This window comes from Nannocystis punicea (genome assembly GCF_026965555.1).
GTDB classification, from domain to species: Bacteria; Myxococcota_A; Polyangia; order Nannocystales; family Nannocystaceae; genus Nannocystis; species Nannocystis punicea.
Window position 1 is genome coordinate 12,486,846 of record NZ_CP114040.1, and the last position, 56,335, is coordinate 12,543,180.

Consider the following 56,335-nt stretch of genomic DNA (forward strand, 5'->3'; position numbering starts at 1 on the left):
CGGTGGCGACGCCGACGATCGTCGAATCGGGGCTCTGCGAGGCGCGCGGCCGGGTCAAGCGCGGGCGTCGTCGAAGTCGTTGCCGCCGCGGCGCGGCGGGTCGCCGTCGCGAGCGGGGAACACGACCACGTGGCGGAAGCGGCCTTCGCCTTCGGACTCGGTGCGGAGGCCGTTGACGTCGACGAGGGCGAGGTGGACGACACGGCGTTCCATCGCGCTCATCGGGTCGAAGTGGTACGGCTTGCCGGTGCTGAGGACCTTCTGGCCGATGCCCTGAGCGAGCTCGCGGAGGCTCTTCTCGCGGCGCATGCGGTAGCCGCCGACGTCGAGGGTGATCCGCATGCGCTCGAAGCCTTCGGCTTGGAGGACGCGGAGGGTCAGGTACTGCAGCGCGTCGAGGGTTGCGCCGTGGCGGCCGATGAGCAGGCCGCCGTCCTCTTCCGACGTGTTGAGGTCGCAGTGGAGACCGTCTTCTTCGACATCGATGTCGACCTCGACTTCGACGCCGAGCAGGCCGAGCACCGACTCGAGGAAGGAGCGGACGACGGGGACCGCTTTGGCGTAGCGTTCATCGGCGCTGAGCTGCGCGTCGTTAACGTTGGCTTCGGGCATGCTGGGGATCGCCTCCTAGGACTTCTTCACGGCCACGGTCTTGTTCGATCCGACCTGGATGAGGGTCTGGATGAGCGACAGCAACACGTTGGCGAAGATATAAACCCCGAGGCCGGACGGGAGGAAGAGCATCATCACGGTGAAGATGACGGGCATCATCCACGCCATCATCCGCGCCTGCTCGTTGTCCACGCCCGACGGGGTGGCCTTCATCTGGATGTACATGAGGGCGCCCATCGCCAGCGGCAGGATGTAGTACGGGTCCTGCTGGGTCAGGTCGGGCAGCCACAGGAACGGCACGCGGTAGAGCTCGACGGCCGTGTTGAGGGTCGCGTAGAGCGCGATCCAGACTGGCAGCTGGATGAGCATCGGCAGGCAGCCGGCCAGCGGGTTGACGCCGGCGCGCTGGAACAGCGCCTGCATCTCTTGCGCCTGGCGGACGCGGTCCTCGCCGTACTTCTTCTTGAGCTCCTCCAGCTCCGGCTGGATCTCGCGCATCTTCTTCATCGAGCGCATCTGCTTGAACGTCAGCGGCAAGGTCAGAACCTTGACCACGATCGTCAGCAGGATGATCGCCACGCCCCACACGCCGGTGAGGTTGTAGAAGGCGCGAAGCAGCCAGATCATCCACTCGCCGAGGAGGCGATTGAGGCCGCCGAACCAGCCCCAGTCGATGAGGTCCTCGAGGTGGACGCCCGGGACGGCCTGGAATTTCTCGAGCCGCTCGAGCTCCTTCGTCCCGAAGTAGACGCCGAACACGTACTGATGCGACTCACCGGCCGCGAGCGTCACCGGCTCGACCGCCAGGGTGGTCGTCAGCGCCTTGCCGTCGGTGGTCGTGCCGACGCGGCAGGCCTGGACCGCGACCTCGGGGGTCGGCACCACGGCGGACGCGAAGTACTTGCTGTCGAGCGCCGCCCAGCGGATGCGGCCGCGGACCTCGCCGGAGCTGTCCTTCACGTCGCTGGGCGTGTAGGCCTCCCAGTCGTCGGCGGTGGCGCACACGCCACGATGGACGTCGTAGCTGTTCTCGGCGCCGATGCCGAACGCGCTGAGCAGCGTCAGGCGGTGCTGCTGCGTCTCCGTCGAGCGGTTGGCGACGTCGATCGTCAGCGTACCTTCGTAGCCGGTCGTCAGGTCGAGCGTGCCCTTGACCTCGACGTCGCCGTTCTTGAACGCGACGGCCCACTGCGTGTCGCTCTTGCCGGTCGGCTCCCACGCCGGGTCGCGCGGGAACTTGAAGTCGGTCTCCGACCCGTCGAAGCCGATCACCAGGCTGCGGTTGCCGTCGAGCCTCAGGAAGTCTTCGCCGCGGCCGTCGGCGTTGATGAAGTGCTTGCTGAGCAGCTCCGTCCCGCTGACGAGGCCGCGGTGGTTGGTCACGTCGAGCGCCAGCAGCTCGGTCTTGAGGCGGTGCTCGGCGACGGGGACCTTGGGCGCCGCGGCCGCGGCCTTGCGCTCCTCAGCCCGCTCTTCCGCGGCCTTGACGTCGGCTTCCTTCTTCGTGGCCTCGACTTGTTGCTGCGCCTGGGGTTCGGGCAGCGGCGGCGCGAAGAAGCGCTCGTAGACCAGCCAGATCAGGACGCACGAGACGATCGCCAACAGGGTACGACGCTGTAAATCCACGGCTCAGCAGCTTTCGGGTGGTAAAGCCGGCGGCGGCAGGTCGACGCCCCCGGGGTGCCACGGGTGACAGCGGAGCAGCCGCCGGGCGGTCAACCAACCGCCGCGTAGCACTCCGTGGTCGGCGATGCACGCGCAGGCGTAGCGCGAACAGCTCGGCGTGAATCGACAGCACGGCCCGAGGAGCGGCGAGATCGCCACCTGGTAGCCGCGAATCAACGCGATGATGATGCGCCCTAGCACGCAGACGACCCTGGCAGAGGTCCAGGCCCGGTGGGCCGTGGAGGAGTTCCAGGCCCGGTGGGCCGTGGAGAGATTCGTCGAGACATGGCGTCCATCGCCGCCACGACTTCAGCATAGCGCACGGTCGACGCGCTCTGTTTGGCGACCCAGACCATATCGCACGCCAATGCGAACTGGCTGCGTTTGCGCCGGAAAGCCTCGCGTACGAGGCGCTTTATGCGATTTCGCACGACGGCCGAGCCGACCTTTCGCGTCACCGTGATGCCGAGGCGAACCATCGCAGCGAGCTCTTCGGCACCATTCTGACGCTCGCTCGCCGGCGTCTGACCGGCCGGCGCCACGAACACGAGGAAGTGCCGCGTGTGGTGCTTCTGTCCGCCGTTCTGGACCCGCAAGAAGTCCCTGCGCTTCCGCAACCGGAAGATCGCAGGGAACCCTTCTGGCTTCATCCCGACAGTCCGGAGCCGCCGCGACTCACTTGCCGCTGAGCTGGACCGCGAGGCGCTTGCGGCCGCGACGGCGACGAGCCGCGATGACCTGGCGACCGCCGCGGGTGGACATACGGGCGCGGAAGCCGTGCGTGCGGGCGCGGCTGACGTTGTGGGGCTGGTAGGTGCGCTTCATCGGGACGTTCCCTGGGTGACTCGGCGGCTGCGTCGTCGCGGAAGCGGGAATTGCCCCGGACGAGCGCCTGTGAACAAGGGGACGGATCGATACCAGCGGACCTCCCTCCTGTCAAACGCCAGGCCGCGCGGCGGCCCGTCCGCGGTCCTGCGATCCCTCTCATGTTCCTCTCAATGTCGTCATCACCATCGTGGCTCCGCGCGAGCATTGCCTCCACAGTAGTTCACTTCACCAAAGTGGCGCGGAACAACGGCCCCCGCCTCATTTGTTCAGTCCCCAGCAGAGCTTGCGCCGGCTCCGCGACCGGGTCCGAGGGCGAGACCCGACTTTCAGTGCGGCCCTCTGGTCGGCTCCACAAGCCAACTTCCGCGCTCCGACCCACGCAAAGTCGCTTGCCTGGAGAGCCGCTTTACCACCCTCCCCCACAGCACGGGATTACGCTCGGCCCAGGGTAGGTGCCAGGCTCGACCTGGCTCCCGCGGCAGATCGATACCGCGCAGATCCCGCGCGCCCCGCGCCCTCATTCCCGAACAATCCTGGCCACTTACACTTTCCGGCCCTTCCTCCCTTGCCCCCTCTCCCACCGCCCGAGTAAAAGAGCCCTCCCGCGTCGCCGCCCCCTCCCAGGGCGCGGCGCGGCTGGAAACCTCAGCGACCGGAGCGACTGGACAGCAAGACCGGACAGTTGCTCCACGGTCACCCCCCAGACCGGACAGTTAGCCCTAGTTGTCTCCGGCCCGGCAGGCCGAAATTCACCACGGCCTTCCCGGGCCCTGAATTTTCTCCCCGGCCCGCACGGCCCTGAATTCACAGATGTGGAGAGTCGCCGAACCGATTCGGCGATCTATCCGAGACTATTGGGCAATTCACGCAATCCACAGGCCTTCGGAACCTGTGGACGGAGGCTTCATGACCAATATCTGGAGCGAGGCGATTCAAGGACTGCAGCCGAGGCTCGGCGCACAGACCTACGACCTCTGGATCCGGCCGCTCGAATTGCGCCAGGTTCAAGGCCAGCGCCTTCTACTCACGGCTCCCAACAGGTTCATGAAGGAGTGGTTCGAGAACCACTACCGAGATGTCGTCCTGGACGAGCTCCGCGCGCGTACAGCGCAGGATTACCACATCGAGATCGACATTTCCGCCGCCGCCGAGGCCTCTCCGAACGCCGCGGCCTCCGCCGCCGAGCAGGAAGTCGCCGAGCCGCCTCCGCCGCTGCCCCCGTTACCGGCGCTGCCGCCGATCGGCCTGTCGAGCCGCTACCGGTTCTCGAACTTCATCAAGGGCAGCTCCAACGAGCTCGCCGCCTCGGCCGCCTGGTCGGTCGCACAGGACCCGGGCGCCCGCTTCAACCCCTTCTTCATCTACGGCGGCGTCGGCCTCGGCAAGACCCACCTGCTGCACGCGATCGGCCACCACATCCACGTCCACCGGCCGCACCTGCGCATCGTCTACCAGAGCGCCGAGCGGTTCATGAACGAGTTCATCTCGGCCGTCCGCTTCAACCAGTTCGACCAGTTCCGGGCCCGCTACCGCGAGCAGTGCGACGTCCTGCTCATCGACGACATCCAATTCATCGCCGGCCGCGACCGCACGATGGACGAGTTCTTCCACGTCTTCAACGCCCTCTACGAGGCCGAGAAGCAGATCGTCGTCACCGCCGACCGCATGCCCGGCGAGATGCAGGGCATGGAAGACCGCCTGATCTCCCGCCTCAACTGGGGCCTCGTCGCCGACGTCAAGGCCCCCGACCTCGAGACCCGCGTCGCCATCCTCAAGCAGAAGGCTGACGTCGATCGCATCGACCTCTCCGACGACGTCGCCCTCCACCTCGCCACCCACGTCCGCAGCAACGTGCGCGAGCTCGAGGGCTCGCTCGTCCGCGTCTCCACCTTCGCCGCCCTCAAGAACCAGCCCCTGAGCCGCGAGTTCGTCAGCGAGGCCCTCGGCGTCTCGAGCGCCCCTGCGCAGCCGGCGCCCATCAGCATCGAGAGCGTCCAGAAGGTCGTCGCCAGCCACTTCTCCGTCCGGATCGCCGACCTCAAGGGCCCGCGCCGGCACCAGGGCATCTCGCGCCCGCGGATGATCGCCATGTACCTCAGCCGTCAGCTCACCGGCGCCAGCTTCCCCGAGATCGGGCTGCGCTTCGGCGGCAAGGACCACTCGACCGTCATCAACGCCTGCAAGCGCATCGAGAGCATCCAGAGCGAGGACAGCGAGCTCCGCGAGACCGTCGCCGCGCTGCGGCAGCTCCTCGCCCACGAGCCTGCCCACGCCGCCCAGCTGCCGTCCTGATCGGCGGCGCCGTCGCTCCCAGCTCGTCGGCCTCCCCGTCGCGTCGACGCCATCGCCCGCCCGCGAGGCGTCGGCGCCGATTTGGCGTGGGATACGTCCCGCTCGCCAGCCAGCACCAACCTCTCCGCTCGAGGTGGCGGCCATCCGCCTCGACCTCGATCCGCGATGCCTCGGCACGGGTCACCAAGTCTTTCGACCGCCGGCCCCGCCGCCCCCGACTTCAGTCTCACCCTCAGCCGAGCCGCCCCGAGCGGCCCGGCTTTTTGTGCTTTCTCGGCCGCGGGCAGGCTGTCCACAGCGATCTGTGGAACAGCCTGCGAACAACCTGGGGACCCTTGCCCCGCCGCTCCGCCGGGGGTAACTCTGGCTTCTCTCCCCGATCTTTCACCCCCCACCGATCCGCCGATCCACCAATCATCTCGGATCGATCGCCGCCTCTTCCCCCGACTCACAGCGACGATCACGAGGACGAGCTTTAAAAATTTCCCTTAAACCCTTAATAAATCTCCCGCACACATCCTCCCGAGGCCTCGATGGAATTCGAGATCGATCAAGCCAGGTTCCTCTCCGCTCTCGCGCTCGCGCAGACCGTCGCCGACAAGCGCAGCAACAACATGCCGATCTTGGCGAACGTCCTGCTGCGCACCACCAAGGACAACCGCCTCGTCTGCAGCGCGACCGACATGATGATCTCGATCACCGAGACCATCCCCGTCGAGGTGAAGACCCCGGGAGCGCTCACCCTCGGCGTCCGCTCGCTCCACAACGTCGTGCGCACCCTGCCGAGCAAGCCGATCCGGGTGAAGTCGGCCGAGAACCACTGGGCCGAGCTGTCGGTCGCGCGCAGCTCCTTCAAGCTCATGGGGCAGGTCCACACCGACTTCCCCGAGCTGCCCGACACCAAGGGCCAGAAGTTCATCACCATCCCCGGCCACGCCTTCTCGGACCTGATCCAGCGGACCCAGTTCAGCGTCTCGACCGACGAGGCGCGGGTCAACCTCAACGGCGTCCTGTTCGAGTGCGACGGCGCGACCGGCACCATGGTGTCGACCGACGGCCACCGCCTCACCAAGTACAGCCTGCCGCTCGTCGGCCCCAAGCTCGAGCGCGGCATCATCATCCCGCGCAAGGGCATGCTGGAGATCAAGCGCGTGCTCGACCGTGTCCAGGGCGAGGTCGGTCTCGCCGTCGACGGCCAGCACATCTTCGTCCAGGCCGCCGAGCTCACCCTCTCGGTCAAGCTCAACAACGTCGTCTTCCCGCCCTACGAGAAGGTCATCCCCGGCGACCACAAGCGGCGCGTCACCGCGGCCCGCGACGAGCTCGTCGACGCCCTCAAGCGCGCCGAGGTCATGGCGCCCGAGAAGACCGCCACCGTGCGCGTCCAGCTCGACAAGGGCACCCTCCACCTCACCGCCGACAACCCCGACCTCGGCGTCGCCCACCAGGAGCTCGAGATCGACTTCGAGGGCGAGCCGCTGGTCGCCGGCTTCAACGCCCGCTACCTGATCGAGGTCCTCGAGGCCATCGACGCCAAGCAGGTCTGGCTCGACTTCCAGGGCGAGCTCGACCCCTGCGTCGTCCGGCCGGTCGACGACGTCGACCTCCTGGGCGTCGTCATGCCCATGCGGATCTGACCTTCGGGTCAGGTCTCTCTCGGTACCCGCGCGTGCTGCTGCGACACCTCAGTCTCCGCGAGTTCCGCAACTTCGCCGCCGGCGACCTCGACTTCGGCGAGCGCTTCACGGTCTTGCACGGCCCCAACGGCGTCGGCAAGACCAACATCCTCGAGGCGCTCTACCTCGTCGCCACCCTGCGCTCGTTCCGTTCCGCCGACCTCGGCCCGCTCGTGCGTCACGGCGCCGACGAGGCGCGGGTCGAGGTCAGCGGCCACGACCGCCAGCTCGGGCTCGGCACCAAGCTCGCCGTTCACCTCACGCGCACCGCTCGACAGACCCGCCGCCTCGCCATCGCCGACGGCAAGACCGTCCGCTCCGGGCCCGACTTCTACGGCCGGCTGCGCGCCATTCTCTTCACGCCCGAGGACCTCGGCGTCCTGCGCGGTTCACCGACCGGTCGGCGCCAGTTCCTCGATCGAGCGCTGTTCGCGCGCGATCGCGCGCACATCGCCGACATCGCCGACTACGACAAGCTCCTGCGCTCCCGGAACCGCGTCCTCCGCGGCGAGGACGCCGGCATCGCGCGCGGCCAGCAGGACAGCCTCCTCGACGCCTACGACGCCGGCCTGGCGGCAGCGGGCGCCCGGATCTGGACCCGCCGCGAGCGGCTCCTCGCCGACCTGCGGGGCGCCTTTGCCGAGGCCTTCGCCCAGATTCACGGCCGGCACCTCGGCGTCACCCTCGGGTACGTCAGCAAGCTCGCCGGTGAGCCCGGGGCCGAAACTGCCGATCCGCAGGCTCGCCTCGCTGACGCCTTGCGCGGCGCGCGGCGGCACGACCTCGTGCGCGGCACCACCACCGTCGGTCCGCACCGCGACGACTTCGACGTGCGGCTCGACGGCCAGGACGCGGGCGCATTCGCCTCGCAGGGTCAAGCGCGCGCGCTCATCCTCGCCTTCAAGATCGCCGAGCTGCAGGACGCCCGGGCCCGGGCCGGTGAAGCCCCGGTGCTGTTGCTCGACGACGTCTCGAGCGAACTCGACCCACAGCGCTCTGCGCAGCTGTTCGAGGCCCTTTTGCGCGAGGCTGGCCAGTGTGTCCTCACGACCACCGCCCCGCACTTCATCGGCCTGCCGGCGGGCGGCGATTGCCGCTACATCGAAGTCGACAAGGGTCACATCAAACTCGGCGGCGACAGCGGCCCGTAACCGGCCTAAAACCCGGAAAAACGCCCGTTTGGGCGTGGCACGCGCGACCTTCGGGTGGTAGGATCCGGACGCTGTTTTCAGCCGCAGGGCCGTCGCCCGCGCCCTGGGAATTCCCATGTCAGAAGTCGACAAGACGCAAGCTCCCGCCGACGATTACAACGCCGACTCGATCTCCGTGCTCGAGGGTCTGGAGGCCGTGCGCAAGCGGCCCGGCATGTACATCGGCGACACCAGCGACGGCTCCGGCCTCCACAAGATGGTCTTCGAGGTCGTCGACAACTCGATCGACGAGGCCCTCGCCGGTTGGTGCCGCAACATCGAGGTCACGATCCACCCCGACAACTCCGTCTCGGTCGACGACGACGGCCGCGGGATCCCCGTCGGCGCGATGGAGGTCGGCGGCAAGGTGATGGACGCCGCGATCGTCATCCTCACGGTCCTGCACGCCGGCGGCAAGTTCAACAACAACAACTACAAGGTCTCGGGCGGCCTCCACGGCGTCGGCGTCTCGGTCGTCAACGCCCTGTCCGACTGGCTGAAGCTCGAGATCTGGCGCGACAACAAGGTCCACAACGTCCGCTTCGAGCGCGGCGACGCGGTCACGCCGGTCGAGGCGGGGGGCCGCACCGAGCGTCGCGGCACGCGGGTTCACTTCCACCCTGACCCGTTGATCTTCAGCACCACGGAGATCGACTTCGAGGTCCTCGCCAACCGCTTCCGCGAGCTCAGCTTCCTCAACCAGGGCGTGCGGATGCACCTGCGCGACCTCCGGAGCGGCCGCGAGAAGGTGTTCGACGGCGAGGGCGGGATCCCGAGCTTCGTCAAGCTGCTCGCGCAGCACAAGGAAGTCGTCGGCGACCTCATCGCCTTCAGCCGCGACATCGAGTTCGAGTACGAGGGCGAGCAGAAGACGCTCGGCGTCCAGGTCGCCATGCAGTGGACCGACGCCTACCAGGAGACGATCCTCTGCTTCACCAACAACATCGCCAACCGCGACGGCGGCACCCACCTCACCGGCTTCCGCACCGCGCTGACGAAGGTCGTCAACAGCTACGCCGACAGCACCGGCCAGCTGAAGGCCCACAAGACCAACCTCGCCGGCGAAGAGGTGCGCGAGGGCCTCGTCGCCATCGTCTCGATCCGCCACCCTGACCCGAAGTTCAGCTCGCAGATCAAGGACAAGCTGGTCTCCGGCGAGGTCACCAGCCTGGTGTCCACCGTCGTCAACGAGGAGCTCGGCAAGTACCTCGAGGAGAACCCGCGCTCGGCCAAGCTCGTGGTGGAGCGGGCGATCCTCGCCGCCCGCGCGCGCGCGGCCGCCCGCAAGGCCCGTGAGACCATCACCCGCAAGGGCATCCTCGACGGCCTGTCACTGCCGGGCAAGCTCGCCGACTGCCAGGAGAAGGCGCCCGAACACGCCGAAATCTTCATCGTCGAGGGTGACAGCGCCGGTGGCTCCGCCAAGCAGGGCCGCGATCGCCGGACGCAGGCGATCCTCCCGCTGCGCGGCAAGATCCTCAACGTCGAGAAGGCGCGCGTCGACAAGATGCTCTCCAGCCAGGAGATCATCACCCTCATCACCGCGCTCGGCACCGGCATCGGCCCCGACAGCTACGACATCAACAAGCTGCGGTACCACACCATCGTCATCATGACGGACGCCGACGTCGACGGCTCGCACATCCGCACGCTGCTGCTGACGTTCTTCTACCGCCACTTCCCCGAGATCATCGAGCGCGAGCACCTCTACATCGCCCAGCCGCCGCTCTACAAGGTCAAGGCCGGCAAGGTCGAGACCTACCTGAAGAACGAGGCCGCGCTCGACGAGTTCATCATCAATAACGCCGTCGGCGACCTCGAGCTCGTCATCGGCAGCCACGCCGTCTCGGGCGAGGTGTTCGCCGCGATCGCCCGCCAGGGCGCGCGCTACAAGCAGCTGGTCGAGTCGCTCGCGCGCGAGCACCGGTCGCAGGTCGTCGAGTTCCTGGTCGACAAGCTCGAGGCCGACGCCAACCTGGCCGTCAGCTTCACCGACGAGGCGGCGGTGGCCGCCCTCGGCGCCGCGCTCAAGGCCGAGGTCACCCCGCGCATCGAGAACAACCCGACCATCGAGGTCTCCGTCGAGGCCGACCCGACCGACCCCGCACGCAAGCAGCTGCGCGTGCAGATCCTGGTCGACGGAGTGCGCCACGACGAGCTCGTCAACGTCGAGCTGCTCGGCGGCTACCAGCTCACCGAGCTGCTCAAGATCCGCCGTCAGCTGGTCGACTACGGCACCGGCGATCTGGCCCTGCGGCGCAAGGGCGAGGTGGTCGCCAGCCCCAAGCGCCTGCTCGACGTCGTCCACCACATCGGCGAGCTCGGCCGCAGCGGCCTGCAGATCCAGCGCTACAAGGGCCTCGGCGAGATGAACCCCGAGCAGCTGTGGGAGACGACGATGGACAAGAGCCGTCGCGCCCTCCTCAAGGTCAGCGTCGGCAACAACCTCGAGGCCGACAACGTGTTCGCCGTGCTCATGGGCGACAACGTCGAACCCCGCCGCGAGTTTATTACGCAGAACGCCCTCAACGCGCGCAACCTCGACATCTGAGGTCTTTTGAAAAGGGGAGTGTCCTTCGGGACATGTCCTTCGGCGCCGGGTTCAGTCAGAGATGAACGAAGGGACATGCCCGAGAGGGCATGTCCTTTCGTTTTCTGGCGCCTCGAAACGCGCCGGCGTCGCGCGAGCATCGGCAGGCTTACTCGCGCTGCGCCGCAGCAGGCACTTCACTCGACCGCGATGTCAGCATCGACGTGACGCCGCGAGCTCTCGCAGCCGGCCAGCCCGACGCGCCGCTCAGGACCGACTTTTCACGTCGGCACCGGCATGTCTGAAGGGACAGGCGGCTCAGCCCGGCGCCTTGTCCCACGCGACCTTGTCGCCGCAGTGGAGCATCATCATCCCGTGGTACGGGTTGACGATTTCGCCCGTCTTCTGCACCCAGTAGGCGCCCTTATTATTAAAGGCCATCGGGCAGAAGACCACCTCGTAGCCGGCGCGCTGGTCGCTGTGGCTCTTGAGATACGAGATGAGGCCCATGCTCATCTTCTCGAAGCCCGCGCGGGCGGTGTCGATGTCCTGGGCTGCGACGCGGCCCGCGCCGGCCACGACCTCGGCGACGCCCGCTTCTTTTTGCAGCGGCTCGGCCGCTACCACTACCTGGGCCGAGAGCTCGGACAGCTTGTCGAGGCGGTCGGCCGCCAGCGTCTCCTGGATCGTCACGTACGGCTGCACGATCGAGCCGGGCGTCGGCGGTGCGGACTTGCCGGCCTCGCTGCTGCAGGCCACGGCGACGAGGGACAGGAGCAGGATGAGCCTCGGCACGTTACCGACGTACCACATGCGTGGACCTTGCGGTAGAGTCCGGCCGGCTCATGCTCGCGCCCGTCCTCGCTCTCTGGCTCGCGCCGGCGCCTCCGGAGACGGCTTCCAGCGCCCGCTTGCCGGACGATGTCCCGCTCGCCAGCGAACCGTCCGGCGCTGGCTCCGCGACAGCTGCCGAGCAGCCGCCCACGAGCGGCGGCGACGTAGTCCCCGCCGAACCTGCGAAGCCCGCGACCTCCGGCGGCGGTAGTTTCTTCGGCGGCGACGTCGTTCCTGCCGCGCCTGCACCCCCCGCCACCGAGGGTCCGAGCAAGGCCCCGCCGATGCCGGAGATCGAGGACCTCCCGTCGCGCTCGCCCGCGCCTGCCAAGAAACCTGGTCTTTCGGCCCTGTTCGGTCCCAAGGATCGCAAGCCGGTCAGCGGCGGCGGCGTCGGCTTCTTCGACCCCGGCAAGCTCGACGACACCGGCCCGGGCGGCAGCGGCGGCATCCAGGTCCGCGGCTACCTCGGCTTCAACTTCACCGTCGCCCAGCGCACCGACCTCAGCGCGCGCGACCCCGAGACCGGCACCTTCCCGCAGCTCAAGACCCTGCCGTACTTCGGCGGCGGCGCGGCCAACCTCTACGTCGGCGCCCCGATCTACAGCGACGTCGTCTACGCGCGGATCGCCTTCGAGTTCATTTCTATCCCGCGCGCCAGCCCCGTCGCGCCCGACGTCACTCCGAACTACACCCCGATCGTCCTCATGGAGGCCGCCGCGCTCGAGGTGAACCCGTTCGCGTGGGCCAAGAAGGGGCCGCGGTGGTTCGCCGAGGGTTTCAAAATTTCGGGCGGCGTCTTCATCGTCCCGTTCGGCCTCGAGGACGAGGAGCACGACGCGCCCGTGCGCTGGTGGGTCACGCGGCCGCTGGCGATGAGCATCGGTCGCGTCTATCCCGGCTCGTGGATCGACATGGGCGTCACCATCAAGTGGAAGCCGACCTTCGGCGGCGCCCGCCCGATCCGCCCGCTCGAGATCGACCTCGGCGTCATCAACGGCGACGCGTGCACGCAGACCCGCACGATGGACGCGCTGTACCGCTATCAACCGGTCGGCCAGGCGGTGCCGCCGTGCGAGCGGCAGCTCCGCGAGGTCGAGGTGCCGCGCGGCGACGGCTTCGTCCTCGGCATCACGCCCGACAACAACGGCAACAAGTCGCTGCTCGCTCGCTTGCAGATCCGTCCGGTGCCCGCGCTCAACATCGGTGGCTCGTACATCTGGGGCACGCACCCGCAGAGTCAGTTCCCGTCGCCGCAGTACATGGGCAAGGGCTACCCCGACACGGTGCAGGCCCCGACCTGGCGCGTCGGTGCTCACTTCGATCTCAACCTCGACGAGGTCGTCGCCAGCCGTTATCCCTTGCCGCACCTGCGCGCCGAGTTCGTCTACGGCGTCGACAGCGTCGGCAAGACGATGATGATGCTCGGCGACCAGGCGCTCGCCGATCGCCACATGCTCGGCGGTTACGCGCAGATCGCCCAGCCGCTGTGGCGGCGCAAGAAGACGAGGCTTCCCGGCCTCATCGTGCAATACCGCTTCGACTTCGCCGACCCCGACCGCGCCGTCCCCGGCCGCACCAAGAACGGCTACGTCCTGTCCGACTTCGCCGATCGCTATCTCTACGACGAGGCGTTGCAAGCGCACGTCGTGGGCCTGCGGTTCCCGGTGCTGCCGCGCTTCAACCTCAAGGGCGAATACATGTTCGTGCTCGAGGAGGGCGGGCGCAGCAACCGCGTGTTCAACGACGCCTTCAGCTTGCAAGCCGTGGCCGACTTCTAGCGCCCGGTGCGCCCGTGCGAGCGCGCACAGGGGCAGTGGCGCAGCGGTTCGGCTCGCTGAAGCTTCTTGGGTGCCTTGACGTCCCGGCCATCACGCGGGGATGCTTCACCCTGAAGGCCCGCAGGAAGCCCATGAACCGCCTGACCCGCTTCGCCGCCAAGGTTTGTCTGGGACTGCTCTTTTGCCTCGCGCTCGCGCCACAGCAGTCCGAGGCGCACCTGGCGAAGTGGGGTAGTTGGGAAATCACCCACCGGAACCTGATGAAGTTGTTTCCGGAAGCGGACCCCAACGGCTGGCGGATCAAGCGCTACCAGTACTCGGACAGCGAAGTGAAGCTGCTCGAGGCCGAGCTCGGCTTCGAGCTCTACCCCGAGGACAAGCTGCCCGAGTTCTTCATCGCCTCGGACGCGCAGGGCAACTTCCTCGGTGTCGCCATCTTCATCGACCCGCGGACCAAACCGAAGATCCTCGATGGCGGCATTTTGACTCTCGAAGTCGGGATCGGTGTCAACGCCGAGGGCAAGATCAACCGCATCAAGGTCTACGACTACCGCGGCAACGTCGCCCTCGCTCAGGACGCCTTCCTCAACCAGCTCCGCGGCCGCGAGCTCGACTCGAATTTCAAGATGGGAACCGGCGGCCTCGTCGCTGTCGCGGGCGAGCCGGAAGAGAGCCAGCTGGTCGGCAACGCCGCCCGCGAGGCGCTGCTCCTCATGAAGGTTGCGTTGGGGCGCCGCGACGGCTGAACCGCTGCGCTCGACTGTGCTAGCGTCTCGGGCGATGGCACCGTCCCGCGCGCTCCGTACCCGCAGCTTCGGCCTCGTGCTCTGCTCGACGAGCTCCGCGCTGACGTACGGCTGCCTCGAGGAGAACCCCATCCAGCCGACCGAGACGATGGGCACGGAGGACCCGACCGCCGGCACCAGCGACACCGGCGAGACCGCGGGTGAAGACGGCCTCTTGGCCTGCGCGAGCCCGCCCTGCACCGTCCTCGTCGTCAGCCAGACCCTCGACGACCGCATCGACGTCTACGACGTCACCGCCGCGCCGTTCCTGCGCGGGCGGATCGGGACCGACCTCAAGTTCGACGCCTCGGGCGAGCAGACCATGGGCAACCTGCTCGACGAGCCCTACGGTCTCCTGCTCGACGACAACTTCCTGTGGGCGGCGATCGGTCACTACCCCGACACCGCTCGCGGCTCGCTGCTCGCCTTCCCGCACGCCTCCTTCGCCGACGTTGTCCAGGGCGAGGTGTTCGCCGAGGACAAGTACTTCGCCGCAAATGCGTTCTCCGCCGGCGTGCTCGACCTGCCCTTCGGACGCCAGGAGGCCATCTTCCTGCTGCGGCACCCGAGCGGGCGGATCCTCGTCGGCGTGTTCGCCAACGACCTGCGCGCCGCCAGCTGGCCCGAGCCGAGCGAGCTCCTCGTCGTCGACCCGAACGACTTCAGGCCCGAGGCCATCGGCGCCTTCAGCCTCGACCTCGACGGCACCCCGTGCAACGGCGGGTGGAAGATCGCCGCCCTCGATGACGACGTCTCGCGCGTCGCGGTCGCCTGCGACGGCAACGACGCGGTCGCAGTCGTCAGCTTGCCCGGCGACTTCGCCGACCTCGCGCCCGCCGACGCCGCCGCCGGCATGAGCGCCTGCAGCACGCCGCTGGCGAGCGGCACGATCAGCACCCAGTTCGTCGCGCCTGACGGCGCCGGCGGCCTGCTCGCGGTGCAGTCGCAGATCCTCGAGCCGCCCAAGCTGTGGAGCATCAACGGCAACTGTGGGATCGGCGGCGCGCCCGGTGACGAGCTCCCGCCCGAGCTCGAGGCCGTTCGCGTCGTCCGCGAGCCGGTGCTGCTGCGTCCGGCCGGCGGCGGGCAGCCGCCGATGTGGCTGCTCGCCAGCGAGACGCCGGAGCCGGGCGTGCTGATCGTGCGCGGCGGAGCGTCGCCGACGGTCTGCGGTCAGGTCACCGGCCTCGACGCCATCGACGGCGGCGAGAACGCCCCGTTCGCGCTCACGCTCGACGCCACGCGCACGCACCTGGCGATCGGCGCCGGCCCGGTCAGCAACCCGCCGTTCGCCGAGGGTCGCGGCCAGGTCTTGTGGGCCACGCTGGATCTCGCCGAGCTCGACAGTTGCGCGGTCGCGGCCACCGAGGTCGTCGACCTGACCGAAGGGACATTCGTGGCGACCGACCCGCGCACGTGGGTGCGAGCGCCCAACATGTTGCTCATCGCCGAGCTCGGAGGCTCGTGATGGTGCGCCGGCGTCTCCCGGTCTTGCAACCGCCGCGCGAGGGCGGGGACGAAGATCCGCTGGCGCTGCTCCGCGGCGGCCGCTTCGCCCGCTGGTTCGCCTCCTCGCTCGCGGTCGTCGGCCTGTTCTGGATCGTCAGCGATCGCGTCGAGGCCCGTGACACCGCCAACGCCGTGGTCCTCGTCCACACCGCCCTGCAGGCCCCGCCGCAGCCGCCGATCGAGGACATCACGCCGCCGCGACCGCCGGTGGAGGACATCACGCCCGCGCGCACGCCCCCGCCTCCGCCGGTGGAGGACATCACGCCCGCGCGCACGCCCCCGCCTCCGCCGGTGGAGGACATCACGCCCGCGCGCAAGTCTGGCGAGACCACCGACGAGTTCGGGCGCAAGCGCACCGGTACGGGCGCTCTGGTGCTCGAAGAGGGCGAGCCCGACGAATCACTCGGCTTGCCCTCGCAGCAGCGGAAGGAGATCGCCAGCGGCGGCTTCTTCGACCCGACGGCCTTCGACGACGTCAAGACCGTCAAGAAGAAGGCCTACGTGCACCTGATGCCGGGGATCCCCAACGAGGCGTTCTTCGCCGGCGTCGTCCTCATCTTGCTGCTGTCGTTCAGCCTGTTCGAGCGCCACGGCAGCCGCGACAAGCGGGCGCGCAGCTACTGGCACCTCGAGCTCACCAAATTCTCGTGGCTGAAGCGCGCGATCAAGAGCCGGTGGTTTCAGCCGGCCGTGCAGCTCCCGGTCGTCCTCGCGTTCCTCGGCGTGATCGTCGTCGGTCTCATCGGCTCGCAGGAGCCGGGCCGCAACCTCGCGCCGGTGCTCACGTGGAACATCTGGTGGATCGGCCTCATCTTCATGGTGCTGCTGTTCGGCAACCTGTGGTGCTTCATGTGCCCGTGGACGGCGATCCCCGACTGGATCATGCGCCGCAGCTTCACCAAGGTGCGCCCGATCGCCTCGCTGGCGAGGAAGTACCCGCGGTTCAAGCTGTGGATGTGGCCGGCGATCGTGCTGTTCGGCTTCATCACCTGGCTCGAGATCGTGTTCGACGCGGCCAACCGACCGTGGCTGACGTCGGTGCTGGGGATCTTCATGATCCTGCTGAGCTGGGTGCTGCTGGTGGTGTACGAGCGCAAGGCGATGTGCCGCTACGTCTGCTACGTCGGCCGCGTCTCGGGCCAGTACGCGATGATGGGGATGATCGAGCTGCGCCGGCGCGACAACGACGTCTGCCGCCACTGCGCCACCAAGGACTGCTACCGCGGCAGCCCGCGCGGTTACCCCTGCCCCACGCACGAGTTCATGGGGGCGATGAACGAGAATCAGTACTGCACTCTGTGCACGGAGTGCGTGAAGAGCTGCCCGCACGACAACATCGCCCTGAACCTGCGGCCGAGCGGCGAGGACGTGCTGCACGCCCACCGCTCGCGCTCGGACGAGGCCTACATGGCGCTGCTGATCTTCATCGTCAGCGCCTTCCACGGCGCGGCCATGATCCCGCTGTGGATGGAGTGGGAGAACGCGCTGCGGACCGCGATCATCGACGGCCAGACGGCCGTGTTCGGCGCCGACGTGCTCGGCTTCGCCGGCAGCCACGGCGGCACGATGACGTTCACGGTGATGATGCTCGCCTGCATCGTCGGCCCCGCGATCATCTACGCCGCGCTGTGCTGGCTGATGCGGCTCGCCAGCGGCCGGCGCGACATCACCACGCGCAAGCTGTTCGTCAAGTTCAGCTACACGCTGCTGCCGATCGCGCTCTTCTATCACCTCGCGCACAACGCCGTGCACGTGTTCTGGGAGTGGTCGAAGGTCCGGCGCCTGATCAGCGACCCGCTCGGCTGGGGTCACGACTACTTCGGCACCGCCCGCGCGCCGCTGACCGCGTTGTGGTCGCCGGAGACGATCTGGTACGTCCAGGTCGCGCTCATCGTCATCGGCCACATCTACGGCATCTACGTCGCCCAGCGCGAGTCGAACCGCCTCTACGCCGACGACCGCAAGGCCGCGCTGCGCGTCCACCTGGTGATGATGGTCGGCATGATCCTCATGAGTCTGCTCAGCCTGTGGCTGCTGGCCCAGCCGATGTTCATGCGCACGGCCGACCTCTGAGGCCGCGGCCGGCCTCGGCGAACCGAGCATGAGCTTGCTCGCAGCGCCGGCCGAGCTCGGTGGCCGGGCCATGTCCTTCGAGGCAGCTCGACCGGCGAGCGCCTGCTTCTTCGATCCGCGAGCTCCCCAGCTCAGGCGTGAGCGGGGAACATCTCGTCGAGCTCGCGGACCACGTCGGCGCCCTGGACGCCCTTGGCGAGCGCGAGCTCTTGTACGAGCAACGTCCGGGCCGTATCGAGCATCTTCTTCTCGCCGAACGACAGGTCCTTGTCGCCGCGGAGGATGCAGAGGTCGCGCAGGACGCTGGCGATCTCGAGGAGCGACCCGGTCTTGATCTTCTCCATGTATTCGCGATAGCGGCGGTTCCAGGTCGCGGTCGAGATCTTCTCGCCGCGGCGGGTCAGGACCTCGTAGACCTCCTGGACCTGCACGTCGTCGACGATGGGCCGAAGGCCGACCGAGCCGGCGTTCTTCTTCGGGACCATGACCTTCATGTCGTTCTCCAGCACCCGGAGGACGTAGAATTCCATGACGGAGCCGGCGATTTCTCGCCGATCGACGCCAGTGACCTCCGCGACGCCGTGGGCGGGGTAGACGACCTTGTCACCGATGTTGAACTCGCTCATGGAGCGCCTTCAAAGACGGCCCTTCCCAGCCCAAAAGACGCGAAACGATGGCAAAAAAGCGCAGTTTTGTCAACCTTCGAGTGGGTCCACGAACCCGAGGACGCATGTGGCGGGGTCATCGCCGTCCTCGGCGAGGGTCTCTGCCGGATGACCTCGCTGGACGCGTGAGGAAATCCACAGGCCTGGACTTCTTGTCCCATCCATCGCTGCATTCTTGAACTCGAACGCCGCTCTCCTATGATGCGCCCCATGTCGCCGCGCACCTCCTCGCGCCGCTCTCTGCGCCCGCGCTTTCAGCGGGCCGTGGCCCGGCTCCTCCTCGGCCTCGCGTTCCTCGGCCCGCTGGCGTGCGCGATGACCCCCGATCGATTGCCCCCGCCAGACCGCCAATTTTATCACACGCTGCCCTCCGCCGAGGACAAGGCCAAGTTCCTCAAGCTCAAGGAGACTGAGCGCCAGCCGTTCCTCGAGCAGAAGGGCCTGTGGGCCAAGTGGATGGAGCTGCCGCCCGAGGAGCGCGAGGCGGCCAAGCGCGGCGAGGTCAAGGCCGGCTACAAGGAGTTCACCGCGCTGATGGCCTGGGGCGCCCCGGCCGACACGCAGGAGAGCAAGACGCCCGAGCGCAGCGTCCGCTTCCACACCTTCATCCGCTGCACCAGCGGCCCGCGCGTCGGTCGCTGGGTCGCCAGCAACCTCGCCTGCGACGGCACCTCCAGCGAGGTCGAGGTCGCCGTCGAGAACGGCCTCATCACCGAGGTCAAGTACCTCAACTGAGCGCATGGCCTTCGGAGCAGCCGCGGCTGTCCCGAAGGCCATGTCGTTCGCGCTGCTGTCCCGGAGGACAGCCGGCTCACGCGCGCGCGAGGAACTCGAGGATCGTCGCCACCGGGAAGCCGGAGCCGCCCTCGTCGCAGACGCCGAACGGCTTGCGGACCATCGCCGGGCCGGCGATGTCGACGTGGACCCACCGCTGGCCGGCGGTGAACTCCGACAGGAACAGGCCGGCAGTGATGGCGCCGCCGTAGCGGTCGCCCGTGTTGACCATGTCGGCGATCGAGCTCTTGAGCTGCTCCTTGAGCCCCTCGGGCAGCGGCAGCCGCCACATCTCCTCGCCCACGCGCTCGCTCGCGCCGGTCCACAGGCTCACCAGCTCGTCGTCGCGGGACATCACGCCGGCGCAGCGCGGCCCGAGGGCGACGATGCAGGCGCCGGTCAGCGTGGCGAAGTCGAAGGTGTAGGTCGGCTGCAGCTTGCCGGCGTAGACCAGCGCGTCGGCCAGAGTCAGCCGGCCCTCCGCGTCGGTGTTGTCGATCTCGACCGTCTTGCCGTTGCTGGCCGTGAGCACGTCGCCGAGGCGATAGGCGTCGCCGCCGATCATGTTCTCGGTCGCCGGCACGATCGCGTGGACCTCCCACGGCACGCCGAGCTTGGCCGCGCCCTCGAGCGCGCTGAGCACCGCCGCGGCGCCGCCCATGTCCATCTTCATCCCCATCATCGCGTCGCTCGGCTTGAGCGACAGGCCGCCCGAGTCGAAGGTGACGCCCTTGCCGACCAGGCACACGCGGCCCTTGGCGGTGCCCTTGGGCGTGTACTGCAGGTGGATGAACTTGGGCCGCTGGGCGCTGCCGCGGGCGACCGCGAGGTAGCAGCCCATGCCGAGCTTCTCGCAGTCCTCGCGCTCGAGCACGGTGATCCGCACGCCGCGATCGGCGAGGGTGTCGGCGATCTCGCGGGCCACGTCGGCGAGGTAGCTCGGGGTCACGAGGTTGGCTGGCCCATTGACCAGGTCACGCGCCCGCGCGACGCTGGCCGCCACGATCTGCCCGCGCGAGGTGCCCTCGCCGGCCGCGGCCTCGCCGAGCACGCGCACGCGCTTCACCGTCGAGGGCTTGCGCTTGGCCTCGCTGAGGTAGCGGTCGTAGCGATAGGCGCCGATCTGGAGGCCCTGCGCCACGAGCTCGCCGAAGTGCACCGGCTCGCGCGAGGTCCCGAGGGCGCGCAGATCGAGGACGACCTCGGCGACGCCGGCGGCCGAGCCCGCGCGCACGGCGTCGAAGGCGAGCGTGCGCAACGCCCCGGCCGCGGGCGCGCTCGCGCCGGTCCCGAGCAGCAGCACCTGCTGTGGTTCGCCCTGGTGCTCGCGCAGGAACGAGAACTTCTCCCCCGGTTCACCGCGGAACCGCGCCGCCTGGGCCGCCCGCGCCAGCGGAGCGCCGAAACGGCGTTCGATTGCCGGACCCGTGTCGCTGCTGGCGACAGCCACCGCGAGCAGGTGATGGCCCGCGCCCACCGCCTCCTGAGAAGTCCACTCGATGCTGAGCATGTCGGCTGTTGTCCCCCACCGCCGCGCCCGCCGCAAGCCGATCGGGGGCGCGGAGGGAAACGGAGGGGACTCACGGAGCAAGTCGCAAAAACCACGCCACACGCGCGAATGCACACAAAATTTCTAGCGAAACAAACACCTGGACCCCTAAGGTGTTACAAAGATCGTTCACCTTCCTATAATTGAGTAAAAAAGATGTTAATTGGCGTTGACACTACATGCTCTTTATATGTAGCGTTTTGAGCACGTAGCCCCTGAAGGAGGGACCACACGATGCTCACCGACGATACCAACACGAACGCTGCGCCCGAGGAGGGCAAGAAGGCCTCGAAGCGCAAGACCGCCAAGAAGAAGGCGGGCAAGAAGGCCGCCAAGAAGGCGGGCGCGAAGAAGGCCGCCAAGGCCGGCGCCGCCAAGAAGACCGGCAAGAAGGCTGCCAAGAAGGCGGGCAAGAAGGCCGCCAAGAAGGCGGGCAAGAAGGCCGCCAAGAAGACCGGTGCGAAGAAGGCCGCCAAGAAGGCCGGTAAGAAGGCCGCCAAGGCCGGTGCGAAGAAGACCGCGAAGAAGGCGGGCAAGAAGGCCAGCAAGCGCGCTGCTGCTGCGTAAGCTGCTTCTCGGGGTTGACCGACCCCGATTCGCACGAAAATCGCCGCGAACCTGCCCAGGTCGCGGCGATTTTCATTGGTTCAGCGCCAATCGCAGCAAAACTTGCCGGTGCGCGCATCTCCGCGCCGCACTGCGCAGCAAACGCCGACGGCGGTCGATTTCGGGCGAGTGCGCGAGGCTAAAGCTCGGCGGCGTCCAGCGCGCGCGCGAAGGCACGCAGGTTGGCATGGGCGCGCGCCCCGCTGAAGAGGATGGTCGCGTCCTCGAGCGCGTCGGCGTTGGCCAGCGCGAACACCAGGCTCTCGGCGAGCGCGCCGCGCAGCCGCTCGGTCGCGCCCGCGGCGTCGACGCGCAGCCACCGGTGCTCGTAGGTCTGCGGGACCGGCCGGCCGGTGCCCTCGAAGGCGGGCACCAGAGTGTCGAGCGAGAGCTTGCGCGCCAGTGCGAGCGTCGTCGCCGGCTCCCACAGGCCGTCGAGCTCCCACACCACGTGCAGACCCTCGGCGGCGCGCGCCTCGGCGAACGCGGCCAGGCGCGCCTGATTCACCGTCCCGGGCGTGAAGCTCGGCGGCGTGCGCAGGATGACCGTATCCGAGCCCATCTCCTTCGCACAGCGCAGGCTCACGTCCCACGCGCTGTGGACCTCGGGCGTGTCCTGCAGGTGCCCGAACCGCCGCGCCTCGCCCGGTAGCGTGCGCGTGCCGGCCTCGCGCAGCCCGTCGCTCTCGCCGTGGCTGACGAGGTGCCACACGTACGGCACCAGCACGGCGTTCGGATGGACGCTGCGGACGTGGTCGGCGAGCGAGCGCGCAGCCGCGGCGCGCGGAGGGTTCAGCAGCGTCGAGCGCAGCGCGACGAGCTGGACCGGATCACCGGCCTCGTCGCCGGCCTCATCGGAGGGGTCGGGCCGGGCGGGACGCGCGGCGCGGAGAGCGTGCTCGTCCTGAAGGATCACACCGAGGCGGGGCATGGCGGCCGGAGGCTAGTGCGGACGCGGGGCATATACAAGCGCGGCCTGCTGTGTGCTATGGGGGCGCCCGTGAAGCTCTTCATCGATACGGCGGACGTGAAGGAGATCCGCGAGGCGGCGGCGATGGGCCTCCTCGACGGCGTGACCACCAACCCGTCCCTCGTGGCGGCGACTGGGCGCGACATGCGGTCGGTGTTGCAGGAGATCTGCAGCATCGTCGACGGCCCGGTCAGCGGCGAGGTGCTGGCGACGACGTACAAGGAGATCCTCGACGAGGCGCACGACCTCGCCGCGATCGCGCCCAACATCGTCGTCAAGGTGCCGCTCATCGAGGACGGCCTGCGCGCGGTCAAGACGCTCACCGGCGAGGGCATCAAGACCAACGTGACGCTGTGCTTCTCGCCGATCCAGGCGGTGCTGGCGGCCAAGGCCGGCGCGACGTACATCTCGCCGTTCGTCGGCCGGCTCGACGACGTCGGCCACGAGGGCATGGAAGTCGTGGCCCAGATCGTCGAGGCGTACGCCAACTACGGCTACAAGACCGAGGTCCTGGTCGCGTCGGTGCGCTCGCCGCTCCACGTGCTCGAGACGATCCGGATCGGCGCGCACGTGGCGACCTTGCCGTTCAAGGTCATCCACCAGCTCGTCAAGCACCCGCTGACCGACGTCGGCCTCGCTCGCTTCCTCGCCGACGCCGCCAAGATCCCGGCGGCCAAGAAGAGCTGAGCGCACCTGTCCGCAAGGACATGCGGAAGATCCGCCAGCACGTCAACCCGCTGAGCGCGCACTTCATGCGAGAGCGCGCCCAGCCGGTCGCGCGCCCGCCCGGCCTCGCGCTCGACTGCGCGGTCGAGGTCGAGCTCGGCTGCGCCGACGCCGAGTTCAGCTTCGCCCGCGCCGCCGCCCGCGCCGACATGCTGATGGTCGGGCTCGACATCCGCGAGCCCTGCCTGGCCCGCAACCGCGTGCGCGCCGCCGACGAGGGCCTGCTCAACCTGCTGTTCGGCTACGTCAACCTCAACGTCGACATCGACCGGGTGTTCGCGCCGGCCAGCGTCGACCGCTTCCACCTGCTGTTCCCCGACCCCTGGGTCAAGAAGAGCCACCACAAGCGCCGCGTCATCGAGCCGGCGCTGGTCGCCTCGCTGACGACGCAGCTGCGCCCCGGCGGCGAGCTGCACGTCGCCAGCGACGTGTTCGACGTGGCGCTCGAGATCATGTCGACCGTCGAGGACCCCGCCCTCGCGCACCTCGGCCTCGCCAACCTGGCCGGCCCCTGGGGCTTCTGGCGCGACAACCCGTTCGCCGAGTCGAGCCGCCGCGAGCAGACTACGCTGCGCCGCCAGCAGCGGGTGTGGCGGATGCGATATGTCCGAAGCGACATGGCGCTGGCACCAGGTATTTAAAGACAGGGCCATTTCGACAGGGCGGAAAGAACCTGTCCTTTCGGAGATGGGCCGGACCGGCCGTCGGCAGCTCGCGGCTCCAGGGTCTCCGTGCGGGTCAGGTGGCGAGTTCGGGTGCCACCGGAGACCTGTCTCGAGCGCCAGACATGAGGGCCTGCAGCGGGAAGGTGTCGGGCGACTCTCGGCTCGCGGACCTGCTGAGCCTCGACGGGAACGGGGACGCCGGGTGTCGCCGGGGCCTGTCAGAAGCGCGAGGCATGGGGGCCGCGAAGGCGTCGGGCGGCTCGATGCCCCCGGTCTCCAAGCGGGGCCCGAGCGGCGGGTTCGGGTGTCGGCGCCCGGGAGCTGTCTGAAGCGCCAGGCACGAGGCCTCGAGCCGGGGCCGCGGGAGGGTGACGGCAACTCGCGGGCCCGCGGATCTGCTGGGCTCGACGCGACGAGCGGCGAGTGCTCCCGGGAACCTGTCTCGAGCGCCAGCATGAGGGGCTCGATGGCGGCCCCAGGGTCTTCACGCGGGGCCCGGGCGGCGAGCTCGGGTGACGGCGCCGGGGAACCTGTCTCGAGCGCCAGCATGAGGGGCTCGATGGCGGCCCCACTGCCCGCACGTCCCCGCGGTCCCGATCCGCCTGGCCTTCCGGACAGGCCAGCTCGTCACCCTCGACGCCGCGGCTGCGCTCGCGTCCGACCCGGTGATCGCCAGGCTGCGCCCGCGCTCGCTGCTGTGCCTGCCGTTCGCGCTCCACGGCCAGCGGCTGGGCGCGCTCTACCTCGAGAACCGTCTTCATGCGGGGCCCGGGCGGCGAGCTCGGGTGACGGCGCCGGGGAACCTGTCTCGAGCGCCAGCATGAGGGGCTCGATGGCGGCCCCAGGGTCTTCACGCGGGGCCCGGGCGGCGAGCTCGGGTGACGGCGCCGGGGAACCTGTCTCGAGCGCCAGCATGAGGGGCTCGATGGCGGCCCCAGGGTCTTCACGCGGGGGCCCGGGCGGCGAGCTCGGGTGGCGGCGCCGGGGAACCTGTCTCGAACGCCAGGCATGAGGGCCCCAGGGTCTTCATGCGGGGCTCGGGGTGTCGGCGCCGGGGAACCTGTCTCAAGCGCCAGGCATGAGGGTCTCGATCTGCGGCAGCGGGAAGGCGTCGGGCAGCTCGAGGCACTTGCCGACCCGCTGGGCCTCGACGCGGGCGGCCTGCGGGTCGGCGGCCTTGTCGACGCGCTCCTGGACGGCGTCGACGCACGAGCAGAAGGTCAGCGAGGCGCGGCGGGTGGCGACGTCGGTGCAGGTCGTGTGGTGACGCGCGAGGCTCCAGGCGAGGAACGGGTCGCGGCAGTCGAGCGAGGGGACCTCGATGGCGAGCACGCACTCGCACAACTCCTCGTCACGGGGCAGGACCATCGCCTGCGTGCAGAGGGTTTGCATGTATGCGTCCTCGGCTCGCAGGCGCTGGTCGTAGCTGACTGCGTTGCCCTGGATCATCCCGGCGAGGCCGGGCAGCAGGAACCACGCGAGCAGGGCGACGACGGGCAACCCGACGAGGACGCCGAGCAGCAGGTCCCGCGTGCGTGAACGTGGTGGGTCATCGAGATCGGCGAGCATCGGCATAAGATCCCCCGGGAGCGTGGCGGATTTTGCGCTGCGGCGGCTGTGGAGGTCCCACAAGGGTCCGATCCCGCAGGCGCTTGGGGCTTGTGAAGCGCGGACGAACCGTACAATACTCAGGCACAGCGCCGGTGCTAGCCTGTCCGGCCCTTTCCCAATGACGGCCATGCTCCGCTCCCGATCGTTCGTCGCAACCGTCCTCGCCGTGGCCATGGTGCCTGTGCCCGGCCTCGCGGCCCCCGCCGCCCCTGCAGCTCCGGCCGCGCCCGCCGCCGACCCGACCGCGTCTCAGCCCGCTAACCCGGGCGAACCGGCCGATGCGCCGCCGACCGAGGTGCCGACGAGCGACGCGCCGCCCGACGAGGTGCCGGTCGAGGAGCCCAAGCCCGAGGAGGAGCCGAAGACCGAGGAGCCCAAGACCGAGACGCCGGAGACGGTCGTCCCCGAGGGCCCCGAGCGCCCGCCCGAGCCCACCCTCGGCAACGGCAAGTTCAAGGCCAAGGGCACCGGCCTGATGATCTCCGGCGGCGTCCTGCTCGGCGCCGGCCTCGTCGGCGTGATCACGTCCTTCTTCCTCACGAACTGTCCCGAGGGCGAGGTCAGCGACTCGTTCGCCTGTAGGAACCGCCAGCACAAGACGTTCGCGGTCCCCGCCACCGGCGCGGCAGCCCTGCTCGGCGCGGTCCTCCTCATCGTCGGCCTGACCTACCGCGCCCGCTACAAGCGCTGGGAGAACTGGGACCCGACTCGCGCCAAGACCGCCTTCCGCCCGACCTTCACGGCCAACGGCGTCGGCTTCAAGTTCTGAGCCCCGCGGGCGCTGCCTCGAGGACGCCGCAGCACCGCTGCGCGCGTCCTCGTCGCGTTTGCGGGCCCGGAATGCGGCGCGAGTTCGAGGACGCGCACGAGCGCGGCCTCGGGGCGCCGCAGTCAGTCGCCCATCCCTCAGGTCGTCGGCGATATGTCCTTTGGACATGTCCCAAGAGCCATAGGTCTGGGAGGTACGGCATGTCCGAAGGGCCAGGCGGAAGCGGCGGGCATCACGGGCGGCCGATAGCGGCCTTCCCCTGACTTGTCGTCGACATAGCTTTTTGGACATGTCGCAAGAGACGAAGGCCTGGGAGATACGGCATGTCCGAAGGGGCAGGCGGAAGCGACGGGCATCACGGCGATGACGACCTTCCCTAAAGTTGTCGTCGACATGTTTTTTAGGACATGCCGCTAGAGACGAAGGCCCCGGAGGTACGGCATGTCCGAAGGAGCAGGCGGAAGCGGCGAGCATCACGGGCGGTCGCGGCCGATGACGACCTTGGCGAGGTCGAGCAGCAGCTCGAGCTCGTGCGGCTGGGCGCGCTGGGCGATCGAGTTGAGCAGGGCCAGCAGGGTGCTCTCGGGAGAGGCGGCCGGGCCGGGCAGCTCGGGCAGGAGCAGCGCCAGCGGCACGCCCATGCCGTCGGCGATCCGCAGCAGCGTGCGCAGCCCGGGGCTGGTGTAGTGGCCGTTCTCGAGCCGCGAGACCATGTCGGAGGCGATGCCGGCGGCGCGGGCGACCGATTGCTGAGTCAGCCCGCGCTCCTCGCGGATCGAGCGGATCCGCTGGGCGAGCGCCGCCATGTAGCGGCGCTCGTACTGCTCGCGCGCGAGGTCATAAGTCTCTTCGGACATGTTCTTAAAGCAAGCAAGAAAGTGATGGTCAGGCGTCGACGAACTCGAGGCGGCGCGCCTCGAGCACGCGGATCCGGTCGCGGACGCGGGCGGCCTCCTCGTAGCGGAGCGCCTTGGCGAGCTCGACCATCTGCGTCTTGAGCTCGCCGATCCGCGAGTCGAGCTCGCTCGGCAGCAGCTCGCCGTCGGTCAGCGGGCCGAGGCCCACCGGCAGCTCGTTGACGGGGGCCTTGGCCTGCTTGCCGCGGGCGGGCGCCGCATCGGGCTTGGCCTCGGCCTCGAGCGGGTTGATGGCCGCGTGGGTGCTGCGCGGGACGATCCCGTGCTCCTTGTTGTAGGCGGCCTGGACCTCGCGGCGGCGGCTGGTCTCCTCGAGGCACGCGCGCATGCTGTCGGTCATGCGGTCGGCGAACATGATCACGGTGCCGTGGAGGTTGCGGGCCGCGCGGCCGCAGGTCTGGATCAGGCTCTTGTACTCGCGGAGGAAGCCCTCCTTGTCGGCGTCGAGGATGGCCACCAGGCTGACCTCGGGCAGGTCGAGGCCCTCGCGCAGGAGGTTGATGCCGACCAGCACGTCGAACTCGCCGCGCCGCAGGCCGCGGAGGATCTCCACGCGCTCGAGCGTCTCGACGTCGGAGTGGAGGTAGCGGACGCGCAGGCCGAGGTCGCCGTAGTACTCGGTGAGGTCCTCGGCCATGCGCTTGGTCAGCGTGGTGACGAGGACGCGCTCGTTCTTGGCGATCCGCGCGCGGATCTCCGCCAGCAGGTCGTCGACCTGGCCGGCGATCGGGCGCACCTGGATCTCCGGGTCGAGCAGGCCGGTCGGGCGGATGATCTGCTCGACCACCACGCCCTCGGTCTTGCGCAGCTCGTACTCCGCCGGCGTCGCGCTCATGAAGATGGCCTGATGCACCCGGCTCTCCCACTCGTCGAACTTGAGCGGGCGGTTGTCGAGCGCCGAAGGCAGGCGGAAGCCGTGCTCGACGAGAGTCGTCTTGCGGCTGCGGTCGCCGTTGTACATCGCCCCGACCTGCGGGATGGTCTGGTGCGACTCGTCGATGACCATGAGGAAGTCGGGCGCGAAGTAGTCGATGAGCGTCGGCGGCGGCTCGCCCGGCTTGCGCATGGTGAGGTGGCGCGAGTAGTTCTCGATGCCGGAGCAGAAGCCCATCTCCTCGAGCATCTCGAGGTCGAACATGGTGCGCTGCTCGAGCCGCTGAGCCTCGACCAGGCGGATCTTCTCCTTGAGCTCGACCAGGCGGTCGTGCAGCTCGAGCTTGATGCCGTTGATCGCCTTGCGCAGCTGCGAGGCCGGGGTCACGTAGTGGCTGGCGGGGAAGATCGTGACCCGCTGCATGGTCCCGCGCACGGCCCCGCGCAGGGCGTCGACCTCGCGGATCGCCTCGACCTCGTCGCCGAAGAACTCGATGCGGATCGCCTTCTCGTCCTCGTAGGCCGGGAACACCTCGACGACGTCGCCGCGCACGCGGAAGGTGCCGCGGTGGAAGTCGATGTCGTTGCGCTCGTACTGCATCTCGACCAGGCGCCGCAGCAGCTGGTCGCGGTCGAGGCTCTCGCCGACGGCGACGGTGGCGACCATGCCGTAGTAGGCCTCGGCCGCGCCGATGCCGTAGATGCAGGAGACGCTGGCGATGATGATGACGTCGCGCCGGCTGAGCAGCGAGTAGGTGGCCGCGTGGCGCAGGCGATCGATCTGCTCGTTGATCATCGAGTCCTTCTCGATGAACGTGTCGGTCGACGGCAGGTAGGCCTCGGGCTGGTAGTAGTCGTAGTAGGAGACGAAGTACTCGACGGCGTTGTCGGGGAACAGCGCCTTGAACTCGCCGTAGAGCTGGGCCGCGAGGGTCTTGTTGTGGGCGAGGATCAGAGTCGGCCGCTGGACCTGGGCGATGACGTTGGCGATCGTGAAGGTCTTGCCGGAGCCGGTGATGCCGAGCAGGTGCTGGTACTTGTCGCCGCGCTCGACGCCCTCGACGAGCTGCTTGATCGCGGCGGGCTGGCCACCCGCGGGTTCGAACTGGGTGACGAGGCGGAACGGCCGGTCGGCGGTGATCGTCGGCTTGACCGCGCTGGCCAGGTCCCACTCGATGCCGGGCTCGTTGACGGGGGCTTGTTGACTGCGGGCGCGGCTGCGGGCCATGGGTTGCGAAGATTAGCAGCCGCGCCAGCCGGCGCGAGTCCGCGCGTGGCGAACGAAGCTCACGCGCCCGGGCGGCGCTTGAACACGACGAACAGGTACGCCAGCGACGGAAACAGCACCACGCCGCCGACGGCGAGGGCGACGAGGATCGGCGTCAACACCGAGGCCGGCGCGGCCGTGCCGGCGATCGTGTAGCCGGGATAGGCGAGGTAGGGGTACTGGGCGACGGCCCAGCCGACCACGATCAGCGTCACCTGCGCCATCGCGCTCGCGCGCGCGAGGCCGTCGCGGCGGGTCCACAGGGCGACGAGCGCGGCGACGGCGACGAGGCCGGTGGCGAGGTGCAGCGGGGTCGCCCACGGGCTGGCCGAAAGGTCATGTCGGATCACGGGCGGCGCGACGAGGTAGGCCAGCGACGCGGTCGCGGCGACGGCGACGGCCGAGCCGAGCGCGCGGGCGCGGAAGTCGGCGCGCAGCTCGGGGTCGTCGGTCTCGTTCACGAGGTAGACGGCGGCGAGGAAGGCGAACAACGCCAGAGTGAACAGGCCGACGGCGAGCGGGTAGGGGGCCAGCCACTCGGAGACGAAGTCGGTGTCGACGAGGCCGGTCGCAGGGTCGACGTCGAAGCCGCTGCCGAGCGCGCCGAGGACGACGCCGAGAGTGATCGGCGTGAGCAGGCTGGAGACCGCGAAGACGCCGCCCCAGCGCAGCGCGCCGCGGCCGCGGAGCGGATCGTAGTGGCTGAACACGAAGGCCGAGCCGCGCAGGACGATGCCGACCAGCATGAGCGCGAGCGGGAGGTGCAGGGCGATGCAAACCGCCGCGAAGGCCGTCGGGAAGCAGACGAAGAGGAGGACGATCAGGAGGATCAACCACACATGATTGGCCTCCCAGATCGGTTTGATAGAGTCATCGACGAGCCTGCGCTGGGCGCCCTTGCGCGGGCCCCAGGCCAGGAGCTGCCAGACGCCGCCGCCGAAGTCGGCGCCGCCCGTGAGGGTGTAGAGCACGAGGGCGACCAGCATGACGCCGGCGATCATCAGCTCGGATGTCATGGTCTCTCCGAAGATGTCCTCAGGGACATGTTCATGGGGGCGTGCGAAGCGGAGGCGGGAGGTCGCGCGGGGGTCATGGCGCCTCCGTTGTGGGTGTCCCGATGTCCTCGAGGGCAGGGTGATACAGGGGAGCGGAGGCGGCGAGACCGAGGCGGTGGGAGCCTCCGTCGCGGATACCCCCGCGGGCATGCCCGATCGGGATGTCCTCGAGGAGCGGGAGGGGCGGGGTCATGGCGCCTCCGTGGCGGATGTCCCGGAGAGCATGTTCGATGGGCCATGTTTCTTGTCGCGGTCGGCGGCGAACACGACGCGGCGGAGCAGGACGATCACCGTGACGCCGAGGAGGACGTAGAGGCCGGTGAAGGTGAGGAACGGGATGACGAGGTGCGGAGTCGGCGTGACCGCGTCGGCGGTGCGGAGGATGCCCTGGACGATCCACGGCTGGCGTCCGACCTCGGTGACGGTCCAGCCGGCCTCGATGGCGATGACGCCGAGCGGGGCGCTGACGACGAGGAGGCGCAGGTACCAGTCGGGCAGCTCGCGGCGGCGGGCGGCGAACGTCGCGCCGAGCCCGGCGACGGCGATCATGGCGAGGCCGCAGCCGACCATGATCTGGAAGGCGACGTGGACGACGGCGACCGGGGGACGTTCATCGCGGGGAAAGTCCTTGAGACCGACGACCTCGGCGTGCGGATCGCCGTGAGCGAGGAAGCTGAGCAGGTAGGGGATCTCGAGCGCCCAGCGGGTCTCCTCGGCCTGCTCGTCGGGCCAGCCGAAGATCCGGAAGGGCGCGCCGCGCTCGGTGTCCCAGTGGCCCTCCATCGCCGCGAGCTTGATCGGCTGGTGCTCGGCGACGTGCTTGGCGGCGACGTCGCCGGTGATCGGCTGGAGCAGGGCGAACACTGCGCCGACGGTGAGGGCGATCTTCAGGGCCGGGCGGTGGAGTTCGCGCCTCACGCCGCGCAGCAGCATGGCGGCGTGGATGCCCGCGACCGCGAAGCCGACGCTGGCGAAGGCGGCGCAGGTCATGTGCAGCACCTCGCTGAAGGCGGCCGGGTTCCACATGGCGGCGAACGGTTCGACGCTGGTGGCGCCGGTGGCGGGGTCGCCGGTGAAGCCGGCCGGGGTGTTCATCCAGGCGTTGGCGCACAGGACGAAGGCGGCGCTGGCGGTGCCGGCGAGCAGGACCATGACGCCGGAGAACAAGTGCACGCGCGGCGAGACGCGGTCGCGACCGTAGAGGAAGATGCCGAGGAAGATCGCCTCGAGGAAGAAGGCGAAGCCCTCGAGCGAGAACGGCATGCCGATGATCGGGCCGGCGAAGGCCATGAACTGCGGCCACAGCAGGCCGAGCTCGAACGACAGCACGGTGCCCGAGACGGCGCCGACGGCGAACATGATCGCGGTGCCCTTCGCCCACCGCTCGGACAGCTCGCGGTAGATCGGGTCGCCGGTCCGTCGATGCCGTCGCTCGGCGATCACCATCAAGAGCGGCATCGCCATGCCGACGATCGCGAACAGGATGTGAAAGGCCAGCGACATCGCCATCTGGGCGCGTGCGGCGAGGAGGTCGGTCATGGTGCCTCACCTCAAGAGTACGGCGAGGCGGAGGACGGGCGAGGCAGGACGTCGCGGCCTTGTGCGGTGGACCGGCGAGGTGCTAAGCCGATGTGATGCGGGCGCGAGTTCCGGCGTGGCGAGGGCTGTACGCGATCCTCGACCTGCCGCATGCGGGGGGGCTCGAGCCGGCGGCGGCGCTGGCCGGGCTGCTCGGGGTCATGGAGATCGGTCCGGAGAAAGCTCCCACGATCGTGCAGCTGCGGGCCAAGCACGCCGACGCGGCGGAGCGCGGGCGGCTCGCGCGTGAGCTGGCGCCCATGGTGCGCGCGGCGGGAGCTCTGCTGATCGTCGACGACGACGTCGAGGCGGCGATGGCAGCCGCTGACGGTGTTCACCTGGGCCAAGAGGACATGGCGGAGCGGACAGGTGACCGGCCGTGGACCGAGTGGCTCGCGGAGCTGCGACGCGCCGCGCCGCCGGGCTTCTTGATCGGGCTGTCGACCCACACGCGCGCACAGGTCGAGCACGCGGCCGGGCTCGACGTCGACTACATCGGCTTCGGACCGATCCTGCGGACCCGCTCCAAACTCGCGCAGGAGCCCGCTGTGGGCTTCGAGGAGCTGGAGACGGTCTGCACCGTCTCGCCGCACCCGGTGGTCGCGATCGGCGGCCTCGGGGCCGAGGAGGCGCTGCGGTGCGCACGGGCGGGAGCGGCCGGCGCGGCGATGATCGGCGCGCTGGTGGGCGCGACCGAGGCGGAGGTCCGCGCGCGGGCGACGACCCTGGCGACGGCGCTGAGGCACGCGATTGACGCGCTGGGTCAGCCGCCGAGCCGGTAGGCGAGCAGGCCGCCCGATCGCTGACGCACAAGCCGGCGGTTACGCCGCGAACTTGCGGCGCCGGCGGATCGGGGGCATCACAGAAGGGTGCAGCTGGCGGGCGATACGGCGGGTAGGGCGGTGCGTCGCATGGCGACGTCCGCGGATCCCGGCCGCGAAGTGGTCGACGTGTTCGTCGCGCGTCGCCATGTCCGCACCGGCCCGCTGCACACGCGGCCGCTCGGCGAGGTCGACGACCGCTCGGGGCTCGAGACGCGCCTGCCGCTGCTGATCCTGCTCGGCCTCGGGGTCCTGGTGGGCGTGCAGGTCTATCTGGCCGTCTAGCGGCGTTTCGCGCCCGTCGAGCGCCTCCGCGCTGCCGGCGTCGCGTGGCGGATGTTCGCCGACAGGCGGTCGCGCGGCCGACGGCTCGGTTCGCTGGTGCGGTCGTCGCCGGGTCTCCTACATGGGCGCGAAGCGGGGTTCGTGGTCAGGAGCTCGGATGAACGAAAGGCCCTGTCCTCACGGACAGGGCCTTTGGTGCATGCCCAGGAGGGCATGTCGCAAGGGACATGGCCCTCGCGACATATAGGCTCAGCTGTTCTCGAGCACGAGGGCGATGCCCTGGCCGCCGCCGATGCAGGCGGCGCCGACGGCGTAGCGGCCGGAGCGGCGGCGGAGCTCGTGGACGAGGTGGGCGGTGATGCGAGCGCCGGAGGCGCCGAGCGGGTGGCCGAGAGCGATGGCGCCGCCGTCGACGTTGGTCCTGTCGCGGTCGAGGCCGAGCTCCTTCTCGCAGGCGAGGTACTGGGCGGCGAAGGCCTCGTTGATCTCGAACAGGTCGATGTCGCCCTGGGCGAGGCCGGCGCGGGCGAGGGCGCCGCGGATGGCGGGGACGGGGCCGATGCCCATGATCGTCGGCTCGACGCCGGCGACGTGCCACTGGACGATGCGAGCGAGCGAGGTGAGGTTGTGGCGCTTGACCGCCTCCTCGCTGGCGAGCACGAGCGCGGCGCCGCCGTCGCAGATGCCCGAGGCGTTGCCGGCGGTGACGACGCCGTCCTTCTTGAAGGAGGCCGGCAGCTTGGCCATGGTGTCGAGGTTGGCGTCGCGGCGCGGGTGCTCGTCGACGGCGAACTGGGTCGGACCCTTCTTCGACTTGATCTCGACCGGCGCGAGCTCGGCGGTGAAGCGACCGGCGTCCTGCGCGGCGGCCCAGGTCTGCTGCGAGCGCAGGCCGTAGGCGTCGCACTCGGCGCGGCTGATGCCGTACTTCTCGGCCAGGTTCTCGGCGGTCATCGCCATCGAGCAGCCGGCGTACGGGTCGGTCAGCGAGGTCCACAGGCTGTCCTCGAGCTTGAGGTCGACGCCGAGCCGGGCGCCCCAGCGCAGGCCGCGGCCCACGTGCGGGGCCTGGCTCATGCTCTCGGAGCCGCCGACGAGCGCGATCTCGGCGTCGCCGGCGAGGATGTCGTGCACGCCGCTGACGACCGCCTGGAAGCCCGAGCCGCACAGACGGTTGACGGTGAGCGCCGGGACGGGGACCGGGACGCCGCTCTTGAGACCGACGTGGCGCGCGAGGTAGATCGCGTCGGCCGAGGTCTGGGCGACGTTGCCGAACACCACGGTGTCGACGACCTCGGGGCTGACGCCGCCGGCCTGGAGCGCGGCCTTGGCGGCGACCACGGCGAGGTCGGTCGCGGTGAAGTCCTTCAGCGCGCCGCCGAAGGTGCCGAAGGGCGTGCGCTTGGCCGCGACGATGTGAATGGCGCGAGAGAGTGGCTTCTTGGTCATACGTGGGCTCGTTGCTCGAAGTATGCGGGAGGGGTGCAGACCGCGAAAGGTTGAGCATCCTCACGGTTTGCGCTTCAATCACGGAGGTTGCTGCTCTCGATCGTCATCGCGGCCTCGATGCTCGTCGCCTCGCCCGCGCCGCAGTCCCAACCGGCGCCGGCGCCCGCGCTCGGCACCGTGTCCGTCGCCCCGCCGCAGACGACGCTGCAGCGACTTGAGGTTCCGCAAACTCCCGCGAGCGAGACCACGCCGCGCCGTTCACCACGCGAGGCGCTGCGGCGGTACCTCACTCGTCCGGTGGCGCGCTCGGTCCGCTACCTCGACCACGGCGTGATCGAGGTCGGCGTAGCCCTGGGATTGCCGGAGATCTATCGCCTCGAGCTGCAGGTCGGGCTGCTCGACCACGTGACGCTCGGGGCGACTGCACACTGGCTTCCGGGACAGGTGCGACCGAACTGGTCGCCGAAGGCGGCGGTGGCGTTCTACCGCGGGCGCCTGCTCGAGGTCGGGGCGTTCTATCAGCAGGTGCTGTACCCGCCGACGCGCGACGACGGCGACCCGAAGACGATCGAGTTCCCTCGCCGCGCGCACTACCTGATGGCCAGCGTGAGCCTGTCGCAGGCGTGGTTCACCGGCGGCTTCGACATCGGCTGGGCCCGCGGTCGCGAGGCGCTGGCGCTGCTCACCCCGGACGACCTCGAGGCCGGCAAGGCCTTCGTCGTCCGCGACCGCCTCGGCGGCGGCCTCCACCTCCGCTTCGGCACCCGCCGCGTGGGCGTGACGATGCAGGGCTGGTACCCCTACCTGGCCGCCGAGCTGGTGCTCGACGTCCGCTTCGGGGCGTTCGAGATGCGCCGGCGCGGCGGCTGGCGCGAGCTTTGAGCTGTCCTGAGGGACAGGTGAAACCGAGAGCGAGGTGTCTCGAGAGACAGGTCGCTCGGCCGCGCTCGAGTCAGGCGCGGAGGCGGGCGACGCCGAGGCGTTCGGCGTGCTCGAGCAGGCGGAGGGTGGCGGCCACGGCTCGGGCGCGGAAGTTCTCGTCGAGGGTGACGCCGAGGCGGTCGAACAGCTCGTGCTGGCTGGTCGTGCGGCCGACGCGGGCGGTGATCTGATCGATCGAGACGTCGACCAGCGGGATCGGCGGGCCCGGCTGCGGGTCGCGCAGATACTCGGGGTTGATGCACGACGAGACGTCGTTGGCGGTGGCCATGCGATCGTTGAGGGCGGCGACGCCGAAGCGGCGCATGAGGGTGGCGCCGATCGAGCAGTGCTCGAGCTGGGTGCTGACCACGCAGCCCTTGCGCACGCGCGGGCCGATGACCAGCGAGGGCACGCGGAAGCCCATCTGCGTGAACTCGGGCTCGTCGTCGACGGTGGTCGGTGGGGGGACGTGATCGTAGAAGCCGCCGTGCTCGTCGTAGGTGATGATGAACAGGGTCTTCTCCCAGCCGGGGCCGTCGGCGAGGGCCTTGTAGATCGCGCCGATCAAGATCTGGCCGAGCTGGATGTCGTGGTCGGGGTGGTCGTCGTTGGAGGTGAAGCCGGGGTCGATGACGGTGAAGTTGGGCAGCGCGCCGGCGGCCGCGTCGGCGAAGAAGCGATCCAGGTTGTTGGGGTTCGTCAGCGCGTCGAGGCTGAAGCCGTCGATGCCGTCGGCCAGCTTGCCCCACACCGTCGGCACCAGCGGGAAGGCGCCTGCCACCCACGGGACGTCGGTGAAGTAGATCCTGCTGGTCACGCCGGCGTCGTCGCAGGCGTGCCACAGCGTCTGCAAGAACGGCGAGGGGAAGTTGCTCTTGCCGCCGTCGGAGCTGCAGGCGTGCACGTAGTAGCGGTTCGGCCAGGTCGGGCCCATCACCGAGGAGAACCACCGGTCACACAGGGCGAAGTTGTCGGCGAGCGCCCAGAGCACGGGGATCTGCTCGCGCACGTGGTAACCCATGACCTGCTCGGCGAAGTCCTTGTTCTTCTGCTCGTTCGCGAACACGAACCCGTTGCACTGGCCGAGGTTGAACTGCAGGTGGGCCTCCTCCCACTCGTGCGGCGGATCCTTGGGCTGGAAGTCGTCGAGCTTGAACACCGTGACGTCGCCGAGGTCGTTGCTCGGGTTCCACTCGTCGCCGTTCAGGCCGTCGACCACGCGGCCCTCGAGGAACTTGAGCGCGCCGAAGTAGTGGTCGAAGGAGCGGTTCTCCATCACCAGCACGACGACGTGCTCGATGCCGGCGAGCAGCTCTTCGGGCGTGAGATCGCTGCTGGCGCACTCGCTGACCGGCGACTCCGTGGTCGACTCGCCGGTGCTGTCGCCGGTGGTCGTCGTGGTGTCGTCGCCGGTGGTGCTCGAGCTGGTGCTGCCGGTCGCGCTGTCGCTGCCGCTCGACGTGGTCGGCGCGTCGGTGGTGCTCGAACCGTCGCCGCCGGTCGTCGAGGTGCCGGTCGTCGGATCGCTCGAACCGCCGTCGGTGGTGCCGCTGGGCTCGCTGCCGTCGTCACCGCAACCGAGCGCGGTGGTGCCGACGAGCGCGCCGATCGTCTGCAGCGCGCGTCGCCGGGAGAACCGCGTCCGGGCCGCCCGCAGGTGCTTCTTCGTCATTCGCCGGCGAGACTACCGCCTCGATCCGCCGACCGACAGGCCCGCTGGGGCCGCTCGCAGAAGCTGCGCGAAGATGTCGCGACCGCGTGTCGTCGGGAGGCGAGAGCGCCGCCGCGCGAAGGGAGTCGTCGCGCGGGCTCGAGCAGGGGCGAAGGGTCGGCGACGACGCCGCAGAGCTAGAAGGTGAAGTGCTGCGAGACGATGTCCTCGTTCTCGATCAGCTTGGCCGTGGGCCGGGGCTTGACGACGGTCGGCACGGGCACGCCGGCCGCATCCAACTTTTCCGCAATAATCTCTTCGAGATACCCGCTGACGCTGAGACCGGTGGACTCGCAATAGTCCTTGAGCCGCTGATAGGTGATGCCCTTGACTGAGATGCTCCTGCGGGTCTGTCGCTTGGCCATGCTGTCCTCCCTTCGCCTGGTGGCTCCTGCTCTCCAGCCTCTACGTCAAGCGCTCTCCGCACGCAAGGCCCATTCCACACTGCCCTAGTATGCGCGAGAGGCGCACCCCGGCCGAGACCGCTGTCACTCTATTCAAGTATAGGATATTGCTAGCAAAACTGTGTCTCCGTGAGGCCCGAGCTCATTGGTGGATCAGTCGAGGTCGAGCATGGTGGATCACAGATATTTTCTGACACTGGAGAGATCTCGGAGATCTCCTCAGCTATTTTAACCTAGCTGTATACCCGGGGGCAAGGGGCAAGTTCGGGTCGCGTCTACCGCCAGAGCCCCGGCACAGTGAAGTGGAATACAGAAAAAACGCCGCCATGAATAGGTGCGAATTCTGACCTTCCGCAGCTGCGGAGGTTCGTGCATCGACGGCGACTTCCGAGGACATCACGCCGACGGGCACGTACGCGGTCTCGGGAACGATGTCGTCGGCGATCGTCGAGGTGCCGGTGGGTTGCGTGGAATGCACGCTTCGTCGGGCTCACCGTTCACTGCGCCGGCGGTGAGCGAGGGCTTTGGACCGCGGACGTGATCACACCCGGGGATTGACGTATCGTGCCACCATCGCCCTGTTCGGGGGTGTTCGCACCGTGCCCTCGTCGGTCCGCACCATGGAGCTCGAGCCCGAGACGAAAGTGTTGCCGCGCGGCAACGCCGACGTCGCGCCGCCGCCACCCGGCGAGGCGAGCGGTTCGCTGCACGCGCTGCAGCGGATCGGCCGCTACGAGGTCGTGCAGCGGCTGGGGCACGGCGGCATGGCGACGGTGTACCTCGGACGCGCCACAGGGTCCGCAGGTTTCGAGCGAGTGGTCGCCATCAAGGTGATTCACCAGCACCTCGCCGCCGAGCCCGAGTTCGTCGGGATGTTCCTCGACGAGGCCAAGATCGCGGCGCGGATCCACAGCCCGCACGTCGCCGGCATCCTCGACCTCGGCGAGGACTCCGGCTTTTACTTCATGGTCCTCGAGTACATCGACGGCGAGACGCTGTCGGCGCTGCTGCGCCAGCTGCGTCCCGCCGACGAGCGGCTGCCGCTGGCGGTGGCCCTGCAGATCCTCGCCGACGCGTGCGAAGGCCTGGTCGCGGTCCACGGCCTGCGCGACCCCGACGGCCGGCCCTACGGGCTCGTCCACCGCGACATGTCGCCGCAGAACCTGATGGTCAACTTCGACGGCTGGGCCAAGATCGTCGACTTCGGCCTCGTCAAGGCGACCGGCCTGCGCAACAGCAACCACACCGGCCATCTGCGCGGCAAGCTGGCGTACATGGCGCCGGAGCAGGCCCGCGGCAAGCCGCTGTCGGCCGCGACCGACCTGTTCGCGCTCGGCGTGATCTTCTGGGAGATGCTGACGGGTCGGCGGCTGTTCGCCGGCGAAGGCGACGCCGAGACGCTCGAGAACGTGATGCGCTGCGAGGTGCCGCCGCTGCGCGAGCTCCGGCCGGACCTGCCGCCCGGGGTCGAGGCGCTGCTCCGCCGCGCGCTCGCGCCGACGCCCGAGGAGCGCTACCCGAGCGCGGAGGCGATGCTGGCCGACACCCGCGCGCTGCTGCGCGAGTGCGGCGACACCAGCGAGCCGCGGCGCGCGCTGGGTGCGATCATGCGGCACCACTTCTCCGAGCAGGCGAAGTACCGCATGGCCGCGATCCGCGGCGCGTCGCGCGGCGAGCTGCGAGGCCGACCGACGCACATCGGCTCGGCGCCGCTGCCGGCCGCCGCCGAGCCGCCGCCGCAGGCCGTCGCCGACGAGCAGACCCAGACCCGCGTGCTGGCCGATCCGCGCGCGCGGCGGTGCCTGTCCCGGACGACATGTCCTCTCCGACAGATCGGCTGACGGTCGTGCCGACGCGGCGGCCGTGGGCGCTGTGGCTGTCGCTGCCGCTGGTGGGCGCGGCCGTGGCGGCGGTGCTGCTGCTGGTCGTGCTGCCGCGCGTCGGCTCGCAGCAGACCGAGTCGCCGGACGTCCCCGCGTCGACGGCGGCGCCGACGCAGCCGCAGCCGCAGCGTCCGGAGACGGTGGTGTGGTTCGTCGCGACCGACCCCGTCGGGGCGACCGTCACGCTCGACAAGGGGCCGGAGTCGGTACTCGCCGCGCTCGCGCCCCAGCTCGAGGGCCGGGTGACGCCGCTGCGGCTGGTGGTGCCCTTCGACGATCAGGCGCAGGTCCAGGTGACGATGACGCACCCGGGCTACAAGCCGTCCAAGCGCAGCCTGATCCCGATGAACAACGAGAACTTGATCGTCGAGCTGCAGCCCGACGCACCGGCGCCGACGCCGACGCTCGCGCCGGTGACGAACACTCTGGCGAGCCCGAACCCGAAGAAGAAACCTCCGAGCGCGAAGACCCCGGCGGCCGGCGCGAGCGAGCCGACGACTGCGCCGGCGAGCAAGAGTGAGAAGGGCGAGGAGAGCGAGCTCAAGGACGAGCCGATCTTCAGCCCCGCCAAGGGTGGCGGATGAGGCGAGGCGGTGCGCGATGGCGCGGGGCGGTGGCCGTGCTCTGCGCCGCGGAGTTGAGCGTCTCCCCGGTCGTCACCCGCGCGCAGGAGCCAGTCGCGCCCGCGTCCTCGCAGCCGCAGGAGAGCGCGATCGAGGCGCCGCCCGAAGCGCCGACGTCGCCCGATGCGTCGGGGTCGATCGAGGCACCGGCGTCGGCCCCCGACCAGGCGGCCGCGCTGGCGTACTTCCGCGAGGGCAAGCAGCACTACAGCGAGCGCCGCTACGCCGAGGCGGCGGAGGCGTTCTCGCGCTCGCTCGAGGCGGCGTGGTCGATCAACGCCGCGTACAACAAGGCGCTGTCGCTCGATCGCGCCAGCGATCTGGTGGGCGCGCTGAGGGCCTACCGCGATTACCTCGAGCACGCCGAGACCCAGGACCAGCACCGGCTCACCGCGGTCGAGCGCAGCGAGCAGCTGCGACAGCGCCTCGGCGAGGTGCTGCTGCAGATCGACAGCCCCCAGGCGATCCGTGAGATCCGGATCAACGGCGCCGCGGTCGACAAGGAGGCCTTCCCGTGGCTCACGCTCCCGGGGCCGCTCGACGTCGAGTTCGTCGGCGAGGCGCCCGGGCAGCGCAAGCACATCCGCTCCGACGTGCGCGCCGGCGGGACGGTGACGATCGTGTTCCCGGGGTTCGTGCGGCCCGAGGTGCGGCCGGTGGAGCCGCCCAAGCCGCCTGGCGGGTTCGTCCCCGCCGAGGAGTCGCGGCGCGTGAAGGCGCTGCGGGCGGGGTTCTGGACCACGACGTCGCTGGCGCTCGCGGGTGGGGTGACGGTGGCGATCCTCGGCGCGCGCGTGCTCGTGGCCAAGGAGCGCGCCGACGCCGGGTGCGACGGGCTGTGCGAGGAGGGCGAGAAGCAGGGGCTCCGGCGCACGTTCCATACGCTCCAGGACGCGACCAACGTGGCGATCGCGGTGTCGGCAGCGGTCGGGGTGGCGGCGCTGGCCCTGGGCATCGTCCTGCGCCGCGAGCGGGCGCGCCGGCCGGTGTCGACGCGCGCCGGCCTGCGCTGGCTCGGCTCCGCCGTCGAGCTCACGTTCTGAGGCGCTTGCACCGGCGCGTCCGGGCTGCCATGACTCACCCCATGCAAGAGCTCCGGTGGCCGACCTATGCCCTCCGTGACCTCGTCCTCGACGCGGCGGTGCCCGACGAACGCGGCTCGCTGCGCGTGCGCGACAGCGCGGGCCGGGTCTACCTCGACGCGGTGAACGGCGTCGGCTGTGCGCCGCTCGGGCACGCGCACCCGCGCTGGGTCGAGGCCTTGACCGCGCAGATGCAGCGCCTGAGCGCCGCCGCCAACTCGTTCAGCACCGAGCCGCAGCAGCGCTTCGCGGCCGCGATCGCCGCGCGCATGCCGGTGGTCGACGCGCGGGCGTTCATCGCCACCACCGGCACCGAGACCACCGAGGCGGCGCTGAAGCTCGCGCTGCGGGCGACCGGGCGCAACACGATCGTCGCGTTCGAGCGGGCCTTCCACGGCCGCTCGCTCGGGGCGCTCGCGTGCACCGCCAACACCGCCTATCGCCACCCCTACGTGCGCTGCCTGGGCGAGAGCGAGCCCGCGGAGCCGTTCGCCACCGCGCGGGTGCTGCGGCTGCCGTTCGGCGACCTCGACGCGCTGGGCAAGGCCTTCGCCGAGCACGGCGCCGCGATCGCCGGGGTGTTCATCGAGCCGATCCAGGGCGAGGCCGGCGTCTACCCGGCCACGCGCGAGCTCCTGGTCGGGCTGCACCGCCTGTGCCGCGAGCACGGCGCGCTGGTCGGCGCCGACGAGGTCCAGTGCGGCTTCGGGCGCACCGGCTCGTGGTCGGCGTGGTCGCACATCGTCGGCGACGATCCGGCGCTGGCGCCCGACCTGATGTGGATCGCCAAGGCGCTCGGCGGCGGGTTCCCGATCGGCGTGTGCCTGGCCCGCGGCGACCTGGCGCAGGCGATGGGCAAGGGCACGCACGGCACGACCTTCGGCGGCAACCCGCTCGCCTGCGCCGCCGGCCTCGCCAGCATCGACATCCTCGAGCGCGACGGCCTGCTCGCCGCCGCGGGCGCGCAGCTGCCGACGCTGCAGGCGATCGCGCGCGAGGAGCCGTGCGCGCGGGTCCACGAGATCCGCGGCCACGGGGCGCTCATCGGCGTGCAGGTCGGCAAGCCCGGCGAGCAGATCGGCGCCGCCGTCGGCGACCGCTTGATGCGCGACCACGGCATCCTCGTCACCGTCTGCAGCGGCCACACGATCCGCCTGCTGCTGCCCTACCGCGCCGGCGCCGATGAGCTGCGCGAGGTATGGCGCGCGATCAGCCGCTCGCTGGAGTCCGAAACAACATGACCCTCAAGCAATGTCCTAAACTACATGTCCTGATGGCCATCTTGCTGCTCGCGCCGACCACCGGGTGCAAGCGCGAGGCGAGCGAGGCGCCCGAGTCGACGGCGGCGCCGGAGCCCGAGGCACCGACTGCGGAGCCGGTCGAGGCGTCGGCGGGCGAGGCGGTCGAGGCGCCCGCGAGCGACACGCCCGCGGCGCCGGCCGACAAGCCGCCGGGCGAGGCCGTGGCCGCGAACGAGCCGGCGCCAGCGAGCGAGCCGGTCGGGCCGGGCGGGGAGGTCAAGCCCGCGACGGCGAGCGCCCTGCCCGCGCCGCTGCACGCCAAGGTCGACGACTCGTGCGGGCGCGACGCCGGCGTCGGCACCAACGCGCTGCCGTTCGCGCTGAAGACCGCCGAGGGCAAGGACATCAGCATGGCGAGCCTGCGCGGCAAGGTCGTGCTGCTCAACTTCTGGGGCACGTGGTGTAAGCCCTGCCTCAAGGAGCTGCCGGAGTTCGACCGCCTGATCCGCCACTACAAGAAGCACGGCGCGGTGCTCGTCGCAATCGCCACCGACACCGAGCCGCAGAAGGTGCTCGACTTCGCCAAGGAGCGGAAGATCTCCGCCAAGCTGGTGCTCGGCGGCGAGGACCTGGCCAAGCAGTACGACAGCCCCAACTTCCCGTTCTCGTTCGTGGTCGACGACAAGGGGACGATCCGCGGCTCGTACCGCAGCTACAAGCCGGAGTGCATCGGGCGGATCGAGCAAGACCTCCGCACGAGCCTCGAGCAGCGCAAGCGCTAGCGTCGCGATCTCGCGCCGAGTACGAGGCGCGAGGAAGGTGCGAGACCTGCTCGAAGGCCGCGGCGCTAAGAGTTCATCTCGACGCGGAGGCCGGCCGCGACGACGAAGGCCGGGGGGCTGCCGTCGCCCTCCCGGGCGTGCCACATGAACACGTGCGCGCCGACGAGCGCCTCGCGCGTGAGCGACGGCAGGTGCCTGGCGGTGTCGCCCGCGAACAGGTGCAGCGCCATGCCCCACTCGAAGCGCACCGGCATCTGCACGTACGTCGGCGCGTCGAAGACCAGGCGACCGAAGGCCGGCAGGGCGGGCGGCGGCCACTCGCAGTGATAGACCTCGAACACGAGCGAGTCGCAGTCGACCGCGGCCACGCGTGGGGTCGCCAGCGGGTGGGTGCGGAGCAGGGCGTTCGCCGCCGCGAGGGCCTCGGCGAGCTGCACGGGGCTCATGCGGACCGAACGGTAGCAGTCTTCGAGGGGCAGCGTGACCTCGCCGCAGGCCTGGCTCTGCGCGCGAGCACGACGCGGAGTCCGGCGTCGTCTCCCCGGGGCCGGTGAGCCGCTCGATCGGCAGGCCGACGACGAAAATCCGGCGTCGGCCGTCCCCCGGCGCGACGCCGCGTGGCCGGTGAGCATCCCGAGAGCTCGCCGATTCGCTGCTCTCCGTTCGCGGCGAGCGTCACCCTCGACGACTTGTTGCACTTCGCGGCGCTCGGCCGCGGCGGTCGTCAGGAGTACTCGACGACTCGCTTCTTGCGCAGCTCGACGATCAGCTTGGTGAGGGCGAGGTCGTCCTGCGGGGACGAGTCGAGGATGAAGGACCAGGTCCTGCCCTCGGCGAGGTCTTGCACGACGTCGAGCTGTTCGGGCGGGAGGGTGTGCCAGCGGATCGGCGACGGCTGGACCAGCGACACCTCGGCGCCGTAGGTCGGCACGGGTGTCTTTTCGGCCAGGTGGAGGATCTCGTCCTGCTGGCGGGCCGACTCCATCAGGATGTGTTCGATCGCGCTCCTGATCTCCTGGGCCGGCGCTTGCTCGGGCGCGGCGTTCTCGAGCGCGAAGGTGCCGCGCTTCCACGCCAGCATGCGCATCAGCGCCTTCTCGGGCAGCAGCGCCGCGGCGCTCTTGTCGATCGTCGCCGAGAACGCGTAGCCGTCGCGGAGGTACACGCGGCCGGTCTGCACGGTGTCGAGGTTGCGGACGTTGAGCGTGCCGGTCTTGCGGCTCGCGGCCAGCCACTGCAGCACGTCGACCAGCGGGATCTCCTCGATGCTGCCCGTCATCGAGCGGTTGGAGAAGTCGACCGTCGTCGGCGTGCGGCGCTTCTTCTCGCCGGCGCGCGGGGCGGCGCCGACCTGGCTCGGCTTGGCGACCACCACGCTCATGAGGCTGCCGCCGATCGAGATGCGGTCGCCGGCGCGGAGGCAGTGGCGCTGGACGAGGCTGCCGTTGACGTGGACCCCGTTGCGCGAGCCGAGATCGCGGACCCACACGCGCTGCCGTTCGGCGAAGAAGCGGGCGTGCTTGCGGCTCACTGCGTCATCGGCGAGCACGAGGTCCGAATCGCTGCTGCGGCCGACGACGTAGTGGTCCTTGTCGGGGTCGAGGGGAAACTCTTCGCCCTTGTACTTGCCCGTCAGGAACTTGAGGACGTGAATTTCCGCACTCATGAGCGCACCTCGAGCATAGGTTTGGAGCCACACCTACGTCAACGCTGTGCGGTGGCGGATGAGGGGAAGCAGGACGCGAGGTCGGGGGCGCGGGACCCGTGACGGCGCACACGGATGGCCGTTCGCGCGATCGTGCCACGCGGTCGTAACGCGCGCTGGGGGCGGAGATGGCGCCCCTTCGTGGCCCGGCCTGCCAATAAACGCTACGCTTTGGCGTCAACCTCAGCATCAACCTCAGCATCTTCGCCGAGGTGGAGTCACGGTCATGAACAAGCGTCCCTGGATCGGCCCCGTGAGCGCACTGGCGCTCGTGCTTTCGTTCGCTGGTGGTTGCACGCGGAACGTCGGGGCCGGGGCGGTTCACCCGGACGAGATCCCGCGGACCGTGGCCGCAGCGCCGGCCGCCTACGAGACGGTGTACGTGCAGAGCGAGTCGTACGCCACGCCGACCGGGGCGCCGCAGGCCAACGGTTACGCGATTCCGGGCGAGGCCCCGGCCGATCCGACGGCGCAGACCGAGGCCAACATCGAGAATCCGCCGGGCCTGGTGGGCACCGAGACGTTGAGCGACGGGCAGCAGGTCAAGGTCGTGACGTACGTGCACACGTACCCCGAGGCGATCGAGACCTATCCGCGGGTGTGGTGGTCCGATCGTTGGTACTACAACATCAACGGCAACTTCGTCTACTACAGCCCCTACTACAACAACTGGGTGTACTACTGGGGCCCGCCGTCGCCGCTGGTGTACGCGTGGAACTACTACTACCCGTGGGTCCCGTACTCCTACGGCTGGGGCTTCTACGGCAACGGCTGGTACTGGGGCGGCGTGGGCTACTGGGGCTACCACGCGTGGGGCATGCCGCCGTCGTACTACTACAACTATTACCCGCAAGATCCGGGCTCGGTGCGGCACACGACCCCGAGCACCGGCGGGCCGACGGGCAGCACGCGGCACACGATGAACGCGTCGACGGGCGGGCCCACGGGGAACCAGGGCTTCGGCGACAAGCTCAGCCGGCCCAACGCCAACAACGGCGGCATGTCTCCGGGGACAGGTCGACCGACCGACCTGGCCGCGGGTCCGCACGGCGGGGGCATGAGCGCGGGCGCCAGCGGGCCGCGCGGGTTGGCGGCGGCGCCCGAGGGCGGTCGCGGCGGCCTCGGCCCGGGCGGTCAGGCGGGCGGCCCGTCCAACCTGGCGGCCCCGAGCACGCGGCCGAGCCAGCTGCCCCAAGGGCCAGGTTCGTGGACGGCCGGCGGCACGCGCACGGTCACCGGTGCGAGCGCGAGCTACCCGAGCATGCCGGTGTCGGGCGGCGCGCGGCCGGGCGGCGAGAGCGGCGGGGGGCGCGGTTACATGGCCCCGGGGGCAGGTGGTCTGTCGGCCGGCGGCTCGAAGAGCGCGGGCGGCATGAGCGCGACGTATCGGCCGACCTACGCGCCTCCGGGCACGAGCGGTGGCGGTGAGCGCGGGACGATGGCGGCCGGGGCCGCGCGCCCGAGCAGCGCGGGGGGTTTCGCGTCGTCGCAGGCGACCTACGTGCCCGCGACCTCGGGCTCGCGCGGCGGGCCGCGCAGCGCGACCAGCTCGTTCGGCGACGGCGGTGGTTGGGGCGGCTCGCGCGGCTCGGGCCCGACCTTCAGCGGCGGGGGCTTCAGCGGCGGTGGCAGTCGGGGCGGCTTCAGCGGCGGCTCGAGCGGAGGCTTCAGCGGCGGGGGCGGCTTCGGCGGTAGTCGGGGCGGCTTCAGCAGCGGAGGCGGCGGAGGCTTCGGCGGCGGCGGAGGCGGTGGAGGCTTCGGCGGCGGAGGCGGGGGCTTCAGCGGCGGAGGCGGCGGCGGCGGCGGCGGAGGTGGTCGCGGTGGCGGCGGAGGCTTCGGCGGCGGCGGCGGTCGCGGCCGCTGAACCACGAGCTTCGAGCTTCACGAGGGCGCGCACGACACTCGTCGTTCGCGCCCTCGCTGCTGTGGCTGAGCCGGTTGCTCGCTCGCGGGACACGTCTCGTCGTTCGCGCGTGTGACATGTCCCGAAGGACAGGAGATATCGAGAGGGCCGGGCCAGCGGACTCAAGCGGTCAAACCCGCTGCGCGCGGTGGGCAGGTCGCGACCAGGCAGAAGCACCGGCTTCGACGGTCGAACTGAGAGGTCGTCGGCCCGAAAGGACATGAGATGTCGAAGTGAGCGGGACCAGCGAACTCAAGCGGTCATCTCACCTCGGTGTGTCTCGGCACACTGCGTGCAGGGTCTCGCCGAGCGGGAGCACCGGCTTCGACGGTCGAAGTGAGAGGTCGTCGGCGATGAGCCACCGCCTCCTCGCGAACTCCCGTACGCTCGGTCGCGTCGGGCTCTCGAGAGTCCCGTCGAGCGTCGGGGGCTGCGGCCTCGGGTGTTCCCGGCCCCCACGCTCGGCTCGATAGAAATGTCCCAAAAGACAGGCTGGCTTGAGCTCGCGGGAGAGCTCCGCTAAGACGTCCGCGTGCTGACCATCGAGCCCGTTCCATGCCTGCGCGACAACTACGCGTACCTCTTGCGCGATGCCGCGGGGGACGTCTGGCTCGTCGATCCGTCGGAGCCGGGGCCGCCCGCGCAGGCGATCGCCGCGGCGGGCGGGCGGCTGCGGGGGATCCTCGCCACCCATCACCACCACGATCACGTCGGCGGCATCGACGAACTGGTGGGGGACCAGGACGTGTGGGTCGCCGGGCATGCCAGCGATCGGGGACGGATCCCCAAGCAGAGCGTGTTCGTCGACGCGAGCACCGACGCGTGGCAAGACACCGGCCTCGTGCTCGCCGGGCGTCGCTTGCTCGGGCTGCACATCCCGGGGCACACGCGCGGCGCGATCGCCTGGCGGCTGGTCGGCGCCGAGGGCGAGCCCGACGACGTCTTTACCGGGGACACCCTGTTCGCGGCCGGCTGTGGTCGCCTGTTCGAAGGGACACCTGCGCAGATGCACGCGAGCCTGCAGCAGCTCACCGCGCTGACGGCGTCGACGCGGCTGTGGTTCGGGCACGAGTACACCGCGGCCAACCTGCGCTTCGCGGCCGCGGTCGAGCCCGACAACTCTGCGATCGCCGAGCGAGCCGCGGCGTTGCCGAGCTGCACCACGCCGACCACGGTCGCGGACGAGCGGGCCACCAACCCGTTCGTCCGCGCGAGCACGGTCGAGGAGCTGGCGGCGCGACGGCGTGCGAAGGACGAGTTCCGCGGCTGAGACTGCCTGCACTCCTCGCGGGCTCGGCTCCTGCGAAAGGCAGAGACGTCGAGCAGCGAGCTCATCGCGGCGCATCGCTCCTCGAGCCGGCCCTTCACAGTGCGTCCGTTCGAGTGGGTTCGGAGGTCGAGCAGCGAGCTCATCGCGGTGCATCGCTCCTCGTGACGGCCGAGGCTCGAGCCGGCCAGCACAGTGCTGCCGCTCGAGCGGGTTCGGGAGGTCGAGCAGCGAGCTCATCGCGGTGCATCACTCCTCGTGACGGCCGGGGCTCGAGCCGGTCTTCGCGGTGCTTCCGCGCGAGCGGGTTCGGAGGTCGGGCAGCGAGCTCATCGGGGCGCTCGGCAGAAGGCCGAGCCGGCCAGCGGACTTCGCTGCCCGGGTCTCCGGATCGACACGGGCTGATCGCCAAGAAGGCTCGTCGCGGGCAGCGAGCTCGTCGTGGCGCTCGGCGCTTGGAACCGCGGAGGTTCGCAGGTGGGCGCTCGACCTGGAGCGCACGCACCGAGCAGGCCGCGGGCTCACGCGATCGCAGCGTGCAGAACCAATAAAAGCGCCCCGAACACCCGTTCTCTCGCTACCGTTGCTACCTTCCGGTCCTGGCGGGGTTTACGAGAGAGCCGTCGCTCGGGGCATAAGTGCCGGTTGTTGAGGCCGGTGCGGAGAGGGTGGGATTCGAACCCACGGTGGGTTGCCCCACACAAGATTTCCAATCTTGCACCTTAGACCACTCGGACACCTCTCCGGGTGTTCTGGTTTGCTGTGCTGTGGGGCGTGTTCTCGGGGATAAACTTGCGGAGAGGGTGGGATTCGAACCCACGGTGACTTTCGCCACACCAGATTTCGAGTCTGGCACCTTCGACCACTCGGACACCTCTCCAGGTGGCGGGGCGCGGACATTACCAGAAATTTTAAAAGGGTCCAGCCCTCGGAGCGTCTGGCGGGCGGCTGGAGAGGGCCGTGGGCGACGCGGGGCGTGAGGAACGGCGCACATTGGGGGGGCGGCGCCCGGGCGAGGAGCACGCACACTCCAGACCGGCCATGAACCGCCTCGCGCAATCCAAGAGCCCTTATCTCCGCCAGCACGCGGAAAACCCGGTCGACTGGTACCCGTGGGGCGACGAGGCCCTGGAGCGCGCCCGCCGCGAGGACCGGCCGATCTTGCTGTCGGTCGGCTACAGCGCCTGCCACTGGTGCCACGTCATGGCCCACGAGTCCTTCGAGGACGCCGAGACCGCCGCGCTGATGAACGCGCACTTCATCAACATCAAGGTCGACCGCGAGGAGCGGCCCGACATCGACGAGATCTACCAGAAGGTGGTGCTGCTGATGGGCCAGGGCGGGGGCTGGCCGCTGACCGTGTTCCTGACCCCGGACCACCGCCCGTTCTACGGCGGGACCTACTTCCCGCCGGTCCCCAGCTACGGCCGCCCGAGCTTCCGCCAGCTGCTGCTCGCGCTCGTCGACCTGTGGAAGACCCGCCGCGCCGACGTCGAGGGCCAGGCCGAACAGCTGCTCGAGGGCATCCGCGAGCTCTCCGCAGGCGGACAGGACGGCGAGGGCGCGCTGGTCGGGCCTGAGCCGCTGGCCGCGGCCGCCCACGAGCTGGTCGCCCGCATCGACCCCGAGTGGGGCGGGTTCGGCCGCCAGCCCAAGTTCCCCAACGCGACATGTCTCGAAGTTCTCATGCTTCAGAACAGGTTCGATGGGACAGGTTCGGACGAGCTGCTGCTGACGCTCGAGAAGATGTGGCGCGGCGGGATCTACGACCACCTCCGCGGCGGCTTCGCCCGCTACGCCGTCGACCGCGTGTGGCTGGTGCCGCACTTCGAGAAGATGCTCTACGACAACGCGCTCTTGCTCGGGCTGTACGCCGACGCCAGCCTGCGCTGGCCCGAGCGTGAGTTCCTGCGCCGGGTCGTGCGCGAGACGGTCACCTACCTCGAGGCCGACATGCGCGGGCCGGCCGGCACCTTCTACGCCGCCACCGACGCCGACAGCGAGGGGGTCGAGGGCAAGTACTTCTGCTGGACCCCGGCCCAGCTCGAGGAGGTGCTCGGCAGCCGCGACGACGCCGCCTTCTTCGCCGCGGTCTACGGCGTCGACCCGCGCGGCAACTTCGAGCACGGCATGTCGATCCTCCACCTCGCCCAGCCGCTCGCGCAGATCGCCGACGCGCTCGGTATGACCGCGGCCGCGCTCGAGGCCCGCCTCGCGCCGCTGCGGGCGAAGCTGCTCGCCGCCCGCTACCAGCGGGTCCCGCCGCTGCGCGACGACAAGATCCTCACCGCCTGAACGGCCTCCTCGTCTCCGGCCTCGTGCGCGCGGCGGCGGCGGCCGAACAGTGGGGCGAGCCGAAGCTGCGCGCGCGTTGCCTCGACCTGGCCACCGCGGCCGCGCGCCGGCTGCTCGACGCCCACGTCAACGCCCACGGCGAGGTCATGCGCGTCGACTTCGACGGCGTGGTGCACACGCGCGGCTACCTCGAGGACCTCTCGTTCCTGGCCCGCGCCTGCCTCGACCTCCACGAGGCCACGCTCGACCTCGCCTGGCAGGAGGCCGCGGCGAAGCTCGCTCGCTACGCGCTGGCGCACCACGCGGTGTCCGGGGGCATCGGCTTCTACGTCACCGCCGACGACGCCGAGCGGCTGATCGAGCGCACCGAGTCGCAGCACGACTCGGCGATCCCGAGCGGCCTCGGGCCGATGGTCGAGGTGCTGCTGCGCCTCGACCTCGCGGGCGTGGCCCCGGCGGGGGCGCGCGCGGCCGCGGAGGCGTGCCTGCAACGGCAGGGTGCGGCGATCCGCCAGCCCTTCGCGTTCGCCAGCCTGATCGCCGCCGCGCAGTTCGCGGCCTCCGAGGCGGTCCACGTCACCCTGCGCGGCGCCTCGCCCGAGGCCGTCGGCGAGCTCGCGCGCACCGTCGCCGCCGCGCGGCCGGGCATGCGCGCGCGCCTGGCCGTCAGCTTCGAGGCCGCCGAGGGCCCGCCGGCGGCGCTGGTCTGCCGGGCCCAGGTCTGCAGCGCCCCGATCCACGCCCCCGACGCGCTGCGGGCGGCGCTGCTCGGCGAGGCTTCGCGGTAGACTCGGGCTGCGCGACCTATGCCCTACGTCGAGTACGCCTGCGAAGGCCGCCTGCTGTTCCGCACCGAGACCACCGAGGACGTGCAGTTCGTCCCGCGGATCCACGAGGTCGTCGTCATCGACGACGTGCCGTACCAGGTCGTCGACGTCGAGTACTGGGCCCGCCGGCTCGGCTCGACCGATCGCCGCCTGGTCTGCCCCACCGTCTACGTGGTGCCGATCGCCGGCGTCGAGTGGGAGCAGCGGCTCGAGCGCCGGGTGCCGCGCAGCAAAGAGGGCAAGCCGCCCACGCGCTACTGACTTTCGGGGCAGGTCCCCGGGGACATGGTCGCTCGAGCATGCCCCTCGGAGCATGTTTTCGGGGACATGACCCGAGAGAGGGAGCGAAGAACGATTCGAGCCCTCGGTGCCCTTGCGGGCGAGGCGGATTCGAGGCCCTTGCCTCGGCCGCTCCTCGGTCCCCAGGGACATGGCCGTTCGAGCATGCCTCTTGGAGCATGCTCTCGGGTACATGTCCCGGGGGACGGAGAGCGAAGTTGGCGGAGGAGGAGGGATTCGAACCCTCGGTGCCCTTGCGGGCGAGGCGGATCGAGGCCCTTGCCTCGGCCGCTCCTCAATCCCCAGGGACATGGCCGTTCGAGCATGCCCCTTGGAGCATGCTCTCGGGTACATGTCCCGGGGGACGGAGAGCGAAGTTGGCGGAGGAGGAGGGATTCGAACCCTCGGTGCCCTTGCGGACACGGCGGATTTCAAGTCCGCTGCCTTAGACCGCTCGGCCACTCCTCCGGCGGGGCCGCGAGTATCGACAAGCCGGGCCCGCGCGTAAAGGGGCTCACGGCGGCCGGGTCAGGCGGGCCAGCGCGCGCTCCGCCTCGCGCCGGCTGGGCGCGCTCGCGGGCGCCAGGCGCAGGAATTCCTCGTACGCGGTGCGGCTGGTGGCGACGTCGCCATGGGCCTCGGCGGCGCGCGCAAGCCACAGGTGCGCGTCGGGCAGCCAGGCGGTCCCGGGTGCGGCGCCGCGGACCGCCCGGCCGAGGCTGATGGCGGCCTCGGCGTCGAGCTGCAGGTCGTGTTCGCAGCGACCGAGCCAGTAGTGCGCCTCGGTGAGGCCGGGCGCGAGCGCCACGGCGCGCTGGAGCTGGCGGCGGGCCTCCTCGAAGTTGCCGCGCTCGTACTGCGCCTGGCCGAGGGCCACGAACGCGGCCGGAAACGCCTCCGTCGCCCGCGTTACCGCGCTGAGCTCGGTCACGGCCTCCTGGGCGCGACCGAGCTGCAGCAGCGCGTGGCCGTACAGGTAGCCGGCCTCGTGGAGCGTCGGCGCGAGCAGGTGCGCGCGGCGATAGTTGGCGAGGGCGTCCTGGAGGCGACCGCTGCGCTCGGCGATCTTGCCGGCCGCGAGCTCGACGTCGGGGTTGGCCTGGCTGGGCCGGCTGAGCCGCAGCTCGGCCTGCGCCAGCGCCGGCTCGCCGCGCGCCAGCAGCACCTTCGCCTTCAGCAGGTGGCCCTCCCACGAGTCCGGCGAGCGCAGCAAGATCTGGTCGGTCAGCGACTCCGCCGCCTCGACCGCGTCCTGAGCCAGGCGCAGGCGCGCGATCGCCAGCACCACCTCGTCCGGCGCCCGCACGTCGCTCAGGTGCGGCTGCACCATCGCCTCGAGCGCCCGCAACTCACCTGACCGAATGTACAGGCGGCTCAGCGGCCCGATCAGCCCGGCGAACCCGCCCGTGCGCTCGTACACCGCCAGCAGGTCGACGCGCCCGGCGTCCGACCGCGGCGTGTCGAGCACCAGCCCCCCGCGCCGCATCTGGGCCGCGTTGTCGTCGGGGTCCTGCGCGAGCGCGCTGTCGAGCGTCGCCACCGCCGCCTCGCGTCGGTTGAGCTCGACCAGCACGTTGGCGCGCGCCAGCGCCAGCGCCCGCAGGTCCGCCCGCGCGCTCTCGGTCGGATCGCGGCTGCGCTTGGCGTACAGGCGGTCGAGCAGCGCCAGCGTGTCCTCGTCGCGCGGCCGCAGGCGCGCGTACTCGACGGCGGCCCGCACGTGCGGCGGCTCGGCATTGGCGGCGTCGTGGAAGTGCCCCGCCGCGTCGCCGAGCTCGCCCGTGAGCAGGGCCAGGCGACCGCGCAGGAACATCGACTCGATCAGCGTCGGTGTCTCCGCCGCCAGCTTCTCGATCGCCCGCAACGCCGCGCTCTCGTTGCTCGCCCGCAGCGCCAGCTCGGCCTGGAGGACCTGCGCCTCGAGGTCGTCCGGCGCGTCGCGCAGCCGCGCAGTCAGACCTTGCTGCGCGCGCGCCAGCTCGTCCGCCTCGATCAGCACCCGCAGCGACGCGTGCACCACCTCCGGATCGCGCGGCGCCAGCTTGATCGCCTCGTCGGCCCAGTACACGCTGCGCGACACCTCGACCGACGCCGCCGCGACCCGGGCGTGGCGCACCAGCACGCGCGCCTGATGCATGTCGCTCACCCCCGGCTCGCGCACCAGCGCCTCGAGCCGATCGCGCGCCTCCGCCAGCCGCCCGCGGGAGATCAGCGCGTCGACCAGCAACAGCTGCAGCGTCGGCCGCTGCGGCTGCCGGTCGGCCGCGTCGCGCAGCGGGTCGAGCGTCGCCCGCCGATCTTTCGCCAGCTCGGCCGCGAACGCCAGCCATCGGGCCGCCTGATCGCCTGGCCGTAAGGACATGGCCTCCGAGGCATAGTCCGCCGCGGCCGCGTGGTTGCCGGCGGCCAGCGCGAGCAGCCCGCGGTAGAGCGTCACGCCCGGCTCCGCGCCCACCGCCAGCAGCCCCTGGGCCGTCGCCGGTTCGCCGTCGGCGATCGCCGCGAGGCCGCGGATCCGCTCGGCACGGAAGTTCTCGCGCTGGACAGTCGCCGCCAGCCACGTCTTCGCCTGCGACTCGCGCACCGGATCGGGCCCGTAGCGCAGGTGGATCCGCAGCGCCGCCTCGGCGCGCCCGAGCGGGTCCTCGGTCTGCTCCGCGACGGCCATCGCCGCGAGGTAGCCGTCCATCGTGTCGTCGTCGAACAGCGCCGCCAGCCGTTCGTCGCGCTCGCGGATCGCCGCCGGATCGGACAGCACCTTGGCCGCGTACGAGCCGGCCACCAGCGAGGCCTCCTCCCCGCGGGCGTAGTGGAACCAGAAGCTGGCCACCAGCGCGGCGAACAGCCCGACCAGGCCCGCGTAGGCCAGCGCGCCCGGCTCCGGCGTCGTCGGCGTCAGCACCACGGTCGGGCGCCGCGACTGCAGCTGCGGCCGCGGCGGGGGCAGCGGCGCGTCGGGTTGCGTCGGCAGCTCGCGCGTCTCGGCCTTGATGTCCGCGAGGTCGACGTCGACGTCGTCGGACCGCGACACCGCGCGCGCGGTGACCATCGACATCTCGCTGAGGTGCGGCAGGTCGAGCTCGGCGCTGTTCTCGAGGTCGCGGCTGTCGAGCACCGCGGGCACTGCGATCCGCGTCGCGGTCGCGATCTTCGGCAGCGTGAACGGCCGCGTCGTCGACACCGGCGCCGGCAGGTCGTCCTCGCCGCTGCCGGCCTCGGGCGCCGGCTGCGACGGCGGCCGCGACGTCGGCGATCTCGGGGCGTCGGTGCGCTCGCTCGCCGGGCGGTCTCCGACCAGCGTCGGCGGCACGAAGAACCCCTCGAGCGTCGCGTTGGCCGGCGTCTTGCGGATGCTCCCGATCGGCGTGCCGGGCAGCGGCAGCGACGTCAGCCGCGGCAGGATCACCCGGCCTCTCTCTTCGGGCGGCGCCTGCGTCGGCGTCCCGCAATTGGGGCAGCGCTCGAACGTCATGCCCGCCTCGAACACGAACGCGCACTTGCGGCACGCGGGCGGGTTCGGCGGCGTGGCGGGCGTATCGGCCATGAACGAAGGGGCGCAGGATAACACGCCGCACGCGCTCGATCGCCGCGGGCCCGGAGCCGCGAGCGACGAGGTCGCCCGGCCCGTCGCTGCCCCGTGAGCCGCCGCCCGGGACGCGGAGGTCGACGCTCGCTCGGGCGCGGGCTCGATTCACGACACGAGCGGAGCCTTCGCGCGGAGCATCCGCCGCGGGCCGCCCCCGGCGTCGCGGAGGCGCCAGACAGCGCGTGAGACTTGCTTCACGACGCTCGCGCTCGCCTCCGCCTCGCAGCCTCGGCCGGGCCCGCTGGATCGCCGACCGCCGCGCCAGCAGCCCCGCGCGGCCGAATGAGCGCTCGCCGGCCGTCTGCCTCACCTCGCCCGCCCGCCCTGCGAGCCCGCGATCGACCGCCAAGATCGCCGGATCGCCAGCCGCCCGCGCCTGCAGTAGGCTCCGCGCGATGCTCCTGCGCGATCCCGTGCACGGCCTGATCTCCTTCAGCGGCGCCACCGCCCGCCTCGTCACGCGGCTGCTCGACTGCGCCGAGGTCCAGCGCCTGCGACGGATCCGCGCCCTCGGCCTCGCCGCGCTCGCCTTCCCCGGCGGCGAGCACTCACGCTTCGCCCACGCCGTCGGCGCCGCGCACGTCATGCAGCGCTACCTCGATCGCGTCCGCACCCTCGCGCAGGAGCTCCCGCCGCACGATCGCATCGACGATCACTGGGCCCACGTCGCCCTCGCGGCCGCGCTGCTGCACGACCTCGGTCACGGCCCGCTGAGTCACACCTTCGAGGCGGTGCTCCCGGGCGCGCCGCGGCACGAGGTGTGGACCTCGCGGATCTTGCTCGACCCCGACACGCAGGTTCACCGCGTGCTCGCCGAGCTCGACCCGACCGCGCCGGCGCTGGTCGAGCGGCTGATCCACGGCCAGGGCCCGATCGGCCACCTCGCGCGCGCGGTCTCCGGCACCTTCGACGTCGATCGCTGCGACTACCTGATGCGCGACAGCTACATGACCGGCGTGCGCTACGGCCTGCTCGACGTCGACTGGTTGCTCGCCTCGCTGCGGCTCTACGTCCCCGAGGGTTCGACCTCCGCGCGGCTGGCCGTCGACGGCGAGAAGGGCCTCACCGCGGTCGAGGGCTTCTTCCTCGCCCGCCTCTACATGTACCGCCAGGTCTACCTGCACAAGGCCGCGCGCGCCGCCGAGATGATGATCCGCGCGCTGTTCCGCCGCCTGTGCGAGCTCGGCCCCGAGCCTGGCACGCCGCCTGTCCTCGAGGACCTGTTGCGCGGCCGCGACGTCGACGTCCACCGCTACCTGCGCCTCGACGACCACGCGCTCGCCGAGGCGCTCGCCGCCTACACTCGCAGCGCCGACCCCGTCCTGCGCGAGCTCGCCGACGGCCTCGTCGGCCGGCGCCTGTTCAAGACCTTGCGGCTGGGCCCGCAGGTCGACTCCGCCGCCGCCGAGGTCAGGCTCGCCGAGGTGCTCGCCGGCGAGGGCGTCGCGCCCGCCTACCTCGGCGCCATCGA

48 protein-coding genes, 3 tRNA genes and 1 other RNA gene (2 of these 52 only partly in view) are annotated in these 56,335 nt (G+C 70.3%); 27 read left to right on the plus strand and 25 right to left on the minus strand.

Features of this window, described 5'->3' with window-relative positions; all coding sequences use genetic code 11:
- The 6 genes in view from O0S08_RS48030 to rpmH are tightly spaced (at most 25 nt apart) and all read right to left on the minus strand, a layout consistent with a single transcriptional unit that may run on beyond the window.
- Positions 1–58: the start of a tRNA modification GTPase gene (locus O0S08_RS48030; RefSeq protein ID WP_269036286.1), read on the minus strand. It extends 1,265 nt beyond the left edge of the window; the window shows 58 of its 1,323 coding nt (coding positions 1–58); its start codon is at positions 56–58; its stop codon lies off the left edge, out of view.
- Entirely contained in the window at positions 55–612 is a 558-nt protein-coding gene (locus O0S08_RS48035; protein WP_269036287.1) for a Jag family protein, read from the minus strand. The genes O0S08_RS48030 and O0S08_RS48035 overlap by 4 nt, the downstream gene beginning before the upstream one ends.
- 15 nt (positions 613–627) lie before the next feature.
- On the minus strand, positions 628–2,238 hold the full coding sequence (gene yidC, locus O0S08_RS48040; protein ID WP_269036288.1) for a membrane protein insertase YidC: 1,611 nt from the start codon (positions 2,236–2,238) through the stop codon (positions 628–630).
- A 3-nt stretch (positions 2,239–2,241) separates the two neighbouring features.
- On the minus strand, positions 2,242–2,478 hold the full coding sequence (gene yidD / locus O0S08_RS48045) for a membrane protein insertion efficiency factor YidD (RefSeq protein ID WP_096329049.1): 237 nt from the start codon (positions 2,476–2,478) through the stop codon (positions 2,242–2,244).
- Positions 2,472–2,927: a ribonuclease P protein component gene (rnpA, locus tag O0S08_RS51510; RefSeq protein WP_371879523.1), complete on the minus strand. Its 456-nt coding sequence runs from the start codon at positions 2,925–2,927 to the stop codon at positions 2,472–2,474. Before rnpA ends, yidD begins: the two co-directional genes overlap by 7 nt.
- 25 nt (positions 2,928–2,952) lie before the next feature.
- On the minus strand, positions 2,953–3,102 hold the full coding sequence (gene rpmH, locus O0S08_RS48050; protein ID WP_096329051.1) for a 50S ribosomal protein L34: 150 nt from the start codon (positions 3,100–3,102) through the stop codon (positions 2,953–2,955).
- Positions 3,103–4,011: 909 nt separating this feature from the next.
- On the opposite strand from rpmH, the gene dnaA reads away from it, so the two are divergent.
- The 4 genes from dnaA (at position 4,012) to gyrB (ending at position 10,814) form a co-directional block, all read left to right on the plus strand.
- Positions 4,012–5,397, plus strand: coding sequence for a chromosomal replication initiator protein DnaA (gene dnaA / locus O0S08_RS48055; RefSeq protein ID WP_269036289.1), 1,386 nt, complete (start codon positions 4,012–4,014; stop codon positions 5,395–5,397).
- A gap of 533 nt (positions 5,398–5,930) precedes the next feature.
- Positions 5,931–7,034 carry a DNA polymerase III subunit beta gene (gene dnaN / locus O0S08_RS48060; protein WP_269036290.1) on the plus strand — a complete coding sequence of 368 codons (1,104 nt, stop codon included), beginning with the start codon at positions 5,931–5,933 and terminating at the stop codon, positions 7,032–7,034.
- A 32-nt stretch (positions 7,035–7,066) separates the two neighbouring features.
- On the plus strand, positions 7,067–8,224 hold the full coding sequence (gene recF / locus O0S08_RS48065) for a DNA replication/repair protein RecF (RefSeq protein ID WP_269036291.1): 1,158 nt from the start codon (positions 7,067–7,069) through the stop codon (positions 8,222–8,224).
- Between the two features lie 115 nt (positions 8,225–8,339).
- Complete coding sequence (gene gyrB / locus O0S08_RS48070; protein WP_269036292.1) at positions 8,340–10,814, plus strand: DNA topoisomerase (ATP-hydrolyzing) subunit B; 2,475 nt, start codon at positions 8,340–8,342, stop codon at positions 10,812–10,814.
- Positions 10,815–11,111: 297 nt separating this feature from the next.
- Here gyrB and O0S08_RS48075 read toward each other — a convergent pair whose 3' ends face one another.
- Complete coding sequence (locus tag O0S08_RS48075) at positions 11,112–11,588, minus strand: hypothetical protein (protein WP_269036293.1); 477 nt, start codon at positions 11,586–11,588, stop codon at positions 11,112–11,114.
- A 50-nt stretch (positions 11,589–11,638) separates the two neighbouring features.
- Between O0S08_RS48075 and O0S08_RS48080 the strand changes: the two genes are divergently transcribed.
- The 4 genes from O0S08_RS48080 (at position 11,639) to O0S08_RS48095 (ending at position 17,775) form a co-directional block, all read left to right on the plus strand.
- Complete coding sequence (locus O0S08_RS48080) at positions 11,639–13,408, plus strand: hypothetical protein (RefSeq protein ID WP_269036294.1); 1,770 nt, start codon at positions 11,639–11,641, stop codon at positions 13,406–13,408.
- A 131-nt stretch (positions 13,409–13,539) separates the two neighbouring features.
- Positions 13,540–14,154 (plus strand): hypothetical protein, encoded by a 615-nt coding sequence (locus O0S08_RS48085; RefSeq protein WP_269036295.1) that lies wholly within the window; start codon positions 13,540–13,542, stop codon positions 14,152–14,154.
- Between the two features lie 34 nt (positions 14,155–14,188).
- Complete coding sequence (locus tag O0S08_RS48090) at positions 14,189–15,661, plus strand: hypothetical protein (RefSeq protein WP_269036296.1); 1,473 nt, start codon at positions 14,189–14,191, stop codon at positions 15,659–15,661.
- Entirely contained in the window at positions 15,661–17,775 is a 2,115-nt protein-coding gene (locus O0S08_RS48095) for a 4Fe-4S binding protein (RefSeq protein ID WP_269036297.1), read from the plus strand. Before O0S08_RS48090 ends, O0S08_RS48095 begins: the two co-directional genes overlap by 1 nt.
- Positions 17,776–17,906: 131 nt before the next feature.
- Here O0S08_RS48095 and O0S08_RS48100 read toward each other — a convergent pair whose 3' ends face one another.
- Complete coding sequence (locus O0S08_RS48100; RefSeq protein ID WP_269036298.1) at positions 17,907–18,401, minus strand: CarD family transcriptional regulator; 495 nt, start codon at positions 18,399–18,401, stop codon at positions 17,907–17,909.
- Between the two features lie 249 nt (positions 18,402–18,650).
- On the opposite strand from O0S08_RS48100, the gene O0S08_RS48105 reads away from it, so the two are divergent.
- Entirely contained in the window at positions 18,651–19,175 is a 525-nt protein-coding gene (locus O0S08_RS48105) for a hypothetical protein (RefSeq protein WP_269036299.1), read from the plus strand.
- Positions 19,176–19,251: 76 nt separating this feature from the next.
- On the opposite strand, the gene O0S08_RS48110 is transcribed toward O0S08_RS48105, so the two are convergent.
- Positions 19,252–20,724 (minus strand): leucyl aminopeptidase, encoded by a 1,473-nt coding sequence (locus tag O0S08_RS48110; protein WP_269036300.1) that lies wholly within the window; start codon positions 20,722–20,724, stop codon positions 19,252–19,254.
- Between the two features lie 273 nt (positions 20,725–20,997).
- Between O0S08_RS48110 and O0S08_RS48115 the strand changes: the two genes are divergently transcribed.
- On the plus strand, positions 20,998–21,330 hold the full coding sequence (locus O0S08_RS48115) for a hypothetical protein (protein ID WP_267683394.1): 333 nt from the start codon (positions 20,998–21,000) through the stop codon (positions 21,328–21,330).
- Positions 21,331–21,508: 178 nt separating this feature from the next.
- On the opposite strand, the gene O0S08_RS48120 is transcribed toward O0S08_RS48115, so the two are convergent.
- On the minus strand, positions 21,509–22,300 hold the full coding sequence (locus O0S08_RS48120) for a hypothetical protein (protein WP_269036301.1): 792 nt from the start codon (positions 22,298–22,300) through the stop codon (positions 21,509–21,511).
- A gap of 69 nt (positions 22,301–22,369) precedes the next feature.
- Between O0S08_RS48120 and fsa the strand changes: the two genes are divergently transcribed.
- Together fsa and trmB are read left to right on the plus strand one after the other, a co-directional pair.
- Positions 22,370–23,026: a fructose-6-phosphate aldolase gene (gene fsa, locus O0S08_RS48125; RefSeq protein WP_269036302.1), complete on the plus strand. Its 657-nt coding sequence runs from the start codon at positions 22,370–22,372 to the stop codon at positions 23,024–23,026.
- A gap of 20 nt (positions 23,027–23,046) precedes the next feature.
- Positions 23,047–23,706 carry a tRNA (guanine(46)-N(7))-methyltransferase TrmB gene (gene trmB / locus O0S08_RS48130; protein ID WP_269036303.1) on the plus strand — a complete coding sequence of 220 codons (660 nt, stop codon included), beginning with the start codon at positions 23,047–23,049 and terminating at the stop codon, positions 23,704–23,706.
- Positions 23,707–24,795: 1,089 nt separating this feature from the next.
- Here trmB and O0S08_RS48135 read toward each other — a convergent pair.
- Complete coding sequence (locus tag O0S08_RS48135) at positions 24,796–25,299, minus strand: hypothetical protein (protein ID WP_269036304.1); 504 nt, start codon at positions 25,297–25,299, stop codon at positions 24,796–24,798.
- A 169-nt stretch (positions 25,300–25,468) separates the two neighbouring features.
- Between O0S08_RS48135 and O0S08_RS48140 the strand changes: the two genes are divergently transcribed.
- Positions 25,469–26,110: a hypothetical protein gene (locus O0S08_RS48140; protein WP_269036305.1), complete on the plus strand. Its 642-nt coding sequence runs from the start codon at positions 25,469–25,471 to the stop codon at positions 26,108–26,110.
- A gap of 473 nt (positions 26,111–26,583) precedes the next feature.
- Here the strand turns inward: O0S08_RS48140 and O0S08_RS48145 are convergent, their stop codons facing one another.
- From O0S08_RS48145 to O0S08_RS48160, 4 genes are all read right to left on the minus strand, one after another.
- Positions 26,584–26,967, minus strand: a complete 384-nt coding sequence (locus O0S08_RS48145) for a helix-turn-helix domain-containing protein (protein WP_269036306.1) — start codon at positions 26,965–26,967, stop codon at positions 26,584–26,586.
- Between the two features lie 28 nt (positions 26,968–26,995).
- On the minus strand, positions 26,996–29,128 hold the full coding sequence (gene uvrB / locus O0S08_RS48150) for an excinuclease ABC subunit UvrB (protein ID WP_269036307.1): 2,133 nt from the start codon (positions 29,126–29,128) through the stop codon (positions 26,996–26,998).
- A 59-nt stretch (positions 29,129–29,187) separates the two neighbouring features.
- Complete coding sequence (locus O0S08_RS48155; RefSeq protein ID WP_269036308.1) at positions 29,188–30,183, minus strand: cytochrome d ubiquinol oxidase subunit II; 996 nt, start codon at positions 30,181–30,183, stop codon at positions 29,188–29,190.
- Between the two features lie 228 nt (positions 30,184–30,411).
- On the minus strand, positions 30,412–31,761 hold the full coding sequence (locus O0S08_RS48160; RefSeq protein ID WP_269036309.1) for a cytochrome ubiquinol oxidase subunit I: 1,350 nt from the start codon (positions 31,759–31,761) through the stop codon (positions 30,412–30,414).
- A 95-nt stretch (positions 31,762–31,856) separates the two neighbouring features.
- On the opposite strand from O0S08_RS48160, the gene O0S08_RS48165 reads away from it, so the two are divergent.
- Together O0S08_RS48165 and O0S08_RS48170 are read left to right on the plus strand one after the other, a co-directional pair.
- Positions 31,857–32,582: a thiamine phosphate synthase gene (locus O0S08_RS48165; RefSeq protein ID WP_269036310.1), complete on the plus strand. Its 726-nt coding sequence runs from the start codon at positions 31,857–31,859 to the stop codon at positions 32,580–32,582.
- A gap of 129 nt (positions 32,583–32,711) precedes the next feature.
- Positions 32,712–32,906, plus strand: a complete 195-nt coding sequence (locus O0S08_RS48170) for a hypothetical protein (protein ID WP_269036311.1) — start codon at positions 32,712–32,714, stop codon at positions 32,904–32,906.
- A 249-nt stretch (positions 32,907–33,155) separates the two neighbouring features.
- On the opposite strand, the gene O0S08_RS48175 is transcribed toward O0S08_RS48170, so the two are convergent.
- The gene (locus tag O0S08_RS48175; RefSeq protein ID WP_269036312.1) at positions 33,156–34,355 is read right to left on the minus strand and encodes an acetyl-CoA C-acetyltransferase; all 1,200 of its coding nucleotides are present in this window, start codon (positions 34,353–34,355) and stop codon (positions 33,156–33,158) included.
- Between the two features lie 87 nt (positions 34,356–34,442).
- Between O0S08_RS48175 and O0S08_RS48180 the strand changes: the two genes are divergently transcribed.
- Complete coding sequence (locus O0S08_RS48180; RefSeq protein WP_269036313.1) at positions 34,443–35,237, plus strand: hypothetical protein; 795 nt, start codon at positions 34,443–34,445, stop codon at positions 35,235–35,237.
- 70 nt (positions 35,238–35,307) lie between these two features.
- Here O0S08_RS48180 and O0S08_RS48185 read toward each other — a convergent pair whose 3' ends face one another.
- Both O0S08_RS48185 and O0S08_RS48190 read right to left on the minus strand, forming a co-directional pair.
- On the minus strand, positions 35,308–36,948 hold the full coding sequence (locus O0S08_RS48185) for an alkaline phosphatase family protein (protein ID WP_269036314.1): 1,641 nt from the start codon (positions 36,946–36,948) through the stop codon (positions 35,308–35,310).
- A 176-nt stretch (positions 36,949–37,124) separates the two neighbouring features.
- Positions 37,125–37,352: a hypothetical protein gene (locus O0S08_RS48190; protein WP_224197245.1), complete on the minus strand. Its 228-nt coding sequence runs from the start codon at positions 37,350–37,352 to the stop codon at positions 37,125–37,127.
- A gap of 593 nt (positions 37,353–37,945) precedes the next feature.
- Between O0S08_RS48190 and O0S08_RS48195 the strand changes: the two genes are divergently transcribed.
- From O0S08_RS48195 to O0S08_RS48215, 5 genes are read left to right on the plus strand one after another with little or no spacing between them, the layout of a single operon-like run.
- Entirely contained in the window at positions 37,946–39,232 is a 1,287-nt protein-coding gene (locus O0S08_RS48195) for a serine/threonine-protein kinase (protein WP_269036315.1), read from the plus strand.
- Complete coding sequence (locus O0S08_RS48200; RefSeq protein ID WP_269036316.1) at positions 39,208–39,858, plus strand: hypothetical protein; 651 nt, start codon at positions 39,208–39,210, stop codon at positions 39,856–39,858. Before O0S08_RS48195 ends, O0S08_RS48200 begins: the two co-directional genes overlap by 25 nt.
- 53 nt (positions 39,859–39,911) lie before the next feature.
- On the plus strand, positions 39,912–40,940 hold the full coding sequence (locus O0S08_RS48205; protein WP_269036317.1) for a tetratricopeptide repeat protein: 1,029 nt from the start codon (positions 39,912–39,914) through the stop codon (positions 40,938–40,940).
- A gap of 41 nt (positions 40,941–40,981) precedes the next feature.
- Positions 40,982–42,220: an aspartate aminotransferase family protein gene (locus tag O0S08_RS48210; RefSeq protein ID WP_269036318.1), complete on the plus strand. Its 1,239-nt coding sequence runs from the start codon at positions 40,982–40,984 to the stop codon at positions 42,218–42,220.
- Entirely contained in the window at positions 42,217–43,002 is a 786-nt protein-coding gene (locus O0S08_RS48215) for a TlpA disulfide reductase family protein (protein ID WP_269036319.1), read from the plus strand. Before O0S08_RS48210 ends, O0S08_RS48215 begins: the two co-directional genes overlap by 4 nt.
- A gap of 65 nt (positions 43,003–43,067) precedes the next feature.
- Here O0S08_RS48215 and O0S08_RS48220 read toward each other — a convergent pair whose 3' ends face one another.
- Positions 43,068–43,448, minus strand: coding sequence for a hypothetical protein (locus tag O0S08_RS48220; protein ID WP_269036320.1), 381 nt, complete (start codon positions 43,446–43,448; stop codon positions 43,068–43,070).
- 278 nt (positions 43,449–43,726) lie between these two features.
- Entirely contained in the window at positions 43,727–44,668 is a 942-nt protein-coding gene (locus O0S08_RS48225; RefSeq protein WP_269036321.1) for a DUF4388 domain-containing protein, read from the minus strand.
- Positions 44,669–44,933: 265 nt separating this feature from the next.
- Here O0S08_RS48225 and O0S08_RS48230 point away from each other — a divergent pair, with 265 nt between their 5' ends.
- Positions 44,934–46,571, plus strand: a complete 1,638-nt coding sequence (locus tag O0S08_RS48230) for a hypothetical protein (RefSeq protein WP_269036322.1) — start codon at positions 44,934–44,936, stop codon at positions 46,569–46,571.
- A gap of 571 nt (positions 46,572–47,142) precedes the next feature.
- The gene (gene gloB, locus O0S08_RS48235) at positions 47,143–47,880 is read left to right on the plus strand and encodes a hydroxyacylglutathione hydrolase (protein ID WP_269036323.1); all 738 of its coding nucleotides are present in this window, start codon (positions 47,143–47,145) and stop codon (positions 47,878–47,880) included.
- A 541-nt stretch (positions 47,881–48,421) separates the two neighbouring features.
- Here gloB and ffs read toward each other — a convergent pair.
- The 3 genes from ffs to O0S08_RS48250 all read right to left on the minus strand — a co-directional run bounded on the left by ffs (position 48,422) and on the right by O0S08_RS48250 (position 48,757).
- Positions 48,422–48,517: signal recognition particle sRNA small type (gene ffs / locus O0S08_RS48240), an RNA gene on the minus strand.
- A gap of 20 nt (positions 48,518–48,537) precedes the next feature.
- Positions 48,538–48,622 (minus strand) — tRNA-Ser (locus tag O0S08_RS48245).
- A 50-nt stretch (positions 48,623–48,672) separates the two neighbouring features.
- Positions 48,673–48,757 (minus strand) — tRNA-Ser (locus tag O0S08_RS48250).
- A 161-nt stretch (positions 48,758–48,918) separates the two neighbouring features.
- Here O0S08_RS48250 and O0S08_RS48255 point away from each other — a divergent pair.
- The 3 genes from O0S08_RS48255 to O0S08_RS48265 are packed head-to-tail and all read left to right on the plus strand — an operon-like array spanning position 48,919 to position 51,260.
- Positions 48,919–50,172, plus strand: a complete 1,254-nt coding sequence (locus tag O0S08_RS48255) for a thioredoxin domain-containing protein (RefSeq protein ID WP_269036324.1) — start codon at positions 48,919–48,921, stop codon at positions 50,170–50,172.
- Positions 50,173–50,195: 23 nt separating this feature from the next.
- Positions 50,196–50,960, plus strand: a complete 765-nt coding sequence (locus O0S08_RS48260) for a YyaL domain-containing protein (RefSeq protein ID WP_269036325.1) — start codon at positions 50,196–50,198, stop codon at positions 50,958–50,960.
- 18 nt (positions 50,961–50,978) lie between these two features.
- Positions 50,979–51,260, plus strand: a complete 282-nt coding sequence (locus O0S08_RS48265; protein ID WP_096329088.1) for a hypothetical protein — start codon at positions 50,979–50,981, stop codon at positions 51,258–51,260.
- 396 nt (positions 51,261–51,656) lie between these two features.
- Here O0S08_RS48265 and O0S08_RS48270 read toward each other — a convergent pair.
- A tRNA-Ser gene (locus tag O0S08_RS48270) sits at positions 51,657–51,746 on the minus strand.
- A 46-nt stretch (positions 51,747–51,792) separates the two neighbouring features.
- Positions 51,793–54,822: a tetratricopeptide repeat protein gene (locus O0S08_RS48275; RefSeq protein ID WP_269036326.1), complete on the minus strand. Its 3,030-nt coding sequence runs from the start codon at positions 54,820–54,822 to the stop codon at positions 51,793–51,795.
- Positions 54,823–55,259: 437 nt separating this feature from the next.
- On the opposite strand from O0S08_RS48275, the gene O0S08_RS48280 reads away from it, so the two are divergent.
- Positions 55,260–56,335: the 5' portion of an HD domain-containing protein gene (locus tag O0S08_RS48280; RefSeq protein ID WP_269036327.1), read on the plus strand. The gene runs 193 nt beyond the window's last position; only the first 1,076 of its 1,269 coding nucleotides appear in the window; it begins with the start codon at positions 55,260–55,262; its stop codon lies beyond the right edge, outside the window.

Excerpts from the sequence above, each read along its gene's own strand:
- O0S08_RS48035 (WP_269036287.1), bottom strand. The coding sequence starts at position 612 with ATGCCCGAAGCCAACGTTAACGACGCGCAGCTCAGCGCCGATGAACGC.
- rnpA (WP_371879523.1), bottom strand. The coding sequence starts at position 2,927 with ATGAAGCCAGAAGGGTTCCCTGCGATCTTCCGGTTGCGGAAGCGCAGG.
- rpmH (WP_096329051.1), bottom strand. The coding sequence starts at position 3,102 with ATGAAGCGCACCTACCAGCCCCACAACGTCAGCCGCGCCCGCACGCAC.
- dnaA (WP_269036289.1), top strand. The coding sequence starts at position 4,012 with ATGACCAATATCTGGAGCGAGGCGATTCAAGGACTGCAGCCGAGGCTC.
- dnaN (WP_269036290.1), top strand. The coding sequence starts at position 5,931 with ATGGAATTCGAGATCGATCAAGCCAGGTTCCTCTCCGCTCTCGCGCTC.
- gyrB (WP_269036292.1), top strand. The coding sequence starts at position 8,340 with ATGTCAGAAGTCGACAAGACGCAAGCTCCCGCCGACGATTACAACGCC.
- O0S08_RS48080 (WP_269036294.1), top strand. The coding sequence starts at position 11,639 with ATGCTCGCGCCCGTCCTCGCTCTCTGGCTCGCGCCGGCGCCTCCGGAG.
- O0S08_RS48085 (WP_269036295.1), top strand. The coding sequence starts at position 13,540 with ATGAACCGCCTGACCCGCTTCGCCGCCAAGGTTTGTCTGGGACTGCTC.
- O0S08_RS48090 (WP_269036296.1), top strand. The coding sequence starts at position 14,189 with ATGGCACCGTCCCGCGCGCTCCGTACCCGCAGCTTCGGCCTCGTGCTC.
- O0S08_RS48095 (WP_269036297.1), top strand. The coding sequence starts at position 15,661 with ATGGTGCGCCGGCGTCTCCCGGTCTTGCAACCGCCGCGCGAGGGCGGG.
- O0S08_RS48100 (WP_269036298.1), bottom strand. The coding sequence starts at position 18,401 with ATGAGCGAGTTCAACATCGGTGACAAGGTCGTCTACCCCGCCCACGGC.
- O0S08_RS48105 (WP_269036299.1), top strand. The coding sequence starts at position 18,651 with ATGTCGCCGCGCACCTCCTCGCGCCGCTCTCTGCGCCCGCGCTTTCAG.
- O0S08_RS48110 (WP_269036300.1), bottom strand. The coding sequence starts at position 20,724 with ATGCTCAGCATCGAGTGGACTTCTCAGGAGGCGGTGGGCGCGGGCCAT.
- O0S08_RS48115 (WP_267683394.1), top strand. The coding sequence starts at position 20,998 with ATGCTCACCGACGATACCAACACGAACGCTGCGCCCGAGGAGGGCAAG.
- O0S08_RS48120 (WP_269036301.1), bottom strand. The coding sequence starts at position 22,300 with ATGCCCCGCCTCGGTGTGATCCTTCAGGACGAGCACGCTCTCCGCGCC.
- trmB (WP_269036303.1), top strand. The coding sequence starts at position 23,047 with ATGCGGAAGATCCGCCAGCACGTCAACCCGCTGAGCGCGCACTTCATG.
- O0S08_RS48135 (WP_269036304.1), bottom strand. The coding sequence starts at position 25,299 with ATGCTCGCCGATCTCGATGACCCACCACGTTCACGCACGCGGGACCTG.
- O0S08_RS48140 (WP_269036305.1), top strand. The coding sequence starts at position 25,469 with ATGCTCCGCTCCCGATCGTTCGTCGCAACCGTCCTCGCCGTGGCCATG.
- O0S08_RS48145 (WP_269036306.1), bottom strand. The coding sequence starts at position 26,967 with ATGTCCGAAGAGACTTATGACCTCGCGCGCGAGCAGTACGAGCGCCGC.
- uvrB (WP_269036307.1), bottom strand. The coding sequence starts at position 29,128 with ATGGCCCGCAGCCGCGCCCGCAGTCAACAAGCCCCCGTCAACGAGCCC.
- O0S08_RS48155 (WP_269036308.1), bottom strand. The coding sequence starts at position 30,183 with ATGACATCCGAGCTGATGATCGCCGGCGTCATGCTGGTCGCCCTCGTG.
- O0S08_RS48160 (WP_269036309.1), bottom strand. The coding sequence starts at position 31,761 with ATGACCGACCTCCTCGCCGCACGCGCCCAGATGGCGATGTCGCTGGCC.
- O0S08_RS48165 (WP_269036310.1), top strand. The coding sequence starts at position 31,857 with ATGCGGGCGCGAGTTCCGGCGTGGCGAGGGCTGTACGCGATCCTCGAC.
- O0S08_RS48170 (WP_269036311.1), top strand. The coding sequence starts at position 32,712 with ATGGCGACGTCCGCGGATCCCGGCCGCGAAGTGGTCGACGTGTTCGTC.
- O0S08_RS48175 (WP_269036312.1), bottom strand. The coding sequence starts at position 34,355 with ATGACCAAGAAGCCACTCTCTCGCGCCATTCACATCGTCGCGGCCAAG.
- O0S08_RS48185 (WP_269036314.1), bottom strand. The coding sequence starts at position 36,948 with ATGACGAAGAAGCACCTGCGGGCGGCCCGGACGCGGTTCTCCCGGCGA.
- O0S08_RS48190 (WP_224197245.1), bottom strand. The coding sequence starts at position 37,352 with ATGGCCAAGCGACAGACCCGCAGGAGCATCTCAGTCAAGGGCATCACC.
- O0S08_RS48200 (WP_269036316.1), top strand. The coding sequence starts at position 39,208 with ATGTCCTCTCCGACAGATCGGCTGACGGTCGTGCCGACGCGGCGGCCG.
- O0S08_RS48210 (WP_269036318.1), top strand. The coding sequence starts at position 40,982 with ATGCAAGAGCTCCGGTGGCCGACCTATGCCCTCCGTGACCTCGTCCTC.
- O0S08_RS48215 (WP_269036319.1), top strand. The coding sequence starts at position 42,217 with ATGACCCTCAAGCAATGTCCTAAACTACATGTCCTGATGGCCATCTTG.
- O0S08_RS48220 (WP_269036320.1), bottom strand. The coding sequence starts at position 43,448 with ATGAGCCCCGTGCAGCTCGCCGAGGCCCTCGCGGCGGCGAACGCCCTG.
- O0S08_RS48225 (WP_269036321.1), bottom strand. The coding sequence starts at position 44,668 with ATGAGTGCGGAAATTCACGTCCTCAAGTTCCTGACGGGCAAGTACAAG.
- O0S08_RS48230 (WP_269036322.1), top strand. The coding sequence starts at position 44,934 with ATGAACAAGCGTCCCTGGATCGGCCCCGTGAGCGCACTGGCGCTCGTG.
- O0S08_RS48255 (WP_269036324.1), top strand. The coding sequence starts at position 48,919 with ATGAACCGCCTCGCGCAATCCAAGAGCCCTTATCTCCGCCAGCACGCG.
- O0S08_RS48265 (WP_096329088.1), top strand. The coding sequence starts at position 50,979 with ATGCCCTACGTCGAGTACGCCTGCGAAGGCCGCCTGCTGTTCCGCACC.
- O0S08_RS48275 (WP_269036326.1), bottom strand. The coding sequence starts at position 54,822 with ATGGCCGATACGCCCGCCACGCCGCCGAACCCGCCCGCGTGCCGCAAG.